The following is a 57,671-nucleotide window of genomic DNA, read 5'->3' as shown; positions in this document are numbered from 1 at the left end:
CGCCTTCCCGATGGTCGGCCCGCTGGTCTGGGGCGCCCGCACGCTGGAGGGCGCGGACGCGCTCGACAGCGAGTGGAAGTACGTACCGGTGCGGCGCCTCGCCCTGCACATCGAGGAGAGCCTGCTGCGCGGCCTCCAGTGGGTCGTCTTCGAGCCCAACAACGAACAGCTCTGGCAGCAGATCCGCCTGAATGCCTCGGCCTATCTGCACTCCCTCTTCGAGAAGGGCGCCTTCAAGGGCAGCACCCCGCGCCAGGCGTACTTCGTCAAGTGCGACAAGGACACCACGACGGATGCGGACATCGAGAACGGGATCGTGAATGTCGTCGTCGGCATCGCACCCGTCAAACCCGCCGAGTTCGTGATCGTCAAGATCCAGCAGATGGCCGGGCAGTTCGACCTCTAGCGACGCACCGCAAGCAGGAAAGGAGAAGTGAAGGAATCCGATGGCTGAGTTCCAGATCAACGCCCATCGCTTCGACCCGTACAAGAACTTCAAGTTCCTGGTCCTGTGGGACGGCCGTACGGTCGCGGGCGTCAGCAAGATCAGCCCCCTGAAGCGCACCACCGAGGTCGTCAAGCACCGGCACGGCGGCGACCCCAGCTCCCCGCGCAAGTCCCCGGGCCGCTCCGAGTTCGAGGGCATCACCCTGGAGCGCGGCGTCACCCACGACCCGGAGTTCGACCGCTGGGCCAACAAGGTCTGGCAGGTCGGCGCCGGCCTCGGCTCCGAGGTCTCGCTGGCCGACTTCCGCAAGGACATCGTCATCCAGGTCCTCAACGAGGCCGGTCAGGTCGCCGTCGCGCACAAGGTCTACCGGGCCTGGCCGAGCGAGTACCAGGTCCTGGGCGAGCTGGACGCCAACGCCAACGCCGTCGCCATCCAGAGCCTGAAGCTGGAGTGCGAGGGCTGGGAGCGGGACTACGAGGTGCCGGAGCCGGAGGAGCCGTCGTTCACGAATCCGGCCTGAGCCGGAGTCCGTACGTACGGCACGCGCGCGTACCGCACGCGCTGTTGGCACCTTCGCACCGGACGAGGTGAGGAATGGCGGTCACCGGGCCCGCTGAACTGCTGGCCACCTGGGAGGCCGGGCTGGCCCGGCAGGGCGGCGGCCGGGCCCTGCTGCTGCACCGTGCGGCCCGCCCCGGGGCCGGCACCGACGCACTGCTGTCGGTGCCGCTCGGGGAGCGGGCGGCGGATCTGTTCGCGCTGCGCCGGGCACTGTTCGGCGACGGGATGCAGGTCACGCTCGACTGCGCGGATCCGGACTGCGGCGCGGCGATGGAGTTCGAGCTCGACGCGGGCGAGCTGGGCGCCGCCCGGCCGCGGGTCCCGGAGGGCGGGCTGCGGGTCGAGGAAGGCGACTGGGTGGTGCGCTTCCGGCTGCCCAGCCCCGCCGATCTCGCCGCGGTCGCGTCCCTGGCCGTCGATGCGGAGGACGCCCGGCGACTGCTGGGCGGCCGATGTGCGCTGTCGGGGCGGCGGGGCGGCCGGGCGGTTGCGGAGGAGGAGTTGGCCGCGCTGCCCGAGCCGGTGCTCAAACGCTTCGCCGAGGCGGCCGAGGAAGCCGATCCGGCCGCCGAGGTGACGCTGAACATCGCTTGTCCGGAGTGCGGTACGGCCACACCGGCGGAGCTGGACATCGCCGCGTACCTGTGGACCGAACTGGACGCCTGGGCGCGCGATGTGCTCCTGGACGTCCATCTGCTCGCCTCGGCCTACGGCTGGAGCGAGCCGGAGATCCTGGCGCTGAGCCCGCTGCGGCGCCGCTACTACCTGGAGCTGTGCGCAGATGCCTGACCTGGCTGACTACTTCGACCGGCTGCTGGCGCGGCATGCGCCGGCGGCCGGGGGCGCCGTTCCCGGCGCGTCCGGCGGCAGCCGTGCGGACGGGGCCCGGCGCACGCTCGTACAGCCCCGGCTGCCGGGCCCGTTCGAGCGCGTCGAGGCGCTGCGCGGCGGGCCCGCGGAGGCGGACGAACCGGCTCCGCTGTATCCGCAGGCGCCCCGGACCTCGCCCTTCGAGGGGGAACAGGTCCGGTACGAGCGGGAGATCAGGACCACGGAGCAGCAGACCGTGGTGCGCGCCGAGGCCCTGCGGGACGCCCCCGCGGACCTCGTCGAGCCGGCGGCGCGGCCGGCGGCACCGCTGCTGCGGCCCGCGGCGGCGGTGGAAACGGGGCCGCGGACCGTCGCGGCCGAGGTCGTGCGCCCGCAGCGGGGAGTGCGGGCGTCCGGGGAGGACGGGTCCGCCCGCCGGGCGGCAGCCCCACCTCCCCCGCCTGGCAGGAACGTCGCTCCCTCCGCTCCGGCCCCGGTGCTGCGTCCCCGTACCGAGGCGGTGCCGGCGGCCCGCAACGCCACCCGGGCCACGGCCGCCGGGCGGCGCGGGCAGCGCGGTGCCGAGCGGGTGGTGCACGTACAGATCGGACGTCTTGAGGTCAGTGCGGCAGGTGCGGAGCGCCCCGCGGCGGGCGGGCGGCCGGCACGCCCGCAGCGCAGTGAGCCGTCGCTGAGCCTCGCGGACTATCTGGCGCGCGGGGAGAGGACGAGCTGACGGTGACGCACAGGGCGATGTGGCCGGCGCGGATTTCAGGGACCCGCATGGCGAATTGGCCGGCGTGGATGTCAGGGATTTCAGGGGGACGGACTTCATGAGCAACGCACTCGCCGTCGCGACGGTCACCCAGGCCCTTGCGCTGCTGATCGAGCACAATCTGCACCCCGAGATCGATATGGCGGTCTCGGTGGAGACCCGCAAGCCGCCGGCCGATCCGCCGACCGACCCCACGATCACGGTCTTCCTCTACCAGGTCACCCACAACCCCTCGATGCGCAACAACGACCTGGTCACCCGCGCCTCCGACGGCACGCTGCTGAAGCGCCCGGCGGCCGCGATCGACCTGCACTTCGTGATCAGCGCATACGGCGAGGAGACCGAGCTGGTCGGGCAGCGGCTGATCGGGAGTGTCATCCGCACCCTGCACGAAATACCCGTGCTGCCAAAGGAGTTGATCGAAGAGGCGGTGCAGCGTCCGTACCTGGAAGGCAGCGATCTCACCGAGTCGCTCCAGAAGGTCCGGTTCACGCCGACCCAGATGGACGTCGACGAGACCTCCAAGCTCTGGGGGATGCTCAACAACACGCCGTACTCGCTGTCGGTCGTGTACCAGGCCTCGCTGGTACTGCTCGACGGCCATCAGAAGCCGAAGCCGGCGAAGCCGGTGGAGCGGCCGGAGGTGACGGTGCTGCCGTTCGGGGCGCCGGGGGCGCCGGAGCGGCCGGTGAGCGGAGGAACGGCGGGGACTGCCGGGCCCGCGACCCCTGAGCCGAAGGCGCCGGAGCCGAAGGGCCCCGAGGCGAAGACCGTCGCGACGCAAGCCGCCGAGGCGAAGACCGTCGAGAGGAAGACCGCCGAGGCGAAGACCGCCGGGACGGCGGTTCCAAAGGCGAAGGCTGCTGAGGCACAGCCCACTACTGCAGTGGAGAGGAAGCCGACGGGCGGTGACGCCAAATCGGGTGCCACGCCCGCACGTCCACGCACCACCCGAGCCCGGAAGGCAACCGGCGCAGCCGCACAGCAGGGCAAACGGTCCGGCTCAGGCCCCCACGGCTCCAGCTCCAGGTCCAGCGCCGGTACCGGCGACAAGGGCGGCCCTGACCGTACGGATGACGGCAAGGAGAGCTGAGTCAGGGTGCGCGGAACGGGGGGAGACGAGGGCATGGGCAGCAGCAGCGGCAAGGGAGCAGGCGCGGTGGCCGGCGGTACGACCGCCGACACGACCCCTGGTGCGGACGGCGCCGCGCTGGCCGCAGCCGTACGGAACGTACTGGCGCGCCTGGATGCCCATGCCGCACGCTTCGTCGGTAAAGCCGCGGACTTCGGCAACAAGGAGAGCGAAGTCGGCAACAAGGGGTCACAAACGGACGAAGCCCCGGCCGACGGCTCCACTGCCCCCACCGCCCCGGCCCCGCCCCAGACCGGCCCGGGGTTCCCCTCCTCCGCCGTCCCATCCGCGGACCTCCCCACCCTCGACACGCTGACCGCCTGCTTCGGCCTCAGCCCCTTCGAGCGGGAGATCGTCCTGCTCGCCGCGGCGGCGGAGCTGGACCCGACGACCGGCGCCCGCTGCGCCGCCGCGAGCACCGACCCAAGCCACACCTACCCCACGTTTTCGCTGGCCCTGGCCGCCCTCGCCGACCCGCACTGGAGCGCCCTCACCCCCGTCGCCCCCCTCCGCCGCTGGCGCCTGATCGACCTGGACGACGAGACCCGTCTGACGACCACCCGCCTCCGCCTGGACGAGCGCATCCTGCACTTCCTGGTCGGCTCGCCGTACCTGGACGCCAGGCTGCACGGACTGCTGCGCCGCACCACCGCCCCCGGCAGCCTCCCGCCGTCGTACGACGCGGCCGCGAACCGGGTCGCCGCAGGCTGGGCGGGCGCCGGCCCCGACGCACCCCTCCGCGTCGAACTGGTCGGTGCCGACCTCCGCACCCGCGCCGACATCGCCGCGACGGCCGCCCGCCGCTCGGGTCTCGGTCTTTACTCCATGGCCGCCGACGACATACCGACCGACGCCGCCGAGCGCGACCGCCTGGCCCGCCTCTGGCAGCGTGAGGCGATCCTGCTGCCCGCCGCCCTGCTGGTCGAGGTCGGCGAGATGGACCGCGACCAGCACGCCGCGGCGGACGCCTTCATCGCGGGCGCGGCCGTCCCTCTGGTCGTCTCCAGCCCCGACCCACGGCAGACCGACCAGCCGCGCGGCCAGCGGGTGACCGTACCGAAGCTGTCCGACGAGGAGCAGCTCGGCCTGTGGACGGACGCCTTCGCCGGCATACCTGAAATGACCGGTCGCCATCTCCAGTCCCTGGTCGCCCAGTTCCAGCTCCCGCCGCACGTCGTCCGCTCGGCCGCCGCCACCGTACGCCGCGACCTGCCGAACTCCGACGTACTCGACGCCGCCGAACTGGCCTGGCAGGCCGGCCTCACCGAGGCCCGGATGGGCCTGGACGAACTGGGCCGCCGCATCGAACCGCGCGCCGGCTGGGACGACCTGGTCCTCGCCGACCGCCAGCTGCGCATCCTCCAGGAGATCGTCGCCCACGTACGCCAGCGCGGCACCGTCTACCAGGACTGGGGCTTCGCCAAGGCGCTGCGCAGCGGCCTCGGCGTCACCGCGCTCTTCGCGGGCGGCTCCGGCACCGGCAAGACCCTGGCCGCCGAAGTCATGGCCAAGGAACTCGGCCTGGACCTCTTCATCATCGACCTCTCGCAGGTCGTCAGCAAATACATCGGCGAGACCGAGAAGAACCTCAGTCGCGTCTTCGACGCCGCCGAACGCGGGGGCGCCCTGCTCCTCTTCGACGAGGCCGACGCCCTCTTCGGCAAGCGCAGCGAGGTCAAGGACAGCCACGACCGTTACGCCAACCTGGAGGTCAGCTATCTGCTGATGCGGATGGAGGCGTACCGGGGTCTGGCCGTCCTGACGACGAACATGAAGAAGGCGCTGGACTCGGCCTTCATGCGCCGCATCCGCTTCGTCGTGGACTTCCCCTTCCCCGGTGAGAAGGAGCGTGCGGAGATCTGGCGCCGGGTGCTGCCCGCCCAGGCGCCGCTGAAGGGCGTCGAGCCTGCGCTCCTCGCCCAACTCACCGTCGCCGGCGGCTCGATCCGCAATATCGCGCTTTCCGGGGCCTTTCTCGCCGCCGAGGAGGGCGACCGCCTCCAGATGCGTCACATGCTGGCGGCGGCCCGTACCGAATACCTGAAGCTGGAACGCTCCCTGGCGCCGTCGGAGGTCCACGGATGGGTCTGAGCGAGGGCAGGCACGAAGCGTGGGAGCCGGCGGCCGAGTCGCCGCCGCGCTCCTTCCGTATCGACATCGGCGAACTGGTGCTGGACGGCTTCGACGCGGCCCGGGTCGATCCGGACCGGGTGTCGGCGGCGTTCCAGGCCGAGTTGACCCGGCTCGTACGCGAGCGCGGGGTACCGCTGGCGGCGGACGGAACGGGCGTGGCGCTGGACGGCCTCGCCGGGCTGCCGCCGCTGCCGGCGACCACCTCTCCCGTACGCCTGGGGGAGGCACTGGCCCGCGCGGTGCACGCGGGGCTCGCGGGACGGGGGGATCCGCAATGAGTACGGCGCAGTCCTCGACGCAGGACACCCGGTCGGCCGCCGAGGACCGGCGCCGCAAGCGCAGGGAGCGCTCCGCCAAGGCCCGCGCCCCGGAGCCGAAGGACATCGTCAGCGGCGCCGGCCAGCCCCTGGACCTGAGCGTCCGCCGCGAGCTGGAGGAGCAGCTCGGCCACGACTTCAGCCAGGTCCGCCTGCACACCGACCGGGACTCCGGGCAGCTCGCGGAGATGATGGGCGCCGATGCCTTCGCCGTCGGCCAGGACATCTTCTTCCGGGAGGGGACGTACCGGCCGGGTACGGCGGACGGTCAGCGGCTGCTGGCCCATGAGCTGCTCCACACCGTCCAGAACCCGCACGGCCTGGGCGCGCTGCGAGTGGGCCGTGATCTGGGCGCGGTCAGCCTTCCGCAGGAGGCGATCGAGCGGGAGGCGGAGTCGGCGGCGCAGGCGTCGGTGCTGGGCGCGCTGCGGGGGTCCGTACGGCAGGAGGAGCCGGCCGCGGAGATCGAGCCGGGGCAGGCCACGCCCGGCTGGCTTCGTTACGCGACGGTCGACGCCGACCGCCGGCGTTTCGAGCAGCTGGACCCGGCGACGCTGGTGGACCGCCTCGCCAATGGTGTGCTGCGTTCGCTGCGCGGTGACCCCGAGGATCTTTCGGGCCGGGTGCGCCTGCAACTGGCGCGGCTGGCGCCGGAGGTGCAGGACAGCGTGCTGGACCGACTTGAGGTACGGCTGTCGACGCCGGACCTGGAGCGGCTGTTCGCGCTGGTCGAGGAGGTGGAGCAGGCCGGACAGCTGCCGTTGGACGCGGCCGCGGCACCCGAGGCCGTGCCCGACGAGGCCGAGGCGATCCGGCAGGAGCGGGCGCAGCGGGCGGCCGATGCGCGCGGCGAGCGCGAGCGGGCCGAGAAGGAAGGCGACGACCGGCGGCAGCGGCAACAGCGGCGAAAGGACTCCGACCCGGCCGGCGACGGGGCTGCCGTGGAGCGGGACGGGCGGTCCGGGGCCGGGTCCGCTGCGGGCGGTGCGGCGAAGGCCCCGTCGCCGCAGACCGCTGCGCCGGCGCCGGAGCAGGCTGCGGAGCAGTCGGCGGGACAGTCCCGGGACACAGCCGGGGCACAGCAGGAGTCGCGGGCCGCGGCGAAGCAGCAGGACGACGACGCCGCCCGGCAGCGCTCGCAGCAGGACACGGCGGGCGCGGCGGGCGGCAAGGAGGAAGGCCAGGACACCGGCCGGCAGTCGGGGCAGGCCGCCGAGCAGGGAGCGGAGGGCGCCGGGGACGACCGGGCGGACCAGGCTGCCCAGGAGAAGGCGGCCGATCCCGAGGAGCTGGATACGAGCGAGGAGGAGCCCGGCGAGAAGGACCGGGCCGGCCGCGGTACCGACGCGCGCCGCGCCGGCGACCCCGACAACGAGGCGGACGCCGACGATGAGCCGCTCGGCCTCGAAGAGGAGCCGGCGGACCGCGACGAGGACGACGAGGACGCCGGCACCGAGGAGGGCGACGAGGACGCCGGCCTGGAGGCGGCGGACGACGAGGCTGCCGCAGACGCCGAGGGCTCCGGGCCGGAAGACGGCCTCGACGGATCCACCGGTACCGCCGCGAGCGCGAAAAACGCCCAGAACCAGAAGAGCGGGGGCGACTCGGCGGACGGTCGGAGGGACGGCGCTCCCGGCGTCCTCAACTCCCCCGCCGGCGAGGACCAGTCGGCGGCGGCCTTACGTCAGGCGGAGAGCGAGTCCGACGGGTCCGCGGACGGGGACGCCGCGGAGAGCGAATCCGACGACCGGCTCTCCGAGGACCTGGGGACCGACAAGTCCATCGAGCAGGAGATCGGCCCCGAGCCGGACGAGTCGGCGGACGACAAGACCGGCGAGGAGCCCGGCGAGAACAGCCCGGACACCACCGATCCCGACGACGCCGAGCAGGAGGCGGAGCAGGCGGCGGAGCGCAGGGAGGACGCGGAGGCCAAGCGGCGGGACGACGCGGCCCGTGTGGCCACGGCCGGGTCCGGCGGAGGGGCGGGCCCTGGTCCCGGTGGCGATACGGCCGCGCCGGGGAAGCTGGCGAAGTCCGATGAGGACGCGCGCCGCCAGGCAGGCGGTACGGCTTCGGAGTCCTCGGCCGCGGCTGCCGGGGGCGGGAAGGGTGCGGGCGGCGGTTCGGCGGGCGCCGGTGATACCGGCGTCCAGGCAGCGAGTACGACGAGTGCGGGCAGCGCGACGAGTGAGGCGTCCGGTGCGGAGGCCGGTGCTCCATCCGCTGCGCACAGCGGCTCGGCGGCCGACAAGGCCACCGGTACAGGCACGGGAACGACGCACGGCAGCTCGACATCGGGCGGTACCGCCTCCGGCGACGCGGCTTCGACCGCGGGCGAGCGTCCCAAGGACGATCCCGCGACGAAGGACGCCACCGAGGGCAAGGGCGTCACCGACGCGAAGGACGCCACAGCCCCGGACGTCACCCAGGGGAAGGGGCCCGCGACCACACCGGGTTCGCCGGCCGGTCCCGACGACGTCTCCAGGGCGGGCTCCTCGTCCCCGGGGAAGCTCGCGGCGGGCGGCGGCCCCGCGGGGGTCATGTCCGCCGGCACGTCGGCGAAGGGCGGGGCCGCCGCGGCCGACGGCGGGCCGAAGCCCCGGGCGGTGAAGCCCGCGGCGCGGCCGAACCTGAGCGGGCCCAAGCGGCAGGCGGCCAGGCAGGCGGCGAAGGCTGCCGCCGGGCGTGGCGGCAGCGGCGGAGGGGACCGGACGTCTTCTGCTCCGGCACCGGGACCGGCGCCGGCACGTGGCGGCGGTGGTGGCGGTCGGGGCGCCGCGTCCGGCGCGACGAAGCCCAAGAAGGAGGCTCCGGCCCCCGACGTCTCCAAGGACACCCCCGAGTCGGGGTTGGCCACGGCGGCCAAGCTCAAACCGCATATCGCGCTGGAGACGTTGAAGGGCGTCGACGGGGCGGTGGGCAACTCGGTCGGCAAGGAGCGTGCCGCGCTGCGCAAGGCGCCGCCGAAGACGGAGCGGCCGGCCGGCTCGCCGAAGACCGTGCCGGGTGGTCCGAAGGCCGCCGCTCCGGGGACGTACACCAAAGCCAAGGTCTCCCGTACCGAGGCCACGAAGGGCGAGATGCCGGAGATCGACGGCGAGCAGCGGCCGCAGGGTGAGCCGCCGACCGCCGACATGCCGGAGCCGAGCTGGTGGGACATCGGCGTGACGATCGGCGCCAAGCTGCTGGGCAAGCTCCTCAAGGAGATCCTGCCGCTGGACGATCTGATCGACTCGATCCTCGACCTCCCCAGCACGGACCCGGGGATGCAGGGCACCAAGGTGGGCGACGCCCCCGGTCTGCCGCTTCAGGACGACTCCGACCCGCAGCGCACCGACGAGCAGGGGCAGAAGCTCGACGAGCGGAAGACCGAGCTGCACACGTCCGGCCGTGAGGACGCCGCCCGGCCGATGGGCGAGGACCAGATCTACCCCGACGTTCCCCGCGAGACGCTGACCGGCAAGGTCCCCGGCGGCAAGGGGAAGAAGGCCGGGAAGGCGGGCGGGAGCAAGGCGCCGAGTGGCGGCGTCCCTGTCGAGTCCCTCGACGCCGTGGCCGAGCACGACCGCGGCCCGGAGCTCAAGGCGGGCTTCACCAGCGGCCGGCAGAAGATGACGGACGAGCGCCGGGCAAAGGACCGGAAGGCCAAGGACGACAAGCAGAAGCACGACCGTGATCTGAAGCGGGAAGTCGACGCCAGCAGCAAGACACAGGCCAACGAGCGTCAGAAGGGCCAGTCCGAGATCTCCGGCCACCGCGACAAGTGGCGGAAGGAGCAGGACGACAAGGTCTCGGAGATCGACGGCAGGAAGGGCAGGCGGTACGACGAGGTCCGCGGCAAGATCAAGACGCGGCAGAAGGAAACCGACGACAAGGTCGACGAGCGCACCAAGACGGACAACGAACAGATCGACAAGCACCAGACCGGTGCGAAGGAGAAGGCGGAGCGAAAGAAGAAGGACAGCAAGGACAACGCCGACAACTGGCTCGACGGGGCGATCAACGAGCTCAAGTCGTGGTTCAAAGAGATCAAGAAGGCGATCAAGGGGTTCTTCGACGAAGCGCGGAACGCCGTCACCGGCCTGATCGACAAGTTCAAGTCCGAGGTCTTCAAATTCATCGACAAAGCCCGCGAATGGGTCGTCGATCGGATCAACGAGTTCGCCGACCGCCTGATCGCCCTCGGCGACGAACTCCTCGCCGACTACCCGGCGATGCGCGACAAGTGGCGCAACACCATCAACGGCGCGCGCAACTACGCCGTACGGAAGGTCAACGAGGCCGCCGGTGCGCTGAAGAAGGTCGTCGGAGGGCTGCTCGACGGGCTGTCCGACGCACTCGTCGCGGGGCTGGACGTGCTGGAAGACGGCCTCACGAAGGCCGTCGATGCCGTGGAGAGCGCCACGGTCGGCGCGTTGGAGTTCGCGAAGGGGGTCGTCGAAGCCCTCGGCGAATGGGCCGCCATCTTCAACGACATCGTCTCCGATCCGGGCGGCTGGATCAGCAAGGCCGGTGAAGCGGCACGGACGGGAGCGCGGGAGTACCTCTTCGAGGAGACGAAGTCGGCGGTCAAGAAATGGGTCGATGAAAAGATCCAGGAGATCACCGGCCTGTCACCCGAGGACTTCCAGGCGCTGATCGACGGCAACGTCTCGGCCGAAGAGATGGGCAAGATGGCCTGGGACGCGGCCCTTCCCCAACTCCCGATGATCATTGGCGAATTGGTCATCAAGCAGGTCGTGACCAAACTGATCCCCGGCGCCGGCTGGGCCATGGCCATCATCGACGCCCTCAAGACCGCCTGGGGCGCGCTCAGCAAGATCCTGGCCGCCTTCGGCCTCTTCATGGACTTCCTGAAGGCGGTCAAGAGTGGGAATGCGGCGCGCCCGTTCGCCAAGGCAGTCGCGGCCGGTGTCGTCGCCCTTCTGGAGATGATCTACCAGGCTCTGATCAACGGCATCCAGAAGTACATGGGCAAGGTCACCAGCAAGCTCGGCGGGATGCTCAAGAACATCCGCAGCAAGCGGCGGCCGGGCGGGCACGACGGTACGGACGAGCCCGGCGCGCCCGGCAGGCCCGGCCACCGCGACAGGCCGGGCCAGGACGACCGCCCCGCGAACGCCAACCGGCCCAGTCCGACGGCCGACAAGCCTGGCCCCACCGACAAGCCCAACCAGCGCCCGGTCCCGCGCAAGCCCTCCCCGGACAAGACCTCCCGCCCGGACGACGGCCCCCGCCCGACCAAACGCCCCTCCCCCGAGAAGAAGCCGCGCCCGGAGCACCAGCCCAAGCCCAAGCACAAGAAGAAGCCCGACGAACACGAGCGCCGCGAGGACGGCCGCGAGGTCAACGCCGCCCGCCGCCGCGCCCGCGCCGCCCAGCGCAAACAGCACGAGGACGACAAGCCCGACCTCAACAAGCGCCGCGGCCCGGCCCGCGACACCCTCCGCAAGAAAGACCGCCCCGGCAACAAGCGCGACGACGACCACAAGACCAAGAAACAAGACGACAAGGGCCACAAGAAGCCGGACCTGACCAAGGACAAGAACGGCAAGAAGAAGGTCAGCACCAAGAAGACCTCGCGCCGCAAGCCCGAGTCCCGTACCCGCCGCAGGCTCCGCCGCGCCCGCCAGACCATCAAGTCGGCCTTGAACCGCGCCCGCCGCGCGGCCCGCCGCCTCTCCGGCAAGGCCCGCAAACTCCGCCACAAACTCAACAACCGCACCCATCGGTTGCGGAACCAGTGGAGGCGGCAGAGGGATCGGTTGCGGCGCAACCGGCAGCGAAAGCGTGACCGCCGGCGGGAGAGAGACCGACAGCAAGAGCCCACTCGCCAGTACGCCATGCCAGAGGCTCAGTTCCGCACCGAGAGTGGAGAGCCACACAGGCTCATGTACCGCGGGCGAGGACGGAGCGCTGGCCTTGAGGTACACAGCACACCCCAAGGAATAAATGGCTACCTCGACGCCTGGAATAGCGAGATTGACCCGATCCGGAATACCCCGGAGGGCCAAGAGCAAGCCGCAGGGCACCGAGAGGCCGTAGCCGCACATGATCGAGTTGAGGATCTGCAGAAAAGGCTACCGCCACAGGGCACAAGGTACGCGGCACGAAGCGCCAAGAAAGCTTACGACGCCCTCAGCGCCCAGGTCGATCGGCTGGCCAGGAAGCTCGCGCTACGTGATGTCGGAAACGACGAGAATACCGCTCCGCTGCTACCGATGCTCATTCCCGACTTCACGGACGGGAAGCGCGCAAGCGGGTTCCTGGCCACGGGAATCAATAAGACGGTACCCAAAGGACAAAAGGCCCCACGGGCGGCAGACGGAAATCCGCTCGGCTGGGAGAAGGATCCGACAAAAACGCGGTGGCCACGCCCCAAAACAAATTCTCCGTGGGTACGCATGCACCTACTCACGGAGGACATGGCTGGCCCTGCCAGGGGAACAAACCTTGTGCCTGCACCGGGCGACGTAAACACCAGATTCTATTATCGAATAGAGAAGGATGCCGCCGACGCAGTAAAGGTGAGCAAATCTGAGCGCATGATCTGGTACAGGGTCGACGTAAACTTCCATTCTGACGACATGACGCACCCGCATTACCCCTACCCCAAGTCCATTGGCATGAAATGGGGCGGCTACAAGCTAAGAAATAGGACATGGACCAAGAAGCCGCCGCGCCCGAGCCAGATGTACGAGCGCGACAACATCGAGGTAATGGGGAGTAATCCAACCAAGTTTAATATCAATAGCCGAAGCTCGCAGAAAATACAGAACGAATTTCGTGTTGGGAAGGCATTCGCGGAAACCGTCGTCTCAGAGTCACCATTCCGTGACTTCAATTCCTTCAAGTTGAGAATGACAAGCTACAACTCGCGCAACCCTGGAGCTATTCCCAACTTTGGCCAGGAGCTCCTGAAGGTGGAAGTCGACAGGAACAAGCTTCGCTACAACTAGCAAGGGGGATCCATGTCAAAGCTGAGTGTGTATGAATTGCGCTATCTCGCCATGCTCGATGAGCTCAAGTATGCGCCGGAGGTTACGGTCTACGAGGAAGAGAGGGGGCCCATCGAGGCTCCCATAGGGGACGCCCCGACCGCGTTCAAGAATATCGCCGAATGGGTAGGAGTCTCTCTTGATCCAGCACTCCAGCGCTGCTTCCTTCGCTTCGAGGGGCTTTCTAGTCACTGGGGTATTGAACGAGCCGGCATGCATTTGAGGGGGGAGTTCTCGATCCGTCATCTCGCTGCCGCGATGCTTACGGTCGGCGTGGACCTTGCCACGGAAGATACCCCGGAGAAAGACCGTCTGGCCTTCTCGGAGCTGCGCGTTTTCGACGAGCAGCTACAAGGGGGCGGCGGCAGTCTGACAGGCCTGCGAATTCACCCTGGCATGACTTCACCCGAGGTATGGCATTACGAGGGGACTCACTCCATCTTCAAGTTGGAGTTGGACTACGCCGAGTACCTTGACATGCTTCTCGTTACCAAGGGAACTTACGGCTGGCAGCATCTCTTCGCCGAGAACTCCACGCAGGACAGCGATTTCCAGGATGCCGCCGAGAACATAAAGAATATGTTGAGCGTATTCCCCGAAATCTTCCCCGAGTACGACTATGAGCCCCTTCGAGCGCGACTGAGCAGCGGCTCCGGTAGGTAGCAGATACGGCTGCATAGCCAATTCGCACCCAAGACTCACCAGGAAGGCTGCGGACCCTGTGACCCGCTACGCAAATATTCCCAAGCCCATCCGTTCCGGCGTCGTCATCGTCGATCCCGACCTCGGGACGCCGCAGCGCATCATCGTTCTTCAGTTCAACCCGGACACTCTGGAACGCTCCGTTTCGCCGCAGGCTGCTGGAGGGGAAGGGGGCGGCGGTGGAGGGGACAGTGGTGGGGACAGAAACGAAGCGCTGAGACTCAAAGGGCCGGCGCAGGAGACGTGGAAGTTCACGGCGGAGATTGATGCCACCGATCAGTTGGATGTGGCTGCGCCCGACGGGATTCATCCGCAGCTCGCCGTGCTGGAGATGTTGGTGCAGCCCACTACCGCGCAGCTCAGGGCCGCTTCTCACCTCAGCAAGAAGGGCACCATCGAGATCAGTCCCATTGAGATGCCGCTCACGCTTTTCACGTGGGGGAGCAAGCGGGTCATGCCCGTCCGGCTCACCGAGTTGTCGGTTAATGAGTCGGCGTTTGATGTGAATCTCAACCCGATCAGGGCTTCGCTCAGTATCGGGATGAAGATTTTGACGGTGAGTGATCTGCCGGCGGGGCATCGGGGGGCGGAGTTGTACCTCGCGCACCTGGCGCAGAAGGAGCAGTTGGCGAGGGCCGCTCGGGGCGGGAGTTTTGCGGCGCTTGGGCTTGGCGGGAGGGGGATCTGAGACGTGATCGAGCCGTATGAGCGGGCTTTGGATGATGTTCCCGGGGCGCATCCGTATCCGCGGAGCAGTCGGTACGCCGAGGTGGAGATCGGGGTGCATCGCATGCCCGATGGGACCGAGGTGAAGTACGCCAAGCGGCGGTTGCTGCCGCGGTTGGAGGATGCGGCCGAGGAGGCCGTGCCGCACACCGTCAGCAGTGGCGAGCGGCCGGATCAGCTGGGGCAGCGGTACTTCGGGGATCCGGGGCAGTGGTGGCGCATTGCTGATGCCAATCCGGTGCTGGATCCGCGGGAGTTGACGGATGAGCCGGGTGAGGAGATAGCCGTTCCGTTGCCGGGTGGGTTCTCGGGCGGGATGGGTGGGCCGGGTGTGAGGAATGGCTGATGAGCCGGTCGGGCGGGGCCCGATCCATGTTTCGTTGTACATGGGGCCGAAGTCGGCGCGGCCGGTGCCGGCGGAAGTGACCGAGGCCCTGCTGTCGGCGCAGATCACAAGTACGGCGGGTGAGAGGTCTGGGTTTCAGATCGCCTTCGATCTGACGAAGAAGGGGGCGATCGTTCAGCGGTTGTTGCCCGAGGGGTTTTTTGATCCCAAGACGCGGGTGATTGTGGCGGTTTCCATCAAGGGGACGCCATTTGTGTTGCTGGACGGGTTGATTGTGCGGCAGGAGGTGGGGGCCAGTAATCAGCCCGGCCAGACGACCCTCACCATCACCGGTGAAGATCTCACCCTGCTGATGGACCTGGAGGAGCGGGCCGACCGGTATCCGAATCTGGCGCCCTCGCAGCGGATTGAGCGGATTTTGGGGCAGTACGCGGATTACGGGATCGATGCTCGGATTATTCGGGAGCAGATTCCGCAGCCGCCGCGGGAGCAGTTGCGTGTTGATTACCAGGTCGGCACCGATCTGCAGTATGTGAATGAGTTGGCGAGGGCGAACGGTTATACGTTCTATCTGGATCCGGGGCCGGTGCCGGGGCGGTCGACGGCGTTCTGGGGGCCGGAGCAGCGGCTCGGGCAGCGGCAGCACGCGTTGAACGTGAATATGGATGTGAACTCGACGGTGGATCAGTTGACGTTCGCGTATGACGGGACGGCCAGGGAAGAGCCGCAGGCGCGGGTGCAGGATCCGGTGACCCGGCGGGCGCCGTTGCTCGCGCAGCCCGATATCAGTCCGCTCAGGCCGCCGCTCGGGCGGCGGGCCTCGCCGGCGCTGAAGAGGAAGACGCTGAGTGGAACGGCGAAGCGGGATGAGGGAATCGCCAAGGCGGAGGCCCTCGGACGGGCGGCGACATCCGCAGATGCCATCTCCGGGTCGGGATCGCTGGACGTCAATCGGCATGGATATGTGTTGCGGCCGCGGGAGTTGGTCGGGGTGCGGGGTGCCGGGGTGACGTATGACGGCGACTACTACGTGAAGAGTGTGACGACCAATCTGCGCCCCGGGTCGTACCAGCAGAACTTCACCCTGTCGCGGGAGGGCCTGATCGCCCGTAGCGGGACCGTACGCCCATAGGCCCGTAGGCCGGTAGCCGCGCAGGCCGGTACGCCCATAGGCCGCTACGCCCGCAGGCCCGTAGAGCAGCGCTCGCTGGAACCAGGAGATGTGAGTAATGGCCGGTGCACCTAACAACCGCTTTCTCGGCAAGTTCCGCGGCCGGGTGGTGGACAACAACGACCCTATGGGGCGGGGACGGCTGATCGTCCAGGTTCCAGATGTGCTCGGTGAGGAGCCGTCGACGTGGGCGCTGCCCTGTTTCCCGTTCACCGGGCCGCAGGCGGGGCAGGTGGTCGTGCCGTCGGTCGGGGCGGGTGTGTGGGTGGAGTTCGAGCAGGGGGAGCCCAGTTATCCGATCTGGGTGGGGTGTTGGTACGGCAGTCGGGAGGAATTGCCGGAGGATGCGCAGACCGATCCGTCCACGGCGCATCCCGTCGTTATCCAGACGCCGAAGAAGCACAAGATTGTGATGTCGGACGTGCCGACGAACGGGATTTTGCTGGAAGCGCCAGGCGGTGCGTACGTGCGGATCGATGCGACCGGTGTGCATATCAACAACGGGCATGGTGCCTCAATTTCGCTGGTCGGGGATCAGGTCGACATCAACGACGGCCGGCTGACGGTTCCCAAGAGGCGCTGAAAGAGACACAGGAAAAGGCACAGGAAAAGGCACAGGAAAGAGACACGGGAAAAGACACGGGGAGGGGGCAGGAAGATGGCGAGCGGGAATCTTGTGCACGGCGGGACCGCGATCAGTTGTCCGCACGGCGGACGCGTGGTGTCCGCGGGTTCGGCGGGCGGGCACAGCGGTGTGCGGATCGATGACGCGCCGGTGGCCACCGCCGCGGGCCTTTTCACGGTCAGTGGATGTATGCACCGCGTCGGCGGGTGTCCGCAGCCGTGCACGAGCGTGCGGTGGACAGCGGACGTCGGGGATCAGGCCGTACGCGTCGACGGGGTACCGGTGCTGCTGGACACCACGGCGGCGATGTGTTTCAGCGCCGGGCTGGTGCCGCAGGGCCCGCCGGTCGTGGCGTCCGTCCATCAGGGCCAGGGGGTGTCCAGCCGATGAGGGCTGCGAAGAAGGTACATACCGAGATCGCGTTTCCGTTTCGGATCGACCGGCGGGGGCGGACCGCGCACGCCGGTCACGACGCGCATGTGCGGGATCTGATCGAGCAGTTGTTGTTCACCAGTCCCGGTGAGCGGGTGATGCGGCCGGACTTCGGGTGCGGGCTGCTGGATCTGGTCTTCACGCCGAACAGCCCGGAGCTGTCGTCGGCGGTGGAGCTGTCCGTGCAGGCCTCGTTGCAGCGGTGGCTGGGCGACCTCATCGAGGTCGAGTCGCTGGACGTGGTGAGCGAGGAGAACGTCGTACGGGTGTATCTGCGCTATGTGGTGCGCTCCACCGCGAGCCGGCGCGATGAGGTGTTCGAGGGGCGGGGCGAGGGATGAGCCAGCAGCAACAGGGCGCGACGACAGGCGAGTTGAAGGGTGCCGGGGAGGGGCGGCGCGGGCGGGTCAGGGCGGCGCGGCTCAACGGCGTCGATGCGGTGGAGGTCGCCGACGACGGCGTGACGCTGACCGTCACCTTTCTCGGCAAGGCGCCGCACGGGCTGCGGCCGGAGAACGTCCGTATCGATGGTGGGCGCAGGATCACAGGAATGGAGGCCGTCGAGGTCTGCGCGGAGCGGGAGGAGGATCCCGAGCTCGACGACCGGCTGCTGGTGACGCTGGACCGGGCCGGGGACACCTCGCGCTACCGCCTCTCCCTCGTCGAGACCGATCCTTACGGGCGGCCCGGCACCGAGCCGTACGAGGGCTTCGACCAGCGGTACTTCAGCCAGGAGTTCTCCTTCCGGCCCGATTGCCCGAGCCCCTTCGACTGTGCGGACGAGGAGGGCGGCACCGGGCCGGGCGACTGCCCGGACACCTTCCGGCCGGCGCCCGTCATCGACTACACCGCCCGCGACTACGACACCCTGCGGCAGGTCGTCCTGGACCGGATGCGTCTGACGACCCCCGACTGGGTCGAGCGCAGTCCGGCGGATCTGGGGACGACGCTGGTCGAGCTGCTGGCGTACACCGCCGACCAGATCAGCTACCAGCAGGACGCGGTGGCGACGGAGGCGTATCTGGACACGGCGCGGCGGAGGGTTTCCGTACGGCGGCACGTCCGGCTCATCGACTATCCGATGCATGACGGGTGCAGCGCCCGCGCCTTCGTCTCGGTGGAGGTCGCGGCGGAACTCACGCTGCTGGCGGGCGAGTTCCGCTTCGCGGCCGTGGACGGCAGGACCTACGGCCCGCGGGACCGGCCGGAGCTCGGCATCGTCATCGACGACCGGGATCTGGCGGTGCTGGACGAGCGCGGGTCGGTGGAGGTCTTCGAGCCGGTGGCCGACGGGCCGCTCGCCCTGCGGCCCGAGCACAACGTCATCCGCCTGTGGACCTGGGGCGAGGAGATCACCGCCCTGCCGAAGGGCGCGACCGGCGCGACGCTGCGGGACGCCTGGACGGACGCGGCGTGCGAGACCCGTGCGCTCCGCCTCTCCCCCGGTGACCTGCTGCTGTTCGAGGAGGTCAAGGGGCCGCGCACGGGTACGCCCGGCGATCAGGACCCGGCGCACCGGCAGGTCGTACGGCTCACCTCCGTCACCCCGGCCGTCGACCGGCTCGACGACCAGCCGGTGCTGGAGGTCACCTGGGCGGCGGCCGATGCGCTCGCCTTCCCGCTGTGCCTGTCGACCCGCGGCGGTGCGGACTGCGCGCCCGTCGAGGACGTGAGCGTGGCGCGGGCCAATGTCGTCCTGGTCGATCACGGGCGGTCGCCGGCCTTCGGGCATGCGGCGGCGGAGACGGAGCCGGAAACGGTGACCGTTCCGCCCGCGCCGGCCGTCCTCGGGTCCTGCGAGCCGCCGGCCTTCGGCTGCGCCGACCGGAAGGACCGCGGCAATGGCACCGCGCGCACCCTCAACGCCCTGCTGAGCAAGGCGCGTGGGCATGAAGCCCTCACCCCCGACGACATCCGTGAGCTGTTCACCGTCGTCGGCGAGGAGGCGACCGTACGGGCCGGGCTCGGGCTGGAGTCGGCCGGGCAGCGCCGGGAGAGGGTCGTCCCCGGTACGGCGTATGCGCAGGCCGAGGCGCTCCGTACGCTGCTCGCGCAGTCCGTCTACCCGGGCATCCGGCCGCGGTTCGCGCCCGTGCTGCACCGCTCCCCCGTCGCCCAGACCGTGCCGTTCCCGCAGCCCGCGCAGGTGGCGGCCGGGCAGGCCGACCGGCTGGCGGGGATACGGGAGCGCGTCCGGGACCGGCTCGTCGAGCTGTGGCGCAGCGCCCGGGACCGCGACGGGCTGGCGGAGGCCGAGATCGCCGAGCTGGCGGTGGTGTTCGGCCTGAAGACCCTCGAACGGTTCGAGCTGCGCCGCCACCCGGTGCGGGCGCTGCGCGAGCTGCTGCACCGTGGCGACCGGCTGCTGGACGCCAAGCTGCGCCGTCTGGAGGTGCTGAGCGCGCGGGCCCGTGCCGGTGCGGTGCTGGACCGGCGGATCGCCTGGGAGATCGCGCACAGCTGGGGTCCGGCGTACGCCGTGGGGCTGGACCCGGACGAGCCGGTGCTGCACGGGCCGGCGGCCGGGCTGCTGCCCGATCCGCGGGCCGCGCTGCCCGCCGTACGCCTCGACGACGGGGAGCGGACCTGGCTGCCCCGCCGCGACCTGCTCGACAGCGGCCCCCGCGACCGGCACTTCGTCGGTGAGCTGCAGGACGACGGGCGGCTGGCGCTGCGGTTCGGCGACGGGCGCTACGGGGCCCGGCCCGAGCCCGGCGCCCGGCTCACGCTCCACTACCGCCTGGGCGGCGGCACGGCGGGCAATGTCGGCGCCGAGGCGATCAACCATCTGGTCCTCAGCCGGGACCCGGAGGCCTCGGACGCCGCCGAGCCGCTGCCCGTGGCCGGGGTCCGCAACCCCCTTCCCGCCACCGGCGGCACCGAGCCCGAACCCGTCGAGCAGGTGCGCCAGCTCGCCCCCCTCGACCTCAAGCGCACCCGGCTGCGGGCCGTGACGGCGGCGGACTACGCGGAGCTGGCGTCCGCGCTGCCGGGCGTGCAGCGCGCCGCGGCCGAGATCCGATGGACCGGCAGCGTCCAGGAGGCGCATGTCGCGATCGATGCGGCACGGAGCGGTGAGCCCTCGCAGCAGCTGCTGGACTCCGTCGCGTACGCGCTGGAGAGCTACCGGCGCATCGGGCACGACCTCGTGGTGGCCCCGGCCCGGACCGTGCCGCTCGACCTCGCGATCGAGGTCTGCGCCACGCCCGGCCATCAACACGGCCGGATCCGCGCCGAGTTGATGCGGGTGCTCGGCAACCGCCGGCTGTCGGGCGGCCGACTCGGCTTCTTCCATCCGGACGCGCTGACGTTCGGCGAGCCGGTGCGGCTCAGCCGCCTCGTGGCGGTGGCCGCGGCCGTACCGGGGGTGGCGAGCGTACGGGTGACCCGGCTGCAACGGCTCTTCTCTCAGGAACCCCTCGACAACAGAGCGCTGGAGGACGGTGTGCTGCGGCTCGGCCCGCTGGAGATCGCCGTGTGCGACAACGACCCGGAGCGGCCCGAGAACGGCCGGCTGACCCTTGAGTTGGGGAGTGCCCGATGAGCGCCTGCGACTGCGGCTGCGGTGGGAGCGGTGGGAGCAGCGACGAGCGCCGCGCCCCCGACGCCCTCTACAACCCCCCGGGCCGCACGGCCCTCGACTACCGCGTCGGCGACCACGGCAGCTTCCTCGCCGGGATGCTGGACCGGCTGGCCTCCCCCGCCTATCCGGCGCTGCGCGGGCTGACCGTACGGACGCCGGACGATCCGGCGATCGGGCTGCTGGACGCCTGGGCGGTGCTCGGCGACGTCCTGACGTTCCACAGCGAGCGGATCGCGGACGAGGGGTATCTGCGGACCGCCAACGAGCACCGGTCCCTCGCCCTCCTCGGGCGGCTGGTCGGGCACCGGCCGCGGCCGGGCGTCGCGGCCGACACCCATCTCGCGTACACCCTCGACAAGGACCCGCGCGCCCCGGATCTGCCGGTGGTCATCCCGCGCGGCTCGCGCAGCCACAGCGTGCCCGCGGCGACCGGCGAGGAGCCGCAGACCTTCGAGACGGACGAGGACCTGACGGCGCGCTGGGACTGGAATCTGCTGAAGGTGCGCAGGCGCCGGCCGGGCCTGCTGGTGCCGGAGGATCTGGCGAAGCGTGCGGAGCTGTTCCTGGCCGGTACGTCCACCCAGCTCCAGACCGGTGACCAGCTGCTGTTCGACTTCGGGCGGGAGCAGCTGCTGCTGCCGGTGGCGAAGGTCCGGATCGACCGGGACGAGGACCTCACCGCGATCGGCCTGCCGCGGTCCGCGCCGCCCACGTTGCGGGAGCTGGTGGAGGAGCTGCGGCAGTGGATCACCGAGCCGGCGGAGGCGGGGGATCCGGATGATCCGGACTATCCCCCTGAGCCCACTCCGGAGACGCCCAACCCCCGCCCGGTCAGCAGGCTGATCGACACCTTCGACGTCCAGGTGCTGGCGCCGCTGCGCAAGGATCTGGGGTCCCTCACCACGCCCGCCGCCTTCGCCGCACGGCTGGCCGGGCCGCATGAGCGGCTGGCGGAGGCGCAGGTGCTCGCCGAGCCGTACGAGGAGGTGGCGGCCTGGTTCGAGGAGCTGGCGGCGGTGGTCGGCGAACTCCGCGAGCGGGCGCAGGACTTGGATCCGGTGTCCACCGTCCCCGGGAAGCCGGGGCCCGGAGCGAGCAAAGCGGCGCAGGACCGGCCCGGCTCGCCCGCCCCCCGCTCGCCCGCCCTCGGTGCCCTGGCCTCCCTCCTCCCCGCCCTCCGCACCAGCGTCGTCCGCCCGCCGTCCGGCACCGGTGCGGGCGCCCGTACCGCGGGCCGTCTGTTCGGCCCCGGCTCGGACCTCACCGCGCGGCTGCTGCCCGCGCTGGACCCGCGGCTCGCGGACGGGATGTACCCGGCCTGGCGGCAGGCGGCCTCCGGGGCGCCGTCCGCGCTCCGCGAGGTGCTGGCGATGGGGGTGACGGCGGCGCCCTTCGGGGCGACCGCGCCGCTCAAGCCCGTACAGGACGAGGCGGGCCGGGTGATCCGGCAGGCGGACTGGCCGCTGACCGGTGGCGTGCTGACCAGCATGCGGATCGTGTTCGACACGGCGGGCAAGGTGCCGGTGAAGGCGGAGTTCGAGCACATCGAGACCGGCCGGACCGTGCAGCACACCGTGAATCTGCCGTCGGACGAACCCTTCACCCTGGGCCCCGGCCGGGTCGAACTGTCCACCGGCACGGGGCAGGACCACGATCTGAGCTGGCTGGGCCGCCGCGCGACCGACTCTCAGGGGTCGGGCATCACGGCGCGGCTGCGGGCCGGGCTGCCGGAGCGCGGCCTGTTCGTGGCCCGCCCGGACGAGGCGGGCCGGATCGAGGTCGCGGTCAACAACGGCCAGACGAAGACCTGGCATCTCCAGCCGGGCGATCAGGACCAGATCCGGCACGGCGAGTACGAGGTGACGGTGCGCCGCACCTCGGCCGGGGAGCCGCCCGCCGTGGAGATCGGCATCGCGACGGTCCCGGCGGCCGCCAACCGCCATGTGCTGCCGCTGGACTCCGTCCAGGACGGCATCACGGTCGGCAGCTGGGTCGTCGTCCAGCGGCCCCGGAAGGGCGCGGGCGGCAACGACGGGATCCCCGGCGACAAGAAGCTGGCGTTCGTCACGACCCGGGTGACGGCGGTGCGTACCGCCGCGTACACCAACTTCGGGATCACCGGGCGCGGTACGGAGCTGACGCTGGCCGACCCGTGGCTGGACGCGCACGATGTGGTGCTGTCCGCGATCCGGGACACGACCGTGCACGCGGGCGGCCGGCCGCTGCGGATGGCGGACGAGCCGCTGGGCGAGGACGTGCACGGCAACGCGCTCGAACTGGCGGAGCTGTACGACGGGTTGCGGCCCGGCCGGCGGCTCATCGTCTCCGGTGAGCGCACGGATGTGCCGGGGATTCCGGGCTCGGCGGGGCTGCGGGCGACCGAGCTGGCCGTGATCGCCGCGGTGGACCAGGGGCTGGACCCCGATCTGCCCGGCGACCATGTGCACACCACGCTCACCCTCACCGCCGACCTCGCCTACCGCTACCGCCGCGACACCGTCCGCATCCAGGGCAATGTCGTGGCCGCCACGCAGGGCGAGAGCCGGGACGAGGCGATCGGGAGCGGGGACAGCGCGCGGGCGAACCAGACGTTCGCGCTGTGGCAGTCGCCGCTGACCTGGCTGCCGGACGACAATCCGCTGGGCGCCACGCCGGAGCTTGAGGTGCGGGTCGACGGTCTGCTGTGGCATGCGGTGGACAGCCTGGCCGGGCGGGGCCCGCGGGAGCGGGTGTATGTGCTGGGCTCCGCGGGCGACGGCGGGGCACGGACGACGGTGACCTTCGGCGACGGGGTGCACGGCGCCCGGCTGCCGACCGGCCACGACAACGTACGGGCCCGCTACCGCTTCGGCACCGGCCGGGCCGCGAATGTGGCCGCGAACCGGATCACCCAGGTGATCACCCGGCCGCTGGGCGTCACGGGGGTCACCAACCCGCAGCCCGCGACCGGCGGCGCGGACGCCGACGGCTCGGGGCTGACCCGCCGTACGGTGCCGCTGGCGGTCTCCGCGCTGGACCGGCTGGTGTCGCTGGCGGACTACGAGGACTTCGCCCGGTCGCGGGCGGGCATCGGGCGGGCCGCGGCGCGCGAGCTGTACGACGGGCGGCGCAAGGTGCTGCATCTGACGGTGGCCGGGGTGGACGACATCCCGCTCGCGCCGGACGCGGAGGTGCTGCGGGCGCTGCGTTCCTCCCTCGCCGAGTACGGGGATTCCCGGCTGCCGGTGCGGGTGGACGTGCGGGAGCCGGTGCTGCTGCTGCTCGTGGCGAAGGTGAAGGTGGCGCCGGATCACGCATGGGCGCTGGTGGAGCCGCGGCTGCGGGCGGCCTTGTTGCATGAACTCGGCTATGACGGGCGGGAGTTGGGGCAACCGGCCCGGCTGTCCGAGGTGCTGGCGACCGCGCAGTCCGTGCCCGGGGTGGATTACGTGGACGTGGATGCCTTCACCGGGATCCCGGCCTCCGTGACGCCCGCCGAACTGACCCGGCTCGCCGACCGGTTCGACGGCCCTCCCCCTGCCGTCGTCCCCGCCCGGCTCGCCACCTACGACGAGCAGGTCCACGAGGTGACGTCCGCCGACGGAGAGACGCTCACCGCGGTCACCGCCCGCTACGGCATCCCGCTCGCCGAACTCCTGCGCCTGAACCCCGACATCACCGACACCCGGCCGCTGGCCAAGGGCCGCGCGGTGTGCGTCTTCCGCGGCATCCGGCCGGCCCAGCTCGCGCTGTTCTCGCCGCAGGTCGCGGACACGCTGATCCTCACGGAGGTAACCCGATGACGACGAGGGAGCCGGACGGGCTCGCGGAGCTGCTGCCGCAGTGGCACCGGCTGCGCGACGCCGAGAACGGAGAGCCCCTGCGCGCGCTGCTGGCCGTGATTGCCGAGCAGGTGGACCGGGTGCGCGACGGCGTCGCCCAGCAGTACGACGACTGGTTCGTGGAGAGCGCCGCCGAGTGGGTGCTGCCGTACCTGGGGGATCTGATGGGCTACCGCCCGCTGCCGGGGTACGAGCGGGTGCTGGCGACGGGGCTGCGGGACGGCGGGCTGCCGGACTCCTCGCGGCGGCGGCTGGCCGAGGCGCTGGCGCCGCGCCGCGATGTGGCGGCGACGGTCGGCAACCGGCGGCGCAAGGGCACCCTCGCGCTGCTGGAGGAGCTGTCGGAGTCGGTGGCGGGATGGCCGGCGCGGGCGGTGGAGTTCTCCCGGCTGGTCGGGCACCACCAGCCGGTGAAGCTGTACGGGTCGGGCACCGAGGCGGTCAACGCGCGGCGGGCCGGGCGCGGGCGGCTGGTGGACGTACGGGACGGTGCGGCGCTGGATCTGGCCGGCGGGCCGTTCGGCACGGTGGCCCGGACGGTGGATGTCCGGCGCGTCAACTCCCGCCGCACGCAAGGTGGTTACACCCCGGCAGGAGTCGGGCTGTTCGTCTGGCGGCTGAAGCCCTATTCCGTGACGCGGGCGCCGGCGTACTGCATCGACCGGGCCCGCAGCCTCTACACCTTCTCCATCCTGGGCAATGACACGGCGCTGGTGACCCGTCCGGAGCCGGAGCCGTCCGCCGCGCACCTCGCGGCCCTCGACAACGTCCCGGCCGCGATCCGCCGCCGCCAGCTGCACGACCGGCTCGCGGACTACTACGGGCCGGGCAAGAGCTTCGTCATCCGGCGGGACGGCGAGGACAACCCGGTGCCACCGGCCGACATCGTCGTCGCCGACCTGAGCGACTGGCGCTACCGGCCCAAGCGCGGGCAGGTGGCGGTGGACCCGGAACGGGGACGGATCGCCTTCGGCTCGCGGTCGGCGCCCCGGCAGGGCGTATGGGTGGACTACCACTACGGGTTCGGGGACGAGCTGGGCGGCGGGGAGTACGACCGGGAGAGGGAGACCGCCCCCGATGCCGCCGTCTACCGGGTCGGGCCCGGCCAGACCTACCGGCGGATCATGGACGCCTACGGGGCGTGGCAGCACGACCGGCGGGGCGGGCGGTGCGGACCCGACGGCATCATCGAGATCACCCACAGCGGCGCGTATCAGGAGCAGCTGGACTTCGACCTGGACCCCGGCGACCGGCTGGAGCTGCGCGCCGCCGAGGGGACCCGGCCGGTCATCCGGCTGCTGGACTGGTACAGCAACCGGCCGGATGCGCTCAACATCCGGGCACGGGACGACTGCGCGCCCGGTGAGCGGCCGCGGATGGTGCTGGACGGGCTGCTGGTCACCGGCCGGGGGCTGAATGTCACCGGCCCGATGGGCTCGCTGGTCCTGCGGCACTGCACCCTCGTACCGGGCTGGTCGCTGGAGCCGGAGTGCGCACCGCACTCGCCGGAGGAGCCGAGCCTGGTCCTGGACCGGACGACCGCGTGTGTGGAGATCGACCGGACGATCCTGGGCACGATCGAGGTCATCGGGGACGAGGTGTCCGAGGACCCGCTGCCGATCCACCTCCGCGACTCCGTACTGGACGCCACCGGCTCCGACCGCGAGGCCCTGTCGGCGCCCGACTGCCGGCATGCGCATGCGGTGCTGTACGCGCACCGGACCACCGTCATCGGCGAGGTCCACACCCATGCCGTGCAGCTCGCCGAGAACAGCATCTTCACCGGGCGGATGCACGTCGCCCGGCGCGGCATCGGCTGTCTGCGCTTCAGTTACGTCCCGCCGGGGTCGCGCACCCCGCGCCGCTACCGCTGCCAGCCGGACCTGGCGGAGCCCGGGGACGCGGCGCGGGTGCGGCCGCTGCTGCGCGGCGAGCGCTACGGGACGCCGTGGTACGGGCAGTTGGCGGCGGGCTGCGCCGAGGAGATCCGGCGCGGCGCGGAGGACGGCGCGGAAATGGGCGCGTACCACGACCTCTACCAGCCGCAGCGCGAGGACAGTCTGCGGGCCCGGCTCGCGGAGTACACCCCGGCGGGGACCGATGCGGGGATCGTGTGGGTGACCTGACCGCCGCCGTGCTCCAGACGTCAGTGCCGTGAACCAGCCGCCCGCACCCGACCACCGATCCGACCTTCCGTACGAGGGGGACCCCTTCCATGCACGCTGATCTCTCCCGCATCACCCACCGGCCGGAGCGGCACTACTCCGCGGTGATCGCCCAGCAGGGCCGCGTCCAGCTCGACGCCGACGCCAACGAACAGACCGCGATACAGCTCTTCCAGGCCCGGACGCTCGCCGCCGATCTGATCGGACAGCACGGCGGGCCGGACGGCGCCACCGGCTTCAAGATCGACCTCCAGGCCCGCAGCCGCGAGCTGGACGACCTGGTCATCGGCGGCGGCCGCTACTACGTGGACGGCATCCTTCTCGATGCGACCCGGCCGCAGCCCGGAACACCCGTGCCCGCGCAGGGGGCCGGGGACGGGGACGACGCCGAGCGGGCCGCGGAGCAGGAGGGCGAGGACGGGGCCGAGCCGGCGGCACCGCCCACCGCCTGGACGTACTGGGACCAGCCCGACGCCTTCCGCGACCCGGAGCGGCCCGGTGACCGGCTGCCCGGCCAGTACCCGTACCTGGTGTATCTGAAGGTGTGGGAGCGGGTGGTCACCGCGGCCGAGGACCCGGCGCTGCGCGAGGTCGCGCTGGGCTCGGCGCTGCCGGACACCGCGGCCCGCGCGAAGGTGGTGTGGCAGGTGCTGCCGCTGCCCGGCAGCGCGCTGGGGCTGGACGGCGACAACCCGCCGGTCGGCGACATCCGCAAGGCGTTCGACACGTGGGCGCGGCAGCAGTCCGCCCCCGCCTCCCGGCTCGCGGCGCGCAGCGAGCGCCCGGACCATGCGGACGACGATCCGTGCCTGGTCAGGCCTGACGCGCGCTACCGGGGGCCGGAGAACCAGCTCTACCGGGTCGAGGTGCATGACGCGGGCACCGCGAAGGACGCCACGTTCAAGTGGTCGCGGGAGAACGGCTCCGTCACCTTCCCGGTCGACGAACTCGACGGCACCTGGGCCGCGTTGGCGACCCTGGGCGGCGACGACAAGCTGGATCTGAACGTCGGCGACCGGGTCGAGTTCGTGGACACCGCGTACACGAGCCGGGGCGAGGCGCTGCCGCTGCTGCGGGTCGAGGAACTGGATCTGCCGGGGCGGCGGGTACGGCTCTCGGACGAACCGGCGGCGGGCGTCGGGCGCCGGCCCGAGCTGCATCCGTATCTGCGCCGCTGGGACCACCACGAGAGCGGCGCCCGAGGCGTCAAGCGGGACGCGAAGGGCGGGCGGCTCAAGCACGGTGCGCTGCCGGTGGAGGAGGGCGGCTGGCTGCCGCTGGAGGACGGCGTCGAGGTGTACTTCGAGGCCGGCGGCACCTACCGCACCGGCGACTTCTGGCTGATTCCGGCCCGTACGGCCACCGGGAGCGTGGAGTGGCCGACGGATGCGGCGCGCCGCCCGCTCCTCACGCCGCCGTCCGGGATCGCGGTGCACCACGCGCCGCTGGCGTGGATCCACGGCGAGCAGGCGGTGCCCGATCTGCGGCTGTCGTTCCGGTCGCTGTCGGTGGACATCCAGGCGGCGGACGATGCGGCGCGGGCCGCGGAGGCGGCGGCGCGGGACGAGGAGAACGCCGAGGAGTCCGGCGCGGCGGGAGAAGCGACGGGCGATGCGGAGGGCGATGCGGGGGCGCCGCGCGGGAGCCGGTCGCAGACGACGGCCGCGGCCGAGGCGGCGGTCGACCGGGACTCCGGGGAGGTGGGCTGATGGCCACCCCGCTGACCGCGTCCCAGCTGCTCAAGGCGCTGCGCGACGAGGGCCTGGTCGTCCATGAAGTGCGCAGCTGGCGTACCCACAACCGCAACGCCAAGGGCCGGTGGGGCCCGTTGCACGGGGTGATGATCCATCACACCGTCACCCAGGGCATCGAGAGCTCCGTGGACCTGTGTTACGACGGCCATGCCGACCTGCCGGGACCGCTGTGCCACGGCGTGATCGACAAGAAGGGCGAGGTGCACCTCGTCGGCAACGGGCGCGCCAATCACGCCGGTCTCGGCGACCGCGATGTGCTGAAAGCGGTGATCAACGAGACGGAGCTGCCGCCGGACAACGCCGCCGACACCGACGGGAACCGCCACTTCTACGGCTTCGAGTGCATCAACCTCGGCAACGGCGGGGACCCGTGGCCGGAGGAGCAGAAGGTGGCGATCGAGAAGGTCTCCGCGGCGATCTGCCGGGCGCACAAGTGGAGCGAACGGTCGGTGATCGGCCACAAGGAGTGGCAGCCCGGGAAGGTCGATCCGCGCGGCTTCACGATGGACGGGATGCGCGACCGGATCAAACGGCGGCTGGCGAAGGCGCCGGAGGGACCGCCGGGCAGCGGGGACGGCGGCAAGGGTGACGACGGCGGCGGGCGGCCGGTGCCCCCGAAGCCGGAGTATCCGCCGTACGAACCCTTCCCCAGCAGTGGCTTCTTCCGCTCCGGGGAGCGCAGTGCGGTGCTCACGGCGATGGGCGAGCGCCTGGTGGCCGAGGGCTGCGGCCACTACAAGAACGGGCGGCCCGGCCCGGACTGGAACGAGGCCCACCGCAAGTCGTACGCGGCCTGGCAGCGCAAGCTCGGCTTCTCGGGCAAGGACGCGGACGGGGTGCCGGGGAAGGTCAGCTGGGAACGGCTGAGGGTGCCGAACTCGTAGGTGGTCGGCGGCAGTTGAGGGGCGTGATGGGTGCCGGTGGCCGCTATGGGGGTTGCCGCCGGAGGCCGGTGCCGGTGGTTGACCTCGGCGGCTGACACCGGGGTTCCCGAAACGCCGAGGCCGGGCGGCTCTCCCCCACAGAGAACCGCCCGGCCGTTCAGGAGCACCGGAGGTGATCCGGCGCGATCCGTGTCACCGGCGTGTGGTGACGTGGCCCGGTCCGACTGTCACCGCCGTGACGGAAAGACCGGGGCTACCTTCGGCCGGGGTCACCGGCCGAAGGGGTTCAGAGGCCCTGGACGGGCAGGTTCGGCACGCCCGGCAGAGCCGGGAGGGCCGGGATGTTGGCGGCGTTGGTCAGGTCGCCGAGGTTGGCGGGCACGGCCGGGACGGCGGGCACGGCGGGAACGGCCGGGAGGGCGGTCACGTCGGCCAGGTTGGCCGGGACGGCCGGGACGCCGGGGACGGCCGGGACGCCGGGCACGGCCGGCACGGCCGGGACGCCGGGGACGGCCGGGAGCTGCACCGGGGCGGCGCCCCGCGCACCTGCGGCGGCGTCGGCGGCGATGTTCCGGGCGTCGGCCGTCACGACGGTGGCCAGGCCCCGCGCGAACGGGGTGGCGTCGGAGGCGACACCCTGCGCGAACGGCGTGGCCTGGGCGCCCACACCCTGCACGAGGACCTGCGCGCGGCCGCCGACGGAGGTCGCGAACGGGGTCGCCTTGGCGGCCGCGTCGCCGGCCAGCTGACCGGCACCGCCGACCGCGGTCTGGGCGACCGGCACGACCTTGACGACGATCCGCTGGGCGACGGGCGGCAGCACGTCGGCGGCGGTGTTGTCGACGGTCGGGCGGACGCCGGCCAGGGCGCCCTGGGCCTGGGTCGTCAGCTGCTCGGGACGGACACCGGCGCCGGCGAGGGCGGCCAGCAGGTTGGTGGCCGAGCCGGGGGCCGAGGGCAGCGCGGGGGCCTTGGGCAGGCCCTCGGTCAGGCCGTCGACGCCGACGGCGGGGACGCCCGGGGTGGCGGGCAGCGACGGGGCGCCGGGCAGGTTCGGGACGGCGGGCAGCGCGACGCCGGGGAGCTGACCGGCCTTGCCGAGCTTGCCGGCCTTCTTCAGGGCCTTCTTCGCGGTCTTCCGGGCCTTCTTCACGTCGGCCGTCTTCTGCAGGTCACCGGCGTTGGCGTGCGGCAGACCGCCGCCGACCAGCTTCTGCACGCCGTCCACGGCACCGGTCACGTCGCCGAGCTGGGGAAGCTTGCCGGTGGGCAGCCGGTCGGCGGAGACACCGCCGCCGAGGACACCGGTCGCCTTGCCGGCCGCGCCGCCGACCGTCGTCTTGGCGGTCTTGGTCACGCCGTCGACCGTCTTGGTGGCCGTGCCGGTCACGTCGCCGGTGGGCAGGCTCTTCGCGGCGTCGGTCACCGTACCGGCGACGGGCAGCTCCGGGGTGGCGGGCAGCTCGGCGGCGTTGGCGGCGACGGAGCCGAGGGCCCACAGGCCGGTGGCGGCAGCGGCGACGACGATGGAACGGCGAATGTTCGAGCGCATGGTGGTGAAGTCCTTCGAATTTCAGGGGTGTTGGGCAGACCTGTCCCGCCCCCGCGCGGCAGGTCGGTGATACAGACGCGGAGCGGTCTGCCCTAGCCGGGGAATTCGAGGATGTCTTCGGCGCGGCGGCGCGTCGGAGCGCCATCGGCCGTACGGACGCCACCGGGCAGCAGCCGGAAGCGTGCCGAGTCCGCCGGGGCGGCGGCGTGCAGGTCCCCGCCACGGGGGCCCTTGCCGTCACCTGCGGAGTGCGAGGCGGGCGCCACCGGGCCCTGCGGGAGCTGTCCCGGCAGGCCGTGGTGTCCCTGTCCCTGGTCCCGCTGCTGGTGCAGGGCGGGCCGGGGGTGCTGGACGGCCGTACGCGGGCCGTCGGTGCAGTGCGCCGGGTGCGCCGCGGCGGTGGCATCGGCCGGGCCGACGGTCGTCGAACCGGCCGGCTGCGCGCCGTTCGGCGCCTTGCCGTGCTCGGGCGTGCCGCCGTCGCCGGGCCGTCCCGCGTGCTCACCGGAGGGGAGCCGCACGGGGAGCGTGCCGCCGACGGTGCTGCCGATCTCCCGTACGACGCCGGTCACCTGCCGGGTGACCGGGCCCGTGACCGGGGCGGTCCGCTCGGTGGCGGGCCGTACGGCCTGGGCGACGGCCGCCGAGGCGGTGTCCGTGTCCTGGGTCAGCTTCGCGCCGGCCGCCTTGCCCTGCCGCTGGAACGCGGCGCCGGAGCCGGACAGCCGGTCCGACTGCGCGGCGCGGTCCGTGGCCCCGTCCCGGGTGGCGGCCCGGTCCGGGGAGCCCTGGAGGGACGCCTCTGCGGCGGTCCGGTTCGGGGACGGTGCCCCGGTCAGGGCCGGTCTGCCCGTGCGGTCGGCGGCGTGTGCGCCGGGACCGAAGGCGAAGCCGAGGGCGACGAAGGCCACCAGGAAGAGCCCCGCCAGCAGCGCACGCCGCGCGGCCACCGTGCGCGTCAGGCGCACGGCGGCAGGCAGAGCGAACACAGCAGACAAGGAGGGGACCTTCCCATACGGACGGGGACACGCGGCCGCGCGGATACGCGGTGGCGGTGTCACTCTCGTCGCGGGCGATCGAGCGATGGACTGATCCTCGCATGACCTGCCAGGTCTCTGGCAAGTCCCCCCGGTGCTCCTGTCACCGTTGCTCCGCCATGTCCGGTATGGGCAGCGGTCGTTTCTCGATGGCGGCCGCCATCACGTCCGGGAAGAGGTCCGGCGTACACGCGAACGCCGGTGCGCCCAGGGCCGCGAGCGCCGCGGCGTGCTCGCGGTCGTAGGCGGGCGCGCCCTCGTCGGAGAGGGCGAGCAGCGTCACGAACTGCACCCCGGCGGCCTTCATCGCGGCGACCCGCTTGAGCATCTCGTTGCGGATGCCGCCCTCGTAGAGGTCGCTGATGAGGACAACGACCGTTTCGGCGGGACGGGTGATGCGGGACTGGCAGTAGGCGAGGGCGCGGTTGATGTCCGTGCCGCCGCCGAGCTGGGTGCCGAAGAGGACATCGACCGGGTCGTCGATCTGGTCCGTCAGATCGACGACCGCGGTGTCGAAGACGACCAGCCGGGTGTCGATGGCCCGCATCGAGGCCAGCACCGCGCCGAACACCGAGGCATAGACGACCGAGGCGGCCATCGAGCCGGACTGGTCGATGCAGAGCACCACTTCCTTCTTCACCGACTGGGCGGCCCGGCCGTAGCCGATCAGCCGCTCGGGGACGACCGTGCGGTACTCGGGGAGGTAGTTCTTGAGGTTCGCCCGGATCGTGCGGTCCCAGTCGATGTCGCGGTGCCGGGGGCGGTTGATGCGCGCGGAGCGGTCCAGCGCGCCCGTGAGCGTGGCGCGGGTGCGGGTCGCCAGTCGCTTCTCCAGCTGCTCGACGACCTTGCGGACGACGGCCCGAGCGGTCTCCTTGGTCGTCTCCGGCATCACCTTGTTCAGCGAGAGCAGGGTGCCCACCAGATGCACGTCCGCCTCCACGGCCTCGAGCATCTCCGGCTCCAGGAGGAGGGAGTTCAGGCCGAGCCGGTCGATGGCGTCGCGCTGCATCACCTGCACCACGGAGGACGGGAAGTACGTGCGGATGTCGCCGAGCCAGCGGGCGACGGAGGGCGCCGAGGCGCCGAGCCCCGCCGATCGGCGGCCGCCGTCGGGCTCCTTGCCGCCCTTGCCGTCCTTGCCCTGGCCGTAGAGCGAGGCGAGCGCCCGGTCCATGGCGGCATCCTGGCCCCGCAGCTCGCAGCCGGTGCCGTCCGCGCCCTCGCCCCCGAGCGCCAGCCGCCAGCGGCGCAGCCGCTCGGCCTCGGCCGCGGCGCGGTCGGTGGTCGTGGGTGCGGTGGATGTGGATGCGGTGGTTGTGGGCGCGGTGGTCGTGGCGTCGGTCGTTGTGGTGTCGCCGGTCGTCGTGGCGGTCATGTCCGTGCCCCCGTGAGGTCGGTGTCCGGTCGTCGGGTGGTGTGACGGGGCTCGTCGCCGTCCCGGTCGGTGCCCAGCAGCAGGCGCAGGGTGGGGAGTACGGCCGCGGCGCGGTCGCGGTCCAGTCCGGGGCCGAAGCCGGGGGCCGAGGCGTCGGTCGCGGCACCGAAGGGGGTGCCTCCCGCCCGGGAGGAGCCGGGGGCGGCGGAGGCCGCGGGCCCGCGCCGGACCAGCTCACCTAGGGTGCGCCGCACTCCGGACTCATATGCGGCGAAGGTCCGGCGCAGCAGCGGCAGCACGTCCGTGAACGTGGCGTCCGGCACGCTCGTCAGCCAGCCGTCGACCAGCGCCAGCAGTCGTTCGTCGTGGACCAGCAGCATGCCGCCGTCCCCGCCGCCGACGAAGCCCTCGATCCATCCGGCGGCGTCGGCGGGCGGAGTGCCCGGCGAGAGGGCGAGGCCCATCAGCCGCGCCGCGCCCTCGTCGTCCAGCTGTCCGTCGTCCAGGAGGAGCCGTGTCGCGCGCCCCCGGATCAGCCCGGGTACGGCGTCCCGTCCGCTGACCACCCGCAGCACCCCGGCCCACCGGGACCGCAGGTCCGCCGGTCCGCTCTCCGGCCGGCCGGCGGCCTCGAGCTGGCCCAGGAGGCCGACGGCCTGATGGGTGGCATCGAGATGGCCGCGCATCTCGGCGGCGCCGTCGTCGTCCAGTCCGGTGCAGGCCGGCGGCAGTCCGACGAAGACCCGCTCGGCCAGGCCCAGCGCCACCTCGCGCAGCGCCGTGCCGTCCGTGCCGCGCACATCGCCGTACCGCACGGACCGTACGAGGGCGGGCAGCGCCTGGGCGAGCTGGCCGACGTCCGCGTCCAGCGCCGCGCGGTCGGACAGCGCCTGCATCACCACGGGGAGGGCATCGGGGAGTTCGGCGAGCAGGCAGCGCTCGGCGAGCGCCGTCACCTCGGCGAGCGAGGCCGCGCCGACCGCCTCCGATGCCGCCTTGGCGGTGGCGGCGGACACCACGGTGGTGCCCCAGATCCCGGCCTCGGCTACCCGTACGGACAGCTCCGGCTCCCAGCGCAGCAGCCACGTCTCCCGGAAGGTGCCGGTGCTGCCGCGGGAGCGGGTGGGCTCGCCCCAGGGGATGCCGAGCAGCCGCAGCCGGTGCAGCAGCCTGCTGCGGCCGGCGTCGGTCTCCTTGCGCAGGTCCAGCTCCAGCTCCCGCTCCAGAGCCTCCGGCTTGAGCCGCAGCGTCCGCTGACTGCGGGCGAGATCGCGCTGCAAGGGCACCGCGGGGGCGTCCTCGGGCACCTCGCCGAGCACCTCGCCGACCACCAGCCGGTCGCGGATCAGGGCGGACGGGGCGTCGGAGCCGTCGCCCATGACGGCCCGGATCGCGTCATCGGCCTCCACGAGCCCGGCCAACGGGCGGCCGCGCACCGCGGCCAGCCCCTCGGCGAGCCGCACGGCCTCGATGACATGCGCCGACGACACGGCGTAGTCCTCGTCGCGCAGCACCCCGGCGACCTTGGTCATCCAGCGTGCGAGGGGGCGGTCGGGGGAGCTGAAGAGATGGCCGTACCAGCCGGGCGAGGCGATTCCGGCGCCGTAGCCGCTGCGCCGGGAGAGCCGGCGGTGGGTCCACGGCACCCAGGTCACCGCCGCCTTCACCTTGGGCAGGCCCTTGAGGAGTCGGCGGTCGGCGGTCACCGTGCTGCGGCGGGCCAGCGCCGGGACATGCCATGCCCCGCACACCACGGCGACGCCGTCCCCGAACTCCCGCCGCGCCTCGCGCAGTCGGAGCCGCATATGGGCCTCGCGCACCGGGTCGCGCTCGGTCCCGCCGTCGTCGTACGTCTCGCGCAGCGCGCCCATCGCCTCGGCCAGCGCCGCGAACGGCGCCAGCGCGTCGGTGGCGGGACCGCCTGCCGTGCCCTGGCCGCGGTGCTCGACGACGTCCTCCCACCAGCGCTCGGGGTCGTCGTAACCGGCGGCCTCGGCCAGGACGCGGATGGGGTCGATCCGGACGTCACCGGCGTCCGCCGCCGCGGTGGCTTCGACTTCCGTCGTGGCTTCGGCCTCCGTCGTGGCCTCCGCCTCGGCCTCCTCCTTGGCCTCCGCCTTGGCGTCCTCCTCCGCCGTCATGGCCAGGGTGTGCGCCGCCGGCAGATCGATGAACCGGACCGGGACGTCGCGCTCCAGCGCCCAGCGCAGCGCCACCCATTCCGGGGAGAACTCGGCCAGCGGCCAGAACGCCGCGCGGCCGGGATCGTCCAGTACGTGGGCGAGCAGCGCGACCGGCGGCCGCATGTCCTTGTGCAGCGCCAGCGGGAGCAGCTGGTCCGCCTCGGGCGGCCCCTCGATCAGCACCGCGCTGGGCGCGGCCTGCTCCAGGGCGGCCCGCACCGCGCGGGCCGACCCGGGGCCGTGGTGCCGCACCCCGAGCAGCAGCGGCTCCGCCGCGCTCCCGGCGGTCATGCGCTCACCTCGCGGCAGGCGCGGTAGAAGTCCTTCCAGCCGTCGCGCTCGCGCACCACGGCCTCCAGGTACTCCTGCCATACGACGCGGTCCGCGGCCGGATCGCGGACGACCGCGCCCAGGATGCCGGCGGCCACGTCCCCGGGGCGCAGCACGCCGTCCCCGAAGTGCGTGGCCAGCGCCAGGCCGTTGGTCACCACCGAGATGGCCTCGGCCGTCGACAGCGTGCCGGAGGGCGACTTGACCTTTGTGCGGCCGTCGGCGGTGACGCCGGACCGCAGCTCGCGGAAGACCGTGACGACGCGGCGGATCTCGTCCATGCCCTCCGGGGCGGCCGGCAGGTCCAGCGAACGCCCTATCTGCTCGACCCGCCGCGAGACGATGTCCACCTCTTCGTCCGGTGTCGCGGGCAGCGGCAGCACCACGGTGTTGAAGCGGCGGCGCAGCGCGCTGGAGAGGTCGTTGACGCCGCGGTCGCGGTCGTTGGCCGTGGCGATCAGGTTGAAGCCGCGGACGGCCTGCACCTCCTGTCCCAACTCCGGGATGGGCAGGGTCTTTTCGGACAGGACGGTGATGAGGGTGTCCTGGACGTCGGCCGGGATGCGGGTGAGTTCCTCGACCCGTGCGGTCATGCCCTGCGCCATCGCCCGCATCACCGGGCTGGGCACCAGCGCCTCGCGGCTGGGGCCGTTGGCGAGCAGCTGGGCGTAGTTCCAGCCGTAGCGGATCGCCTCTTCGGGTGTGCCGGCGGTGCCCTGCACCAGCAGGGTGGAGTCGCCGCTGACGGCGGCCGCCAGATGCTCGGACACCCAGGTCTTTGCGGTGCCGGGCACGCCGAGCAGCAGCAGTGCGCGGTCCGTGGCGAGGGTGGTCACGGCGACCTCGACGATCCGCCGCGGGCCGACGTATTTGGGTGTGATGACCGTGCCGTCCGCGAGCGTGCCGCCGAGCAGGTAGGTGGCGACCGCCCACGGCGAGAGCTTCCAGCGCTCCGGCCGCGGCCGGTCGTCGGCGGCGGCAAGGGCCTTGAGCTCGTCCGCGAAGGTGTCCTCCGCGTGCGGCCGCAGGGCCTCTTCGTTCGCTGTCGTGGTGGTGTTCTCGGACCTGGCTGACGTGGCCGACATGGCTCCCCCTCGTCGCAGAAAAACGCGTCGCACGATGTGCGGCCGACGCCGCGAGATCCGCCGGCCGCTTGCTGGAATCAAGCCTGCACCACACCACTGACAACGGCTCGAAAACCGCCTATGACCTGCGACTTCACCGCGATGGTCCGGCCGTTGTCAGTGGCGGGTCGTAGCGTCGAAGACATGAATCCGCAGGGGGAACGCTGGACGACGGATCAGGTGCTCGCGCTGGCGCCTGACGATGCCTCACGCAAGGCGGGCGGCAAGCTCGCCGCGCCCGGACCGTGGTCGGAGACGGGCGCGGACGGCGGCGCGGTGTGGGGGCTGTGCAAGGGCAGCGGCAAGAAGCCCTACCAAGCCGTCGTCGACATCGAAGGGCCCGCCTTCAAGTGCAGTTGCCCGAGCCGTAAGTTCCCGTGCAAGCACGCGCTGGGGCTGCTGCTGCTCTGGGCGGGTGAGGGGGCCGCCGTTCCGGGCGGAGAGCCGCCGCAGTGGGCGGGTGAGTGGCTGGCCGGGCGCCGGGCGAAGGCGGAGCGGGCCGCGGGTACGCCGGACGGGGGCGGCGCGGCGGCCCGTACGCCCGCCGATCCGGAGGCCGCCAAGCGGCGGGCGGACCGCCGGCTGCAGCGGATCGGCACGGGGGCCACGGAGCTGGAGCAGCGCCTGGAGGATCTGCTGCGCACCGGCCTCGCGGCGGCCGAGAGCGGGGGAAGTTCGTGGGACGAGACGGCCGCGCGCATGGTCGATGCCCAGGCGCCCGGACTCGCCGCGCGGACGAGGGAGTTGGGGTCGATCGTGGCCTCCGGGGCGGACTGGCCGTCCCGACTGCTGGAGGAGTGCGCCCTGCTCCATCTCCTCGACCAGGGCTTCCTGGGGAGGGAGCGGCTGCCGGCCCCGCTCGCCGCGACGGTGCGTTCGCGCGTCGGCCTCACCACGGATGCCGCGGACCTGCTGACCGGCCCCGATGCGACGACGGTCCGGGACCGCTGGCTGGTGCTCGCCCAACAGGACAGCGACGACGGCAAGCTGACCACCCGCAGGATCTTCCTCCGCGGCGAACGCACCGGCCGGATGGCGCTGCACCTCTCCTTCGGCGGTCAGGGCCGCCCCCTGGACCTGGCCCTGCCGCCCGGCCTGGTGCTCGACGCGGACCTGGCCTACTACCCGGGCGCCCGGCCGCTGCGCGCCGCCCTGGGCCGGCGGCACACCCCGGCGGCCCCCGGCCCGGTGCCGCCCGGCTGCGGCATCGATGCCGCTCTGGCCGCGTACGGCGATGCGCTGCGCGACGATCCCTGGCTGGATTCCTGGCCGGTGGTGCTCGCCGATGTCACCCCGGTCCCGGCCCGGGACGGCGTGGGCTGGCAGCTTGCCGACGCGGACGGGGAGTCGGCGCTCCCCCTCGATCCACGGTGCCTGGGCCGTACGGGCCTGTGGCAGCTGGCCGCCATATCGGGCGGCGCCCCGATCACGGTCTTCGGCGAGTGCGGCCACCGCGGCTTTCTGCCGCTGACCGCCTGGGACCCCGCCCCGGTGTCCCTGTGACCCGCCGGCCCGCCGCCGACGCCCCCGTACACCGCCGTCCGACACCTGGAGGGACCCCATGACGAGCACCCCGCCGAAGACCGCGACGCCCGCGAGCTGGGAGGCCTTGGTGAGCGCCGCCCTGCTCGGCACGGAGCGGCGCACGCCCCCGGTGCCGCTGCGGGCCGGGCAGAGCGCGGCGGCGGCGCTGCTGGACGCCGCCGCCGTGAGCACGGTCCGCCGCCGCGCGGCGCTGCGCCCGGCACCGGCCGGTGAGCGGCCCGCCCCGGCCCCGGCCGACCCGCGGCCCCCGCTCCCGGACGCCGCGCGGCGCCGGCTGTCCCTGCTGCTCGCCGACCGCGGCGGCACCGGCGGCGGCAGCCGCCGCGGCACGGCCCCCGACCTCACGGAGTTGCTGCCCCAGTGGCTCGCCGCCGCCCAGGAGTACGGCTATCGCGCGCCCGGCGCGCTGCTGCCCGCGCTGCTGGACGCCGCCCGCGCCCGTACGGACCTGCGGCCCGCGGCGCTCGCCCTGGCGGGCCCGCGGGCGCTGTGGCTGGCCCGGCTCAACGACGACTGGAAGTTCGCGCTGCGCGGGATGGGGGGCGGCCCGGCGGCCGTGCCCCACGACGACCCCAAGGGCGTACTGCGCCTGTGGGAGGAGGGACTGTTCGCCGAACGGGTCGCACTGCTGGCCTCGCTGCGCCGCCGCGATCCGGCCGCCGGTCTCGAACTGCTCGACGGCACCTGGACCACCGAGCGTGCCGAGGACCGCCTGATGTTCCTCGATGTGCTGCGCGAGGGCCTGTCCGCGGCCGACGAGCCCTTCCTGGAACAGGCGCTGTCCGACCGCAGCCGCAATGTCCGCGCCACGGCCGCCGAGCTGCTCTCCGGCCTGCCCGGCTCCGCGTTGGCCGGCCGGATGGCGGAGCGCGCCCGCACCCTTGTCGTCCTGGATCCGGCGGCCGGCCCGGTGATCGCCGTCGAGCCGCCCCGGGAGTGCGATGCGGGGATGCAGCGGGACGGCGTGGCGCTCAAGGCGCCGTCCGGGCGGGGCCGGGGCGCCTGGTGGCTGAGCCAGTTGCTGGAGGCGGCCCCGCTGGACGGCTGGCGCGAGCAGTTCGGCGGCCGCGGTCCGGCGGAGATCGTCGCGCTGCCGGTGGCCGACACCTGGCGGACGGAGCTGCACGACGCCTGGTGCCGCGCCGCCGTGCGGCAGCGCAACGCCGACTGGGTGCGGGCGCTGCTGGGCACGCCCGCCGCCCCGGCTCAAGCCACCGAGGTGGCACCGGCCGGCTCGTCCCGGGATCTGGCCAAGCTGCTGACCGTGCTGCCCGAGGACGAACGTGCCGCGTGGGTGGCGGAGTTCATCGCCGCGCACGGCCTGTCGGACGCCTTCCGGATGCTGGGCGTGTGCGCCGTGCCCTGGGCCGAGCCGCTGGGCCGGGCGGTCGTGGACGCGCTGGACATCGCCCGGGACGCGGGCAGCTATCCGTGGAGCTTCAGCGGGGTGATGGGGCTGGCCGAGCGCTGTCTGGACCCGGCCGCCGCGGACCGTCTCGACATGCTCACCGCCGTGACGGACGAGCCGGAAGGCGCCTCCCCGGGCTCCGGCGGCTACTGGTCCGAGGCCTTCCAGCGCCTGGTCGGCACGCTGCGCCTGCGCGCCACGATGCACGCCGAGCTCACCGGGTCCGCGGCCCCGCCCACCGCGGCCGGCGAGTCCGGCCCGGCCGCGTCATGACCGCCCGCCGCCCCCGGGGCCCACGCCATCGCGCGGGCCCCGTACACCGGCCGTTCGCCACCGGCCCGGGAGCCGGCTCAGACCGCCGACGACCGCACGTTCGCGTTGACCCACTCCACGATGGCGGTGGTCGTGGCGCCCGGCGTGAAGATCTCCGCGACGCCCTGCGCCTTGAGCGGCGCGATGTCCGCCTCCGGGATGATGCCGCCGCCGAAGACCTTGATGTCCGCCGCGTCGCGCTCCTCCAGGAGGGCGATCACCTTGGCGAAGAGCGTGTTGTGCGCGCCGGAGAGGATCGACAGCCCGATCGCGTCGGCGTCCTCCTGGATGGCGGTGTCGACGATCTGCTCCGGGGTCTGGTGCAGCCCGGTGTAGATGACCTCCATACCGGCGTCGCGCAACGCCCGTGCGATCACCTTGGCGCCCCGGTCATGACCGTCCAGCCCCGGCTTCGCCACCACGACCCGGATCGGCCCCGGCCTGCCCGCGGCGGCCTGGCTCTCCGCTTGCGCTCCCTCGTGCCGAGCCACACTCATCACTGCCTCCAAGCCAAGTACGGCACGCGCCGGGCGGTGCCGCCGAGCCGACAATCGATCGCGCGGCCACGATCGGCGGCCACGAGCGTGAACGAACGTTATCTCCAGCATCCCGTACCCAGCCGTTTCGTGACATCCGGCGAGGGGGAAATCACACATGGGACACGTTCGCCACGCGCCGCGTCCCGTGTGTCGCACAGCCACGGGACGGCGCAGCGCACATGGGGGCGGGCGCACGGGAAGCCGCAGCCGGGACACCACCACGCCGTTGAGCGCGCCTCCCGCATGCCCTCCGGGAGGTCGACCATGCAGCCCTCGCCGCCCACGCCTCCCGGCCTCCCTCTCTTGCTGCGCAGCACCGCCGTGGAGCTGCTGGTCCTCGCCGGCCATCTGCTCCTCTACCCCACCGGCATCTCCCAGGAGCAGCCCATCGCCCTTCCCACGCCCGCCACGCACGACGAGGGGGTCACCCCGGCGCTGCTGCCGACGGAAGGCCGCGCCCACCCACCCGTCCTCCTTCTCCATGGCTTCATCGACAACCGCTCGGTGTTCGTCCTGCTGCGCCGCGCGCTGCGCCGGCACGGCTGGCGCCATCTCGAGGCGCTCAACTACTCCCCGCTGACCTGCGATCTCCGCAAGACCGCCGAGCTGCTCGGCCGCCATGTGGAGGCGGTGTGCGCCCGGACCGGCCACCGCCGGGTGGACATCGTGGGCCATAGCCTCGGCGGGCTCATCGCCCGCTATTACGTCCAGCGACTGGGCGGCGACGCCCGCGTCCGCACGGTGATCACGCTCGGCACCCCGCACTCCGGCACCCGCGTCGCGCCCCTGATGTCGGCGCACCCGATCGTCCGCCAGGTGCGGCCCAATTCAGCGGTGATAGCGGAGTTGTCGCTTCCCGCACCGAATTGCCGGACGCGGTTCATCGCTTTCTGGAGCGATGCGGACCAGGTGATGGTGCCGGCCCGGACGGCCCGAATCGATCATCCGGATTTGCTCGCGCACAACGTGTATGTCTCCGGTGTCGGACATCTCGCGCTACCGGTCAACGGCACCGTCGCGGCCGGAATACGCGAGGCGCTGAGCGCGAACCGGGGCACGGAGGGCAGAGAAAACGCCATTTCGGTGGCCTGAATGCATCGCACGCAACGCCGCGACCGCCCTCACCTGCGATTCGATCTTGACGTTTCTTCGAACAAGCATCGAACGACGCGCCAAGAACTCGCATACGCGCTCCCGAAAGGCGGCCAAATGCCCCTTCTCGTCGAGTCGGAAACCTGTTGAAGATTGTCGCCGTTGCGTACCGCCGGGTACAGTCGCCGCTAATTCTCCTGCTGCCGAGGCGAAAGAGAAGTTGGTGAACGACCGTCACCCATCGGGCTACCCGGCCTATGACTCCTACGGGCAGCAGCACTCCGCGTCCGGACACACCGAGTACGGCGACGGCGACCCGCTCTTCGGCTCGCTCCCGGGCTCGTACGACACGGGCCGGTACGACGCCCTCGGTCATGACACGGGCACGTACGAAGCCGCCACGACGGGTACGTACGACACCAGCACCTACGGGGCCGATCCGTACGCCACCGATGGGTACGGCGACGGGTACGGCACGGGCTCGTACGGCACCGTCTCCTACGACACCGGTACGTACAACGGCGGCGCGCACAGTCCCGCGCCCTACGGCACCGGCACCTATGAGACGGGCCAGTACGACACCACCGGCTACGACACGGGCAGCTACGACGCCGCCTACGCCACCGGCAGCTACTCAACGACCGGCGCCTACACACCGGATGGCCACGGCACCGGCGGCTACGACCCGTACGCGCACACCGCCTACGAGGACGCCGGGCACGAGCCGTACCCGCAGCACGATCAGCATGATCAGCGGTACGTGGAATACGAGCAGTACGAGCAGCACCCGCAGTACGAGCAGTCCACGTACGGCACCGGTACGTACAGCACCGCCGGCTTCGACACCACCGGCTTCGACACCGGCAGCTTCGACACCAGCGGCTTCCACACCGGCAGCTATGACACCGGCAGTTACGACGGCCTCGGCCAGGACGCCGCCGGCCACGACACCGGTGATCACGCCGACGACAGCTTCGAGGCCACCGCGATCTGGTCCACCGCGGACCAGGGCCTGATCGCCGACATCCCGGCGCAGGCCGGCCCCACGTCCTACGAATCGGTGCAGTTCGAGGCCGGGATCCCGGCCCCCGCAGAGGCGCCCGACGACGCTCCCCAGCCCGTTCCCGATGCCCCCGACGCCGCGTCCGTGGCCGAGGCGATGACCCAGGCCATGCCGGTCACCGCCGCGGCACCCGCCGCGCGCCGGGTCACCGGACCGGCGGCGGGGAAGGCCGTGCGTGGGCGAGGCCGCCGCCGTACGGCCAAGCGCTCGGCGCTGCTGACCGTCGCCGTGCCCTCGGTCGCCGCCATGGGGGTGTGCGCGGCCGCCGCCGCGTCCGTCACCGGCTTCGTCGGGGACGACAAGAAGGACGACAAGCCCGCCCAGGCCGCGGGAGACCACGGGTCGGTCAAGGCGTCCGCGGCCAACAAGAAGCTCGACACCCAGCTCGCCGGACTCAGCGCGGACGCCCGGGACTTCGGCGACCGCGCCAACCGCACCCAGGAGCGGATCGACCTCAAGGAACGCCAGGCGCAGGAGAAGCAGCGCGCCGCGGCGGAGGCGGCCCGCAAGGAGGCGCTGCGGCCCAAGTTCGTGCTGCCGGTCACCCAGCACGGGCTGAGCGCACTCTTCGGTCAGGCCGGTGTGAACTGGATGTCCGTCCACACCGGGATCGACTTCCCGGTCAGCTACGGCACCCCCGTCATGGCCGCCACCGACGGCACCGTGCGCACCCAGTGGAACTCCGCCTACGGCAATATGGCGATCGTGACGGCGCCCGACGGCACCGAGACCTGGTACTGCCACCTGAGCAGCACGAAGATCCGTTCCGGTTCGGTCAAGGCCGGGGACCAGATCGCCTATTCGGGCAACTCCGGCAACTCCACCGGTCCGCACCTGCACTTCGAGGTGCGCCCCGGCGGCGACTCGGCGATAGACCCGCTTCCGTGGCTGCGCGAACACGGCCTCAACCCGAACTGACCGGGACGAGAGACTTCACCGCCCACGCGAGCGCGGCTCCGCGTGGGCGGCCGCCATCACCTCACTGATGCCGGACCGGCGGGCAGTAGCCGGTCTCCTCGCCGACCGAGTTGATCTCGGCGTTCGACCGCGAATCCCCCGCGTAGTTCACCTGATCCGTGCACTTCACGCCCGGCTTCTTCGGGGTGCCCGCCGACGTACCGCCCTTCTCCGGCGCCGGACAGTGCCCCGTCTCCTCGCCGACCGAGTTGATCTCGGCGTTCGACCGCGAATCCCCCGCGTAGTTCACCTGATCCGTGCACTTCACACCCGGCTTCTTCGGGGTGCCCGCCGAGGTGCGGTCGGCGGAATCCGGGGCGGCCTTGGCCGTGGACGCGGGGGACTGCGTGGCATGCGCGGAGGCGGAGGACGGAGCGGCGTCGGCGCCACCGTCCTGGCAGGCGGTGAGCCCGAACGCGGCAACAGTGATCACCATGGCGGCGGCGGCCTTGCGGGCGTAGCGGAGAGCGGCGTTCGACACGTTCTTCCCGTTCTTTCCGAGTAGCGTTCGGGTACGAGAACAAGACTGCCGCCCGCGGCTGATGAGCCGACGCTGTTCGACTAACGCCCCGCTAACGTCCGAGGCCGGCGACGTCCGAGGCGGACCGCCGGGCCATCGGACACGCCCGGGGCGGCCTCAGAGCTTCTCCACCGGCGCATACCGCAGCAGCAGCCGCTTCGGCTTCTCGCCGCCGAAGTCGATGGTCGCCTCGGCGTTGTCGCCGCTGCCCTTGACGCCGACGACCGTGCCCAGGCCGAAGCTGTCGTGCGTGACGCGGTCGCCGACGGCCAGCGAGGCCACCTGCCGGTCCGTGGCACGGCGCGTGGCGAAACCGCTCGGCCCCTTGGCGCGCGACGAGGACAGCGAGGACCCGATGCCGCCGCCGAAGCCTCCTCCACCGCCGCCGCCGCGCGACGACAGCCCGCCCATCGAGGCGGACGGTGTGGCGGGACCCGTGCGCCGCCACTCGACGTAGTCGTCCGGGATCTCCTCCAGGAACCGCGAGGGCGGGTTGTACGAGGGCTGGCCCCAGGCGCTGCGCATCGTGGAGCGGGTGACGTAGAGCCGCTCGCGGGCGCGCGTGATGCCCACGTAGGCGAGCCGGCGCTCCTCCTCCAGCTCCTTGGTCTGGCCCAGGGAGCGCATATGCGGGAAGACGCCGTCCTCGAGGCCGGTGAGGAAGACGGTCGGGAATTCCAGGCCCTTGGCGGTGTGCAGGGTCATCAGCGTGATGACGCCGCTGCCGTCCTCGTCCTCGTCGGGGATCTGGTCGGAGTCGGCGACCAGCGCGACCTGCTCCAGGAATTCCGCGAGCGTGCCCGGCCCCGGGGCGGCGGCCCCCGATGTCTCGGCCTCGCCGCGCTCCTGCTCGAACTCCAGGGCAACCGAGGCGAGTTCCTGGAGGTTCTCGATCCGGGTCTCGTCCTGGGGGTCGGTGGAGGACTGGAGCTCGGCGAGATAGCCCGTGCGCTCCAGGACGGCTTCCAGGACCGTGGCGGGCCCGGCGCCGGACTCCACGATCGTGCGCAGCTCCTCCATGAGGACGTTGAAGCGCTTGACGGCGTTGGCGGAGCGGGCGGCCATGCCGTAGGCCTCGTCGACGCGGCGCAGCGCCTGCGGGAAGGTGATCTTCTCGCGGGAGGAGAGGGCGTCGATCATGGCTTCGGCGCGGTCGCCGATGCCGCGCTTGGGGACGTTCAGGATGCGGCGCAGCGGGACGGTGTCCTCGGGGTTGGCGAGCACCCGCAGATACGCGAGGACGTCGCGGACCTCCTTGCGCTCGTAGAAGCGCACGCCGCCGACGACCTTGTACGGGAGCCCGACCCGGATGAAGATCTCTTCGAACACACGGGACTGGGCGTTGGTGCGGTAGAAGATGGCGACATCGCCGGCCTTGGCGTCGCCCGCGTCCGTCAGCCGGTCGATCTCGTCGGCGACGAACTGCGCCTCGTCGTGCTCGGTGTCCGCGACATAGCCGGTGATCTTGGGGCCGGCGCCGGCGTCGGTCCAGAGATTCTTGGGGCGGCGGTTCTCGTTGCGCTCGATGACGGCGTTGGCGGCGGACAGGATCGTCTGCGAGGAGCGGTAGTTCTGCTCCAGCAGGATCGTGGTCGCGTCGGGGTAGTCCTCCTCGAACTGGAGGATGTTGCGGATCGTGGCGCCGCGGAACGCGTAGATCGACTGGTCGGCGTCACCGACGACGCACAGCTCGGCGGCGGGCATCTCGGCCGTGCCCGGGCCGACCAGCTCGCGGACGAGGGTGTACTGGGCGTGGTTGGTGTCCTGGTACTCGTCGACGAGGACATGGCGGAAGCGGCGGCGGTAGTGCTCGGCGACATCCGGGAAGGCCTGGAGGAGATTGACCGTCGTCATGATGATGTCGTCGAAGTCCAGGGCGTTGGCCTCGCGCAGCCGCGACTGGTACATCGCGTACGCCTCGGCCAGCGTCTTCTCGAAGCCGTCGGCGGCCGTCCCGGCGAAGGTCTCCTCGTCGATGAGTTCGTTCTTGAGGTTGGAGATCTTCGCGCTGAAGGACTTCGGCGGGAAGCGCTTGGGGTCCAGGTCGAGATCGCGGCAGACCAGGGCCATCAGGCGCTTGGAGTCGGCGGCGTCGTAGATCGAGAAGGAGGACGTGAAGCCGAGCTTCTTGGACTCGCGGCGCAGGATGCGGACGCAGGCGCTGTGGAAGGTGGAGACCCACATGGCGTTCGCCCGCGGGCCGACCAGGTCCTCGACGCGCTCCTTCATCTCGCCCGCGGCCTTGTTCGTGAACGTGATCGCGAGGATCTGGCCGGGGTGGACATGGCGCTCGGCGAGCAGATGCGCGATGCGGTGGGTGAGCACCCGGGTCTTGCCGGAGCCGGCGCCGGCGACGATCAGCAGCGGGCTGCCGTGATGCACCACGGCGGCCTTCTGCTCGTCGTTGAGCCCCTCGAGCAGCGCGGCGGGGTCGACGACGGGACGGGCGGCGCCGTCGCGGTAGTACGCCTCATGGGGCACCGGTGCGTCGAACTTCCCGTCGAAGAGGTCGGCGGGAATCTCCTCCGGGGCCGGGCCGTGCTCGTCCTCGGGGGGCGGGGGGTGCTCGTCCTCGCGCTTGGGGCCGAGGTCCGCCAGGAAGCTGTCGTCAAAGAGGCTGCTCATCGCCCACCGAGTCTAGGCCGCCGGACTGACAGCCCGCCGCCACCTCACCAGATCCGGCTCCTGGGCTCCGGGCCGCATCCTTGAGATCGCGGTCAGGTCACAAAAAGGTTTCGGGCATATCGAACATCAGCCTTCACAGGAGCCACACGAGTTGGCTACCGTGCCTGCTCGGGCTGCCCGCATCCCCGCGGACGACAACGTCTGCACGGGCGGCCTCCGCCGAGTCCGGCCCTGCCACCAGGCACCCGGAGCCGGGGACCCACCAGCACCACCGGGGTGAATCGGCCGGTGCGGCCGCCAGCGGCGGACGCATCGACCGTAGGGCAAGCCTTCCGTCAGCGACAGAGCCCGAACCCGACAGCTAACCCGGTAGGCGGTCCACGGAAGGAGTCGCCGGCCTTGGCGTCGCACCGCAAGCCGCGCACCCGCATGCTCACCTCGCCCGGAAGCCGTACGGCGGCCGGGCTCACCACCGCCGCCCTCGCCTCGGTCACCCTGCTCTCGCAGTCCGCCGACGCCGCCCCCAGGGCACCCAAGCCCACCATCGAAGAGGTCAAGCAGAAGGTCGACGGGCTCTACCGCCAGGCCGAGGTGGCCACCCAGAAGTACAACGCCGCCAAGGAGGGCGTCGACCGTCAGCGCGCCACCGTCAACGGCCTGCTCGACGCCGCCGCCAAGCGCGCGGAGAAGATGAACGAGTCCCGGCGCGAGCTGGGCACCTTCGCCTCCGCGCAGTACCGCACCGGCGGCATGAACCCCACGGCGCAGCTGATGCTCGCCAAGGACCCGCAGGATTTCTTCGACCGTACGCACCTGATGGGGCGGCTCACCGACCGGGAGAAGCAAGCGGTCACCGACTACCAGGAGCAGCAGGTGGCCGCCGCCCGGCAGCGGGCCAGGGCGACCGCGAGCCTGGAGCAGCTCCAGAGGACGCAGACCTCGCTGAAGGAGTCCAAGCGGTCCGTCCAGGAGAAGCTGGCCGAGGCGCGGCAGCTGCTGTCCCGGCTGACCGCGCAGGAGAAGGCGCGGCTGGCGGAGCTGGAGCGCCAGAAGGAGGCGGCCGCCAAGCGCCGGGCCGACGAGCTGGCGCGGCAGCAGGCGGAGAAGGCACGCCAGCAGGCCGAGAAGGAGCGCCGGCAGCGCGAGAGCGGCGGCGGCTCGACGGGCGGCCAGACCGGCGGCGGTTCCACTGGCGGCGGATCGACCAGCGACGGCACGTACTCCACCAAGGCGGCAAAGGCGATCGCCTTTGCCCGCGCCCAGATAGGCAAGCCGTACGTCTGGGGCGCGACCGGCCCGAGCTCCTACGACTGCTCGGGGCTGACCCAGGCGGCGTGGAAGGCGGCCGGGGTCGATCTGCCGCGTACGACGTGGGACCAGGTCAAGGTCGGCGAGCGGGTCGCGACCAGCGGCCTCAAGCCCGGTGACCTGGTGTTCTTCTTCGACGACATCAGCCACGTAGGCATGTACATAGGCGACGGCAAGATGATCCACGCGCCGCACCCGGGCGCCAGTGTCCGGGTGGAGTCGATCTACTTCGACCCGATCTACGGGAGCGTGCGGCCGGCCTGAGCGGCTGGATCGGACACTTCGTCCCTTAGGGGGCGCCCCTAAGGGGGCTGCAGGCCCCTACCGAATAACTGCCCCAGACCCACCCCCCACACGCCGCCGCGCGGTCGTCCTCTCCAAGGGACGACCGCGCGGTGAGCCGTATGTACGGGTGCCCGATCCCGGGGGCGGGCGCCGGAGCCGAGGGCCGGGCGCCGGCGCCGAACTCCGGGGCCCGAGCGCGGGTCCGGGGGCAAGACCTCGGGTACAGAGGCCGGACCACAGCCCCGGAGGCCGGACCTCAGGACCAAACGCCGGACCTCAGGTCCAGACGCCGGACCACAGCCCCAGAGACCGGACCACAGACCCGGGCGCCGGACCTCAGCCCCAGAGACCGGACCCCAGATCCGGAGGCCGGACCTCAGGTCCAGAGCACCGCGATGAAGATGTTGGCCATCGTGAGCCCGCCGACGGCGCCGAAGAGCGGCTTGGCGATCTTCTCCTCGTCCCGCTTGACGTAGACCAGCGCCAGGATCACCACCAGGACGGCCATCTTGATGCCGATCTTGATGTTGTTGAGCGAGTGGTCCTGGGCCTGGTTCAGCCCGACCAGCACGATGCCGGTGACCAGCATCGTCAGCGCGCCGTGCAGCATGGCCGGCACAAAGCGGGCGGTCCCCGCGCTCATCGCCTTCATCTGGGTGAGGAAGCCACCCAGGAGGGAGGCGATGCCGATGATGTGCAGGCCGACGAAGATATTGATTACTACGTCCATAGTGCGGGATCGTATCCGCCGCATATCACGCGGCTTCGGGCAGGGCGCCCGTAATCCCCACTTCGATCATGGCAGGCCGTGCGCGGCCCCGTACGCGCCGGACACTCGCTCACCGTCCATCACTCACGGCCAAAAGGCGCCAATTCCGGCCAACTGGGCGCTATGCCGTGACGTCCAGGTTTACCGTCCTCACTCCAGGCGGTCGACGAATGCGCGGCCCGTACGGAAGGAAGTGACGGCCACCGTGGCGTCGCACCGCAAGACCAAGCAGCACCCGCTGGCAGCGCTGGGTGGCGGCCGCACGGCCCGTACGGCCGCGACCACCCTGGCCCTCGCCGGTGCCGCGGGCGCCACCGCCTTCGACGGCACCGGCCAGGCCGCTCCCCGCCCCACCCCCGCCCAGGTCAAGGGCCGGGTCGACGCGCTGTACCAGGAGGCAGAGGTGGCGACGCAGCACTACAACGGCGCCAAGGAACAGGCCGATGCCGCACGCGCGGAGCTGAGCCGGCTCCAGGACGAGGCCGCCCGCCGGACCCAGAAACTCAACGCCGCCAAGGCCGAGCTGGGCACGATGGCCGCGAGCCAGTACCGCTCCGGCGGCGTGGACCCGACCGTACGGCTGATGATGTCCGCCGATCCGCAACGCTATCTGGACGGCGCCACGATCCTGGAGCGGGCGGGCAGCCATCAGGCGAACGCGGTGGCCGGATATGCGCGCCGGCTCGGCAGCATCCGCCAGGTCCGCGACCGCGCCGAGGCCACCGCGGAGCGGCTGGAGCGTACCGAGGGCACGCTGCGGCGCCAACGCGTCACGATCGTACGGAAACTGGACTCCGCCGAGGCGCTGCTCAACCAGCTGACGGAGGAGCAGCGGCGGCGGATGACCCCCGAGGCCACCCCGGCCGCCGCACCGTCCGGGGCCCGCTCCCAGGCGCCCAACTCCCGTGCCGCGCGGGCCGTTTCGTTCGCCTACGCCGCGCTCGGCAAACCGTACGTCTGGGGCGCTACCGGCCCCTCCGCGTACGACTGCTCGGGCCTGACCCAGGCCGCCTGGCAGTCCGGCGGCGTCTCGCTGCCCCGCACGACCTACACCCAGATCGGCTCCGGACCGCGCATCGACCGGTCCCAGCTCGCCCCCGGAGACCTGGTGTTCTTCTATTCCGGGATCAGCCATGTGGGCCTCTACATCGGCGACGGCAAGATGATCCACGCCCCGCATCCGGGGGCGCCGGTCCGTATCGCCCCCATCGACGAGATGCCCTTCGCGGCGGCGACCCGGCCTGCCTGACCCCGGGCGCGGGACCGGCTTCGGGGCCCCGAGGCGCCGCGGCGTCGTATCTAGCCTGGCGGCGCAGCCACCGGGTCCTATCCGACCTGGTGGCTCAGCCACCGGAAGATCTCCGGCACCTGGTTCCGCCACACCGCCGTGGTGTGGCCGCCCGCGTTGGCCGCGATCTGCTGCACGGTCACCGTCGTCGGCCGCTTCGCGAGCTGCCGGAGGCCGATGCCCGCCTGGTAGCCGTCGCCGGCCGCGCCCGACACGAACAGGGCGGTACGCGGCGGCCGGCCGGCGGCGTTGGCGGATTGCAGGATGTGCAGCGGGTTGGACTCGACGCGCAGCTTGGGGTCCTTGCCGGCGAGGGAGTCGGGCTCCAGCGCCGGGTCGTTGTAGCCGGACATGGCGACGGCGGCGCGGTAGCGGTCCGGGTGGGACAGCGCGAGCTTGGCGGCGCAGTGCGCGCCCGCCGAATAGCCCGCCAGTGCCCAGGAGTCCGGCCTGCCGCCGGCCCGGAAGTTGTCGATGACCATCTGGCGCACATCGACGGTCAGCCAGCTGTCGGCGTTGACCTTGCCGGGGATGTTGACGCATCCGGTGTCGGCGCCGGTGAGGATGTTCGTCCGCGGTGACACCAGGATGAACGGCTTGATCTCGCCGCGCTGCATCATCGGGCCGAGCTGCTCGCCGACGTGCAGCGCTCCGTACCAGGCCTTGGCCGAGCCGGGGTAGCCGGGCAGCAGCTCGACCACGGGGAACTTCTTGTTCCGGTACGCGGGGTCGTGGTACTGCGGCGGCAGCCATACGTAGACCTCGCCGCTGACGCCCGAGATCTGGCCCTTGAGGTCGGTCATCTGGACCCCGGGCCCCATCCTGGCGTCGCCCGCGGGGCGGAAGCGCTGGATCCGCTTGGGCTCGTCCTTGAGCTTCCGGCCGCCCATCCCGTCCGGGCCGAGGTCCTGCGCCGCCTGGATGTGACTGTCGGTGCCGAGCAGGTCGCCCCAGGTGTCGTAGAGGTTGTTGGCGTTGTTGACCAGGACGAAGACCACGGTGATGGCGGTGACCTGGGCGAACAGCAGCATCAGCAGCCGGGCGACGACGCGCACCAGGGGCGGCCCGGCTATCCGTCCCCACAGGGCGAGCGGCAGGACGACGGCGACTATCAGAAGCGCGACGGAGGTGAGGAAGAAGGGCGTGCCCGTCAGGCTCATCGGGGTCTCGCTTCCAGGACATGTACGCGAAGGACGTGGGCTGTGGTTCTGGCCCCGCCTTCGGCAGTGAGCCTCTCCGCGCCCTTAGATGGCGATCCGCGTGGTCCTGGTTGCCCGTCTTTGGCCCTTCTTTACGACACCTCGCCGAGCCTTTGGCCGGTCCGCTTGGCACTCCTCATGCCAGGCCCCTCGCCGCTTCTCCTCACCCCTCTTCGCGCGATTTCTCGTCTTCTCGCGATTTCTCGCGATGCGCCCGGTGTGGTGCTCAGACCAGCCGCCGGGCCGCCGCCCAGCGCGTCAGCTCATGCCGGTTGGACAGCTGGAGCTTGCGCAGCACCGCCGAGACATGCGATTCCACCGTCTTCACCGAGATGAACAGCTGCTTGCCGACCTCCTTGTACGCATATCCGCGCGCGATCATCCGCAGCACCTCGCGCTCGCGCTGGGTGAGGCGGTCCATGTCCTCGTCGACCGGCGGGGCGTCCGTGGAGGCGAAGGCGTCCAGGACGAAGCCGGCCAGCCGCGGGGAGAAGACCGCATCGCCGTCGGCGACCCGGAAGATGGCGTCGACCAGGTCCGTGCCGGTGATCGTCTTGGTGACATAGCCGCGGGCGCCGCCTCGGATGACGCCGATGACGTCCTCGGCGGCGTCGGAGACGGAGAGCGCGAGGAAGCGGACCGGGCGCTCGCCGTCGGCCATCATCATGGCGCTGCGGCGCAGCACCTCGACGCCGCCGCCACCGGGGAGGTGGACGTCGAGGAGGACCACCTCGGGGCGGGTGGCGGTGATGACCGTGATCGCCTGGTCGACGTCGGCGGCCTCGCCGACCACCTCGACGCGGGTGCGCTCGGTCACCCCGATCTCCGCCTGGACGCCCGTACGGAACATCCGGTGGTCGTCGACCAGCACGACCCGCACGGTCCGCTCCCCGGCCGCCCCGCCGCCGGTCTCGCTCCGGTCCGCCTCGCCCTGCTCCACGTCGCCCCGGTCCGCTGCGCCCCGCGGTGTCCGGCCCTGCCCGGTGCCGTCGCTGCTCATATCGTCCGTCCGTCCCTCGTTGCCTGCTTCGTCATGATCCGCCATGACCCGCCCCGTCATGATCCCGCGCCCCGGACGGCCGTATCGCCGCCGGCCGCGCTGCCGCCCCCGCCGCCGCCCGCCGTCGGCCCGTCGCCCCGTTCACTCCGTGCTCTCCGTGCTCTCCGTGCGCTCCATCTCCAGCTCGACGACCGTGCCGCCCTCGGGGGCGGAGCGCAGCCGGGCCGTGCCGCCGTTGCGTTCCATCCGGCCGATGATGGATTCCCGTACGCCCATCCGGTCGGCGGGGACCGCGTCCAGGTCGAATCCGGGGCCGCGGTCGCGCACCGAGACAAAGACCGTACGGCCCTCCACCTCGGCGAACACCTGCACCGCGCCGCCGTCGCCACCGTACTTGGCGGCATTGACCATCGCCTCGCGTGCGGCCTGCATCTGGGCGTCCAGCGCCTCGTCGAGCGGGCAGTCGCCGACCACCACGACCTCCAGCGGGACGCCGTGGTGGTCCTCCACCTCGGCGGCGGCCTTGCGCACCGCCTCCGCCACGGTCGCCGGCTCCTCGTCCTCGTCCTTGCCGCGGCCCTCGGGTTTGTAGAGCCAGGCGCGCAGTTCGCGCTCCTGGGCGCGGGCCAGCCGGGCCACTTCCCGGGGGTCGTCGGCGCTGCGCTGGATCAGGGTGAGGGTGTGCAGGACGGAGTCATGGACATGGGCGGCGACCTCGGCACGCTCCTGGGCCCGGATGCGCATCAGCCGCTCCTCGGAGAGGTCCTGCATGATCCGTACGAGATAGGGGCCGGCCAGCAGGGCGATGCCGACGACGACGGCGAGCGCGGCCTGCAGCACCGAGCCCAGATGGCGCACCGAGCCCTGGAGCACGACGATGCCGGTCACGCCGACGCCGACCAGCGCGACACCGGCCGCGCCGCGCACCACCGGCAGTACGCCCTTGCGGCGGCCGAGCTCCAGCCATTGCGCGCGGCGGGAGTTGTCCGCCTGACGCCACACCAGCGCGACACCGACGCCGATCAGCAGCACCGGCCAGAGATAGCCGTTGGCCCGGCCCAGCTGGAACCTGGAGGCGACGACGGACGCGCCGGCCAACAGCGCGGCCAGCGCGACGACCTGCCCCTTGTCGGGCCTGCGGCCCAGCAGCCGCCGCTTGTCGTGGCCGGCCGCGGGGCGCCGGGCCTCCACGCCGCCGAAGCCCAGCGGCACGAAGAACCAGAACGCGGCGTAGAGCAGGGCGCCCAGTCCGTCGGCCATGAAGAGCGCCACGAACACGATCCGCACCCAGGAGACCGGCAGCCCAAGATGCCCCGCGAGCCCACGCGCAACGCCGCCGAGCAACCGCCCGTCGGCACTGCGGTAGAGCTTGCGCACGGGAGGTTCGTCGGGGTCCGGCGCCGGGGCGTAGTGCGTCTCGGCGCGGGGTGGCGCGGTGGTCATGTGTCCGATCGTCACACGACGGGGGCCGCCGGGGCATCAGGGTCGACCCTGAGTGAACCCGGAGTCTGCCCTCAGGACCACACCGTCACTTCCGTGCGGACCGCGCAGCGCCGCAGGCCCCGGGACGGGATGCGCGGTAGCCCGGCCCCCGGCCGCTCCGCCGGATGCCACACGGCAGACGGCAGACGGCCGTGCCACGCTACTTGTGGCTGAACCCGTCGCGCACCGCCGTGAAGATGGACGCGTATTTTGGCCACTGGGCATCGGGGGCGGACAGATAGATGGCGTACTCGTTCTCGCCCTCGCGCCCGAACCCGAGGTCCACCGCCCGGAACTTCCGTACCGATCCCTGGAAGCGGAACTCCCAGATGGCCGCCGGTTCGCCCCTGAACGTCGTGTCCTGCAGCCGCATGCGGTCGTAGCCGGGCTGTTTCGCCTCGAGCTGGCGCTCGACCTGCTGGAAGTGCTTGACGTTGTCCGAGCTGGCAAAGCTCAACACACTGATCTTCAGACAGACCAGCTTGGTGGGGTCGATGTAGTTGACCTCGTTCCGGTCCGGCTTGAAATCCCGGGTCCAGCCGTCGGGCACGGGAAAGGAAACCCCGAATTCCTTTTCCTGGACGCGGTGATATCCGGCGGGCGTGGGCGGCAGTACGGTCGGGGAGGTACTGGGCTTCGGCTTTTCGACGGACGGCTGCTGCGTGGCCGGCGCATCGTCCGAGAGCTGGCCGAGCATCTGCCCCAGATACCCCGTCACGGCGAGGACACCGCCCCCGACGCCCATGACGACGAGGACCCCCACGACGCTCCAGACGACGGTGCGGCGCCGGCGCCGCGTGCCGGTCGGGGCAACGGTCTCGGTGCGGGAGTCCGGTACAGGGTCGGGCACCGCCGCCGGCACAGGGGAGGGAACGGGGGACGGAGCAGAGGGCGGCACGGTCGCCCGAGGCCACGGCGTCTGGCGGGTCGAGGCCCATGCCCCGTCACCCGACGTCGCAGCGTCGGCACTCGTCACGCCGTTGCCCGCCGCGTTGCCCGCCGCGTTGCCCGCCGCGTTGCCCGCCGCGTTGCCCGCCGCGTTGCCCGCCGCGTTGCCCGCGACCAGCGTTCCCTGCCCCAGCACTGCCGTGTCCGCGTCCACCTCCGCGGCGCGCAGTGCCTGCTCGACGACGTCGGCCGTCGGCCGGTCCTCGGGCTCCTTGGCGAGCAGCGCCTCAATCAGCGGAGTCAGCGGCCCGGCGTTGCGCACCGGTGCCAGCGGGTCCATGGCGATGGAATACGCCGTCTCCACCGCGGTGTGCTTACGGAAAGGGGGCCGCCCCTCGACGGCCTGATAGAGCGTCGCCCCCAGCGCCCACAGGTCCGACGCGGGCCCCGGCCTGCCGCCCTTGACCCGCTCCGGTGCCAAGTAGTCGATGGAGCCCACCAGCTCGCCGGTCTTGGTGAGCGTGGAGGTCCCGGTGGCGACGGCGATCCCGAAGTCGGTGAGCACGACCCTGCCGTCCGCGCCGAGCAGCACATTGCCCGGCTTGACGTCACGGTGCAGCACCCCGGCGGAGTGCGCGGCCCGCAGCGCCGCAATCATGCCGCGGCCGATGCGCGCCGCCTCCCGCGGAGGGAGCGAACGGCCGGACCGCGCCGCCTCCTTGATGGCGTCGCCGAGCGTCGAGGACGGGACGTACTCCATGACGATGCAGGGCATGCCGGCGTCGTCCACGACATCGTGCACGCCCACCACATTGGGGTGGTTGATACGGGCCGCGGCCTGCGCCTCCCGGGTGGTGCGCTCATAGCGGGTGGCGAGTTCGTCCGGATCCAGTTGGGGCGATACATGCAGACGCTTGACCGCGACCTGACGCCCGAGGAGTTCGTCCCGGGACCGCCAGACGGTGCCCATACCGCCTTGGCCTATCCGTTCGACCAGGCGATATCGCCCGGCGACCAGTCGCCCCTCGTCCACTGACGCCGCCTCCGCCACCGCACGCCCCTTCGGAAGCCCGTACGTATCCAGGGCGCAACGATAGTCTCCAGCGTCGACTTATCGGCCCCCGGCCACCGCCCGTCGGCTGCTCAATTTCAGGTCACGGACGGTCTCGGGGGGCGAATGCGGATATTGCGCACGCCGATGCGGGACCTCGAACCCGCCCGTGCAGCGGCAAACCGACCGCAGGGACAAGCAAAAGCCCACCACAGGGACACCGCAGGGACAGCGAACGGACCGCAGGGGCAGCGGAACCGACCGCGGGGGCAGTGAACCCGACCGCGGGGACGGTCGTGCGGTCGGTCGGGGGACATGCACGGCCGGACGTGTGGCTCCGGACGGCTCATCGGGCAGCTCAGGCCGCTTTCTCGGGGCAACTTCTCAGGCCCCTGGGCCCTCAGGCCCGTCTCAGGGGCAATCTCAGGGATCTGCCAGGGTTCCCACGGATGCCGTGGGCCCGTCGCCCTTGTCACCATGGGTCCATGAACGATGCAGCCCCCGTCGAGGAGTCGGCGCCCACCGATCCCGCCGGCCCCACCCCGCCGCATCCGCCGCTGCGCCGCAGCCGGCGGCACAAGGTCGTGGCCGGGGTGTGCGGCGGTCTGGGCCGGCAGTGGGATCTCGATCCGGTGATCTTCCGGATCGTGCTGGCCGTCCTCACCGTCTCCGGCGGTGTCGGCCTGATCGGCTACGGCTTCGCCTGGCTGATCATCCCGCTCGACGGCGAGGAGGAGAACGAAGGCCGCAGGCTGCTGTCGGGGCGCGTCGAGGGCTCCGCGCTGACGGCGCTGCTGTGCGCGCTGGTGGGCTGCGGGCTGTTCCTGACGACCATCGGCAAGGGCAGTGTGCTGTCGTTCGTCATCATGCTGCTGCTGGCCGTGGCAGGTTCCGCCTACTGGTCGCGCAGGCGCCACCGGGCGGAGGCCGAGGGGCTGGAGTCGATGGACGCCGCGACCGCCCAGGCCGTCGCCGACGCCCCGCCCGAGACCCAGGCGCCCCCGGCGCCGAACAGCCCGTCGTGGTGGCGGGACCCGCGCTCCAAGGAAGCGATGGCGGGCCCTGGCTATCTCTGGGGCCCCGACAAGACACCGCTCGATGTCTACTACGACTTCGAGCACGGCCGACACGGAGCGTCCGCGCGCCGCGGTGAATGGTCCACCGGGGGCCGGCCCCAGCCGCCGGTGCCCGCTCCCGGCCGTGCCCCGCGCCCCGGCGCCCGTGCGGGACGTTCCATAGGCGGCTGGACGTTCCTGCTGGCGCTGCTGGCCGGCGCGGGCGTCGCCGGCGGGGTCTCCCGGCACGACGCCCTCGCCCCCGCGCTCCAAGCCGGCCTGGCCTGTGCGCTGG

The 57,671-nt window shown here is 72.0% G+C and carries 40 protein-coding genes and 1 riboswitch (2 of these 41 cut by a window edge); of the genes, 27 read left to right on the top strand and 13 right to left on the bottom strand.

Going from position 1 to position 57,671, the window contains the following annotated elements; translation table 11 throughout:
• The 20 genes from AC5677_RS23930 to AC5677_RS23835 all read left to right on the top strand — a co-directional run.
• Positions 1–406, top strand: the 3' portion of a protein-coding gene (locus AC5677_RS23930; protein WP_497189974.1) for a phage tail sheath family protein. 1,442 nt of this gene lie to the left of the window's left edge; only the last 406 of its 1,848 coding nucleotides appear in the window; its start codon lies beyond the left edge, outside the window; the stop codon is at positions 404–406.
• Positions 407–446: 40 nt separating this feature from the next.
• Entirely contained in the window at positions 447–971 is a 525-nt protein-coding gene (locus tag AC5677_RS23925; RefSeq protein ID WP_497189973.1) for a phage tail protein, read from the top strand.
• 74 nt (positions 972–1,045) lie between these two features.
• Positions 1,046–1,801 carry a hypothetical protein gene (locus tag AC5677_RS23920; protein WP_497189972.1) on the top strand — a complete coding sequence of 252 codons (756 nt, stop codon included), beginning with the start codon at positions 1,046–1,048 and terminating at the stop codon, positions 1,799–1,801.
• Entirely contained in the window at positions 1,794–2,558 is a 765-nt protein-coding gene (locus AC5677_RS23915) for a hypothetical protein (RefSeq protein ID WP_497189971.1), read from the top strand. The genes AC5677_RS23920 and AC5677_RS23915 overlap by 8 nt, the downstream gene beginning before the upstream one ends.
• Before the next feature lie 97 nt (positions 2,559–2,655).
• Positions 2,656–3,690 carry a Pvc16 family protein gene (locus AC5677_RS23910; RefSeq protein ID WP_497189970.1) on the top strand — a complete coding sequence of 345 codons (1,035 nt, stop codon included), beginning with the start codon at positions 2,656–2,658 and terminating at the stop codon, positions 3,688–3,690.
• A gap of 33 nt (positions 3,691–3,723) precedes the next feature.
• Complete coding sequence (locus tag AC5677_RS23905; RefSeq protein ID WP_497189969.1) at positions 3,724–5,820, top strand: ATP-binding protein; 2,097 nt, start codon at positions 3,724–3,726, stop codon at positions 5,818–5,820.
• Entirely contained in the window at positions 5,811–6,140 is a 330-nt protein-coding gene (locus AC5677_RS23900; RefSeq protein WP_497189968.1) for a hypothetical protein, read from the top strand. Before AC5677_RS23905 ends, AC5677_RS23900 begins: the two co-directional genes overlap by 10 nt.
• Positions 6,137–13,138 carry an eCIS core domain-containing protein gene (locus AC5677_RS23895; RefSeq protein WP_497189967.1) on the top strand — a complete coding sequence of 2,334 codons (7,002 nt, stop codon included), beginning with the start codon at positions 6,137–6,139 and terminating at the stop codon, positions 13,136–13,138. The genes AC5677_RS23900 and AC5677_RS23895 overlap by 4 nt, the downstream gene beginning before the upstream one ends.
• 12 nt (positions 13,139–13,150) lie before the next feature.
• Entirely contained in the window at positions 13,151–13,840 is a 690-nt protein-coding gene (locus AC5677_RS23890; RefSeq protein ID WP_497189966.1) for a hypothetical protein, read from the top strand.
• A gap of 58 nt (positions 13,841–13,898) precedes the next feature.
• Complete coding sequence (locus AC5677_RS23885) at positions 13,899–14,567, top strand: hypothetical protein (protein ID WP_497189965.1); 669 nt, start codon at positions 13,899–13,901, stop codon at positions 14,565–14,567.
• A gap of 3 nt (positions 14,568–14,570) precedes the next feature.
• Positions 14,571–14,951, top strand: a complete 381-nt coding sequence (locus tag AC5677_RS23880) for a LysM peptidoglycan-binding domain-containing protein (protein ID WP_497189964.1) — start codon at positions 14,571–14,573, stop codon at positions 14,949–14,951.
• Positions 14,944–16,083, top strand: coding sequence for a hypothetical protein (locus AC5677_RS23875; RefSeq protein WP_497189963.1), 1,140 nt, complete (start codon positions 14,944–14,946; stop codon positions 16,081–16,083). Before AC5677_RS23880 ends, AC5677_RS23875 begins: the two co-directional genes overlap by 8 nt.
• Before the next feature lie 97 nt (positions 16,084–16,180).
• Positions 16,181–16,705, top strand: a complete 525-nt coding sequence (locus AC5677_RS23870; RefSeq protein ID WP_497189962.1) for a phage baseplate assembly protein V — start codon at positions 16,181–16,183, stop codon at positions 16,703–16,705.
• A 270-nt stretch (positions 16,706–16,975) separates the two neighbouring features.
• Entirely contained in the window at positions 16,976–17,137 is a 162-nt protein-coding gene (locus tag AC5677_RS23865; RefSeq protein WP_497189961.1) for a hypothetical protein, read from the top strand.
• Positions 17,134–17,520, top strand: coding sequence for a GPW/gp25 family protein (locus AC5677_RS23860; protein WP_497189960.1), 387 nt, complete (start codon positions 17,134–17,136; stop codon positions 17,518–17,520). Before AC5677_RS23865 ends, AC5677_RS23860 begins: the two co-directional genes overlap by 4 nt.
• Positions 17,517–20,723 (top strand): putative baseplate assembly protein, encoded by a 3,207-nt coding sequence (locus tag AC5677_RS23855; RefSeq protein ID WP_497189959.1) that lies wholly within the window; start codon positions 17,517–17,519, stop codon positions 20,721–20,723. The genes AC5677_RS23860 and AC5677_RS23855 overlap by 4 nt, the downstream gene beginning before the upstream one ends.
• Positions 20,720–24,544: a putative baseplate assembly protein gene (locus AC5677_RS23850; protein ID WP_497189958.1), complete on the top strand. Its 3,825-nt coding sequence runs from the start codon at positions 20,720–20,722 to the stop codon at positions 24,542–24,544. The genes AC5677_RS23855 and AC5677_RS23850 overlap by 4 nt, the downstream gene beginning before the upstream one ends.
• Positions 24,541–26,709, top strand: a complete 2,169-nt coding sequence (locus AC5677_RS23845) for a hypothetical protein (RefSeq protein WP_497189957.1) — start codon at positions 24,541–24,543, stop codon at positions 26,707–26,709. The genes AC5677_RS23850 and AC5677_RS23845 overlap by 4 nt, the downstream gene beginning before the upstream one ends.
• 89 nt (positions 26,710–26,798) lie before the next feature.
• The gene (locus tag AC5677_RS23840) at positions 26,799–28,457 is read left to right on the top strand and encodes a DUF6519 domain-containing protein (protein WP_497189956.1); all 1,659 of its coding nucleotides are present in this window, start codon (positions 26,799–26,801) and stop codon (positions 28,455–28,457) included.
• A complete protein-coding gene (locus AC5677_RS23835) occupies positions 28,457–29,386 on the top strand; it encodes a peptidoglycan-binding protein (RefSeq protein WP_497189955.1) in 930 nt (309 codons plus the stop codon). Before AC5677_RS23840 ends, AC5677_RS23835 begins: the two co-directional genes overlap by 1 nt.
• A gap of 286 nt (positions 29,387–29,672) precedes the next feature.
• Here the strand turns inward: AC5677_RS23835 and AC5677_RS23830 are convergent, their stop codons facing one another.
• The 5 genes from AC5677_RS23830 to AC5677_RS23810 form a co-directional block, all read right to left on the bottom strand.
• Positions 29,673–30,938 (bottom strand): hypothetical protein, encoded by a 1,266-nt coding sequence (locus AC5677_RS23830; protein WP_497189954.1) that lies wholly within the window; start codon positions 30,936–30,938, stop codon positions 29,673–29,675.
• A gap of 92 nt (positions 30,939–31,030) precedes the next feature.
• Complete coding sequence (locus AC5677_RS23825; RefSeq protein WP_497189953.1) at positions 31,031–31,936, bottom strand: hypothetical protein; 906 nt, start codon at positions 31,934–31,936, stop codon at positions 31,031–31,033.
• Between the two features lie 142 nt (positions 31,937–32,078).
• Positions 32,079–33,353: a VWA domain-containing protein gene (locus AC5677_RS23820; RefSeq protein ID WP_497189952.1), complete on the bottom strand. Its 1,275-nt coding sequence runs from the start codon at positions 33,351–33,353 to the stop codon at positions 32,079–32,081.
• Complete coding sequence (locus AC5677_RS23815; RefSeq protein ID WP_497189951.1) at positions 33,350–35,827, bottom strand: DUF5682 family protein; 2,478 nt, start codon at positions 35,825–35,827, stop codon at positions 33,350–33,352. Before AC5677_RS23815 ends, AC5677_RS23820 begins: the two co-directional genes overlap by 4 nt.
• Positions 35,824–36,951, bottom strand: a complete 1,128-nt coding sequence (locus AC5677_RS23810; RefSeq protein ID WP_497189950.1) for an ATP-binding protein — start codon at positions 36,949–36,951, stop codon at positions 35,824–35,826. Before AC5677_RS23810 ends, AC5677_RS23815 begins: the two co-directional genes overlap by 4 nt.
• Before the next feature lie 183 nt (positions 36,952–37,134).
• Between AC5677_RS23810 and AC5677_RS23805 the strand changes: the two genes are divergently transcribed.
• Complete coding sequence (locus AC5677_RS23805) at positions 37,135–38,493, top strand: SWIM zinc finger family protein (protein WP_497189949.1); 1,359 nt, start codon at positions 37,135–37,137, stop codon at positions 38,491–38,493.
• A 58-nt stretch (positions 38,494–38,551) separates the two neighbouring features.
• Entirely contained in the window at positions 38,552–40,216 is a 1,665-nt protein-coding gene (locus AC5677_RS23800) for a DUF5691 domain-containing protein (protein WP_497189948.1), read from the top strand.
• A 77-nt stretch (positions 40,217–40,293) separates the two neighbouring features.
• Here the strand turns inward: AC5677_RS23800 and AC5677_RS23795 are convergent, their stop codons facing one another.
• Positions 40,294–40,752, bottom strand: a complete 459-nt coding sequence (locus tag AC5677_RS23795; RefSeq protein WP_497189947.1) for a cobalamin B12-binding domain-containing protein — start codon at positions 40,750–40,752, stop codon at positions 40,294–40,296.
• A gap of 306 nt (positions 40,753–41,058) precedes the next feature.
• Here AC5677_RS23795 and AC5677_RS23790 point away from each other — a divergent pair, with 306 nt between their 5' ends.
• A complete protein-coding gene (locus AC5677_RS23790) occupies positions 41,059–41,886 on the top strand; it encodes an esterase/lipase family protein (protein ID WP_497189946.1) in 828 nt (275 codons plus the stop codon).
• 223 nt (positions 41,887–42,109) lie between these two features.
• Positions 42,110–43,867: a M23 family metallopeptidase gene (locus tag AC5677_RS23785; protein ID WP_497189945.1), complete on the top strand. Its 1,758-nt coding sequence runs from the start codon at positions 42,110–42,112 to the stop codon at positions 43,865–43,867.
• A 61-nt stretch (positions 43,868–43,928) separates the two neighbouring features.
• On the opposite strand, the gene AC5677_RS23780 is transcribed toward AC5677_RS23785, so the two are convergent.
• Both AC5677_RS23780 and pcrA read right to left on the bottom strand, forming a co-directional pair.
• Positions 43,929–44,387 carry a hypothetical protein gene (locus AC5677_RS23780; RefSeq protein ID WP_497189944.1) on the bottom strand — a complete coding sequence of 153 codons (459 nt, stop codon included), beginning with the start codon at positions 44,385–44,387 and terminating at the stop codon, positions 43,929–43,931.
• A gap of 156 nt (positions 44,388–44,543) precedes the next feature.
• A complete protein-coding gene (gene pcrA, locus AC5677_RS23775; RefSeq protein WP_497189943.1) occupies positions 44,544–47,051 on the bottom strand; it encodes a DNA helicase PcrA in 2,508 nt (835 codons plus the stop codon).
• Positions 47,052–47,258: 207 nt separating this feature from the next.
• Positions 47,259–47,442: riboswitch (cyclic di-AMP (ydaO/yuaA leader) on the top strand.
• 8 nt (positions 47,443–47,450) lie between these two features.
• Here pcrA and AC5677_RS23770 point away from each other — a divergent pair.
• Entirely contained in the window at positions 47,451–48,623 is a 1,173-nt protein-coding gene (locus AC5677_RS23770; RefSeq protein WP_497189942.1) for a C40 family peptidase, read from the top strand.
• Between the two features lie 397 nt (positions 48,624–49,020).
• Here the strand turns inward: AC5677_RS23770 and AC5677_RS23765 are convergent, their stop codons facing one another.
• On the bottom strand, positions 49,021–49,374 hold the full coding sequence (locus AC5677_RS23765; RefSeq protein WP_497189941.1) for a hypothetical protein: 354 nt from the start codon (positions 49,372–49,374) through the stop codon (positions 49,021–49,023).
• A 232-nt stretch (positions 49,375–49,606) separates the two neighbouring features.
• Between AC5677_RS23765 and AC5677_RS23760 the strand changes: the two genes are divergently transcribed.
• Positions 49,607–50,662: a C40 family peptidase gene (locus AC5677_RS23760; RefSeq protein ID WP_497189940.1), complete on the top strand. Its 1,056-nt coding sequence runs from the start codon at positions 49,607–49,609 to the stop codon at positions 50,660–50,662.
• Between the two features lie 77 nt (positions 50,663–50,739).
• Here the strand turns inward: AC5677_RS23760 and AC5677_RS23755 are convergent, their stop codons facing one another.
• The 4 genes from AC5677_RS23755 to AC5677_RS23740 form a co-directional block, all read right to left on the bottom strand.
• Positions 50,740–51,861, bottom strand: coding sequence for an alpha/beta hydrolase (locus tag AC5677_RS23755; RefSeq protein WP_497189939.1), 1,122 nt, complete (start codon positions 51,859–51,861; stop codon positions 50,740–50,742).
• Positions 51,862–52,126: 265 nt separating this feature from the next.
• Positions 52,127–52,900 (bottom strand): LuxR C-terminal-related transcriptional regulator, encoded by a 774-nt coding sequence (locus AC5677_RS23750; protein WP_497196731.1) that lies wholly within the window; start codon positions 52,898–52,900, stop codon positions 52,127–52,129.
• 141 nt (positions 52,901–53,041) lie between these two features.
• Complete coding sequence (locus AC5677_RS23745; RefSeq protein WP_497189938.1) at positions 53,042–54,343, bottom strand: PspC domain-containing protein; 1,302 nt, start codon at positions 54,341–54,343, stop codon at positions 53,042–53,044.
• 199 nt (positions 54,344–54,542) lie between these two features.
• On the bottom strand, positions 54,543–56,303 hold the full coding sequence (locus AC5677_RS23740; protein WP_497189937.1) for a serine/threonine-protein kinase: 1,761 nt from the start codon (positions 56,301–56,303) through the stop codon (positions 54,543–54,545).
• Between the two features lie 503 nt (positions 56,304–56,806).
• Here AC5677_RS23740 and AC5677_RS23735 point away from each other — a divergent pair.
• Positions 56,807–57,671, top strand: partial view of a PspC domain-containing protein gene (locus AC5677_RS23735; protein ID WP_497189936.1) — the 5' portion only. The gene runs 572 nt beyond the window's last position; the window shows 865 of its 1,437 coding nt (coding positions 1–865); the start codon lies at positions 56,807–56,809; the stop codon falls past the right edge of the window.

This window comes from Streptomyces sp. JLSY215 (genome assembly GCF_059682825.1).
This window is presented reverse-complemented; position numbering and strand designations above follow the sequence as displayed.

Coding starts and splice junctions, on each gene's coding strand:
- AC5677_RS23925 (WP_497189973.1), top strand. CDS start 447: ATGGCTGAGTTCCAGATCAACGCCCATCGCTTCGACCCGTACAAGAAC.
- AC5677_RS23920 (WP_497189972.1), top strand. CDS start 1,046: ATGGCGGTCACCGGGCCCGCTGAACTGCTGGCCACCTGGGAGGCCGGG.
- AC5677_RS23915 (WP_497189971.1), top strand. CDS start 1,794: ATGCCTGACCTGGCTGACTACTTCGACCGGCTGCTGGCGCGGCATGCG.
- AC5677_RS23910 (WP_497189970.1), top strand. CDS start 2,656: ATGAGCAACGCACTCGCCGTCGCGACGGTCACCCAGGCCCTTGCGCTG.
- AC5677_RS23905 (WP_497189969.1), top strand. CDS start 3,724: ATGGGCAGCAGCAGCGGCAAGGGAGCAGGCGCGGTGGCCGGCGGTACG.
- AC5677_RS23900 (WP_497189968.1), top strand. CDS start 5,811: ATGGGTCTGAGCGAGGGCAGGCACGAAGCGTGGGAGCCGGCGGCCGAG.
- AC5677_RS23895 (WP_497189967.1), top strand. CDS start 6,137: ATGAGTACGGCGCAGTCCTCGACGCAGGACACCCGGTCGGCCGCCGAG.
- AC5677_RS23890 (WP_497189966.1), top strand. CDS start 13,151: ATGTCAAAGCTGAGTGTGTATGAATTGCGCTATCTCGCCATGCTCGAT.
- AC5677_RS23875 (WP_497189963.1), top strand. CDS start 14,944: ATGGCTGATGAGCCGGTCGGGCGGGGCCCGATCCATGTTTCGTTGTAC.
- AC5677_RS23870 (WP_497189962.1), top strand. CDS start 16,181: ATGGCCGGTGCACCTAACAACCGCTTTCTCGGCAAGTTCCGCGGCCGG.
- AC5677_RS23860 (WP_497189960.1), top strand. CDS start 17,134: ATGAGGGCTGCGAAGAAGGTACATACCGAGATCGCGTTTCCGTTTCGG.
- AC5677_RS23855 (WP_497189959.1), top strand. CDS start 17,517: ATGAGCCAGCAGCAACAGGGCGCGACGACAGGCGAGTTGAAGGGTGCC.
- AC5677_RS23850 (WP_497189958.1), top strand. CDS start 20,720: ATGAGCGCCTGCGACTGCGGCTGCGGTGGGAGCGGTGGGAGCAGCGAC.
- AC5677_RS23845 (WP_497189957.1), top strand. CDS start 24,541: ATGACGACGAGGGAGCCGGACGGGCTCGCGGAGCTGCTGCCGCAGTGG.
- AC5677_RS23840 (WP_497189956.1), top strand. CDS start 26,799: ATGCACGCTGATCTCTCCCGCATCACCCACCGGCCGGAGCGGCACTAC.
- AC5677_RS23835 (WP_497189955.1), top strand. CDS start 28,457: ATGGCCACCCCGCTGACCGCGTCCCAGCTGCTCAAGGCGCTGCGCGAC.
- AC5677_RS23830 (WP_497189954.1), bottom strand. CDS start 30,938: ATGCGCTCGAACATTCGCCGTTCCATCGTCGTCGCCGCTGCCGCCACC.
- AC5677_RS23820 (WP_497189952.1), bottom strand. CDS start 33,353: ATGACCGCCACGACGACCGGCGACACCACAACGACCGACGCCACGACC.
- AC5677_RS23815 (WP_497189951.1), bottom strand. CDS start 35,827: ATGACCGCCGGGAGCGCGGCGGAGCCGCTGCTGCTCGGGGTGCGGCAC.
- AC5677_RS23810 (WP_497189950.1), bottom strand. CDS start 36,951: ATGTCGGCCACGTCAGCCAGGTCCGAGAACACCACCACGACAGCGAAC.
- AC5677_RS23805 (WP_497189949.1), top strand. CDS start 37,135: ATGAATCCGCAGGGGGAACGCTGGACGACGGATCAGGTGCTCGCGCTG.
- AC5677_RS23800 (WP_497189948.1), top strand. CDS start 38,552: ATGACGAGCACCCCGCCGAAGACCGCGACGCCCGCGAGCTGGGAGGCC.
- AC5677_RS23795 (WP_497189947.1), bottom strand. CDS start 40,752: ATGAGTGTGGCTCGGCACGAGGGAGCGCAAGCGGAGAGCCAGGCCGCC.
- AC5677_RS23790 (WP_497189946.1), top strand. CDS start 41,059: ATGCAGCCCTCGCCGCCCACGCCTCCCGGCCTCCCTCTCTTGCTGCGC.
- pcrA (WP_497189943.1), bottom strand. CDS start 47,051: ATGAGCAGCCTCTTTGACGACAGCTTCCTGGCGGACCTCGGCCCCAAG.
- AC5677_RS23765 (WP_497189941.1), bottom strand. CDS start 49,374: ATGGACGTAGTAATCAATATCTTCGTCGGCCTGCACATCATCGGCATC.
- AC5677_RS23755 (WP_497189939.1), bottom strand. CDS start 51,861: ATGAGCCTGACGGGCACGCCCTTCTTCCTCACCTCCGTCGCGCTTCTG.
- AC5677_RS23750 (WP_497196731.1), bottom strand. CDS start 52,900: ATGAGCAGCGACGGCACCGGGCAGGGCCGGACACCGCGGGGCGCAGCG.
- AC5677_RS23745 (WP_497189938.1), bottom strand. CDS start 54,343: ATGACCACCGCGCCACCCCGCGCCGAGACGCACTACGCCCCGGCGCCG.